The following is a 57,671-nucleotide window of genomic DNA, read 5'->3' as shown; positions in this document are numbered from 1 at the left end:
ACAATTGATTAGTGAAACTTTCTGCAGGTACAAAAGTGCCGGTACTACCATCAAACCCATCCTGATCGGAGTATCGGGTATTGTAATTAAAAAAGGCGGCCAAAGTTGGGTACAACGCCCCTTTACTTAATTTCAGGTCTTCTTTTGCCAGTAAAATATTGGACTCGGAAAATTTAATATCATTTCTAAAGGTGAGGGCCTCTGCAAAAATTTCCTTCGCAGAACTATTTAGTATATCAGAAGGAGGCACCTCATAGTCCACGTCCGCTATATCAAAGTTTTCATAATCCGTAATCTGTAATAATTGTGCTAGCCCAATTCTCGAAATAAGCACCAAATTCTCCGTGTTGACGATTTGCTGCTCCAAACCGGCAGAAGTAGCTTCAATTTCCAACAAATCGCCCTGTGGCAGAACTCCGGCATCTACCAATTCCTTGGTCCTTTTTAAATCCTGCTCCGTAACTGACAATTGTGCGTTCAGTACTTTAAGTGTCTCCTTATTCGATAGGATTTGAAGATAGGAATTGGCCACATTAAGTCGAATATCGTCCTTTAAATCATCCAATCGATATTGATTGGCCACCTCGTTCATTTTTGCCCTATTCAGTCGGTTTATATTACGTAACCCATCAAAAAGTGTCAACGAAGACGTTACACCACCATTAGCCGTCAAAATAGTTGTTGTTACGGGCTGATTGGTAGTAGGGTCAAAAGAAAGACCTGTGTTCCCCGATAGGCTCATAGAACTATTGACATTTGGCAGTAAACCGCCTACGGCATCAGAATAATCTATTTGGGCATTCTCCAAATCCAGTTCAAACTGTTCAATACTAATATTATGTTCAACAGCATATGCTACGCACTCTTCCAAAGTCCACTTCTTATTCTGGGCAGATAAACTTCCTACGACACAGAGGACTAATAAAACTATAAGTTTTAGGTTCATTTTTCGTTTTTTTGATTATGATTGATGATTGATTTATTCGCCTTCCCCTGTTTCGTCTTCCCCTCTTTTAATAGGCTCGGTTTTGTTCCAGACCTTTACATTATCGGATTCCGATAGTCCGGAAACGATTTCAACATTCACCCCGTCTGAAATTCCTGTTTCAATATCACGGCGTTCAAAATTCTGTTCCCCTGTAGACACTTCCACATAAGGCTTGTCCGTTTTACTATCAAATTGCAATAAGGCTTCAGGTATGACCAAAATATCTTCTTTCTTCTCTAAAATCAAGGAGGCGTTGGCACTGTAGCCGGCCCTAATAAAGATATCATCTTGGGTCTCCACATCACCCTCAATTTTGAACTGGACAGCTCCTGTTTCTTCAATTCCTTTGGGTGCTATAAAGCGTAATTTGGCATCCAATTCCTTTCCTTCAACAGCCCCAAGACTTATCTTAAGGGGAGTACCCACTTCCAATTTGGCTACCTCACCTTCGTCTACCTTACCCTCAAAAATCATTTTCCCCAAATCGGCAATGGTAGCAATGGTAGTACCGTCGTTGAAATTATTACTTTGAATTACTTGATCACCTTCCTCCACGGGAATTTCCAATATAGTTCCATCTACAGTGGCCCTAATATTGGTATTGGCACTAGAGGAACCCCCGGCCGATCCCAAACGTATAATCTGATAGTCTGCTTTGGCGTTTTCCAATTCCTGTACCGCTTGATCGTACTGCAGCTTTAAATTATTGAAATCCTGACTTGAAATAACCCCTTTGTCAAAGAGGGATTTATTACGATCGTATTCAATTTTGGTATTGTTCAAAGCCAATTCCGCATTTCTGACCCTTCCCCTTGCTTGGTTCATGGATTGCTCATTGGGTACCACCTTAATGGTTGCAATGAGGTCTCCGGATTTTACCTTTTGCCCTTCCTCCAACATAATTTTTTGGATGATTCCAGAAATTTGAGGTTTAATTTCCACCTCATCCTCCGGAATTACTTTACCCGTGGCAACGGTTTTCTTTTCAATACTAGAAATAAAAGGTTGTTGGGTCTCATAAGTAATGGCCTCCTTACTATTGGATTTAATAAAAAAAGCAGCGGCCCAAAGTGCGCCCAAAACCAGGACTCCAATTAAAATATACTTTACGATCTTATTCATTTCTAAGTTGTGTTTGTCTATTGGTATAGTTGTTCTTGTTTTTGTTACTTAAAAGCTCTTATTCTTCCCTCAAAGCATCTATAGGTTTAATACTTACAGCCCTTTGCGCCGGTATGAGTCCAATAAGGGTCCCTAACACCACCATGATTACCAATGCTCCCAAAACATAGGGAATAGGTACGGTAGGATTGGTGTATGGAAAGTCTATATCTTGGGTAAAACTGTTGATCATGGCCAAAACAGCGGCTCCTAGGATAATTCCCATGATTCCGGCGATTACCGTAAGAAAGACTGATTCCAAAACAATTTGGTTTCTTACTTCGGCCGGAGTGGCCCCCAAGGCTCTCCTCACTCCTAATTCCTTAGTACGTTCCTTAACCGAGATCAAAAGAATATTTCCAATACCGATGACTCCCGCCAAAATGGTAGCAATACCCACTATTAACGATAAAAAGGTAATTCCGTTAGCAAAGCCTACAATTTTATCAAACTGCTCCCCAAGGTTAAATGAACCAAAAGCCCGGTCATCATCTGGGTGTACCTTATGGGTGTTTTTCAATAGGTTCATAATATTTTCCTCTACCTTAACCACGTCTGCATCATCATAGGCAGCAATGGAAAACCATCCTACATTTTCGCCTGTGTTGTACAGTTTCCTAAAGGTTGTAAAGGGAATGAAAATATCACCGTCCCCTCCAAAGCCACCGCTTTGATCGAACTTGTGTACCCCTACTACCTGAAAATAGACATCGTCTATTTTTATATAGCCACCAATGGTTTCTTCATCTTCTTCAAACAATTCCTTCTCAGACCTTTCTCCAATAACTGCCACTTTTCTGGCCTGGGCAATATCCTCATCGTTGATAAAGCGGCCCCCATCATAAATTTTTTTGGGTGCGATCTTTACAAAAGATGGAAAATCCCCAAACAAGGGATAACTCCCCGTTTTATTATTCCTTCCAATACTAGGAGGGGTAGAGCCGAAAAACCCCCTAACGTTTCTTGGGGCTATAAACTCCACTTCGGGTATCCTGTTCTCGATAATGTCCGCATCGCTAAGCTTTAATTGCATCTGTCTACCAGTTTTGTAGCCTTCATAGGGCATACTGGTATTTTGGGCCCAAACGAACATGCTGTTTTTAGCAATGACCTCGAACATACTTTCAAAGCCGTTATCCATGCCTTTTGCAGCACCGGACAAGGCGATATAAATAAAAATTCCCCATAGCACCCCAACTACGGTAATGACCGTTCTAACTTTATTCTTGCTGATAGAGCCAAAAATCTCTTGCCAAGTATTTCTATCAAGTATAAATCTCATATTACTCGTCTCTTAAGGCTACAATGGGTTTTATATTGGCTGCTCGCTTTGCCGGCACATAACCAGCAATACCACCGAAAACAATTAGGATAATGGTAGCTATGACCGCCATGGGCATATCTATATAGGGGTTGGTAATAAAAAAATCTTCAAGACGTTCTCCCATAGAACTAAGGATACCCACCCCTATTAGCATCCCTACAAAACCCGATACCGTGGTAATAAATACGGATTCCAATAGAATTGTTCCGATTACGGATTTTGGCGTAGCCCCCAATGCCTTACGGATACCTAATTCTTTGGTACGCTCCTTAACCACAAAAACCATAATATTACTGATTCCTATGATACCGGCGATTATGGTTCCAAAAGCCACAAAACCCACAATAATCTGAAGCACCCTTGCGAACTGTTGATTCTGCTTTAATTGATCGGCTACGTTTCTTATAAAAATACCGTTGCGATCTTGCGGGTTAATATACTTTTTCTCCCTAATGAACTTGTCCAAACTCTTTTCAAAAGCCATAGCCCCGGCATAACCAATGGAGGGTTTAAAACCAATGACCATGGCGTCTATCTTATCGGTATTCTTTTCCATAAGCTGTCTAGTGGTATAGGGAATAAAAATGTTTCTTTCTTCGTTATCTCCCCCATCGTCCTGAAAAACCCCAACAACTTTAAATGAACTACCACCAACATCTATGTATTTACCAATGCTATTCTTAGCCCCGAACAAATCTTCCTCTACCAACCTACCAATAACCGCATTTTTGGTTTTGTTATTGATATCGTTAACATTCAAGTAGCGACCCTTCATCATAATGGTCATCTCACTAAACTGATGCGCGGGCCCTACCGCCCAAGTAGAATAACTATTACTTTCATTTTTGTAGCTTACCGTATCCTGTCTCGTAATTCTTGGACTTATATACTCCAAGAACAAAGGAAAATTCTTTTCAATATCCTCTAAATCACTATTATCAAATTCAATGGAACGGTTGGCCTTGTAACCTTTATAGGGCATAGTGGTTCTTCCTCTAAAAACCATGAAGACATTGGTGGCATCATTGGAAAAAAATTGATTGAACGTATTGATCAGACCGTTGCCAAAACCGAATAGAACAACAAAGATGAGTATACCTAGGGCTACGGTAAAACCGGATAAAAAGGTACGGAGCTTATTCTTTTGAATAGTCTCAAAAATCTCTTTCCAAATATCCCTACTAAACATATTGTGAGGCCCTAACCTGATCTACTGTTTTATCTTCCACTATAACACCATCTTTAAGGTGAACAATTCTCTTGCACATGTGAGCAATATCCTCCTCATGGGTAACCACCAGAATGGTATTTCCTTGGTCGTTAATATTTTGAATAAGGTCCATAACCTCATAGGATGTTTTACTATCCAAAGCCCCTGTAGGCTCATCTGCCAACAATACTTTTGGCTCGGCCGCCATGGCCCTAGCAATGGCCACCCGTTGCTTTTGACCACCGGAGAGTTCATTGGGCAAATGATGCGCCCATTCCTTTAAACCCACTTGAGACAGATACTTTATTGCCTTTTCTTCTCGTTGCTTTCTGGGTACTTTTTGATAATATAGAGGAAGGGCCACATTCTCCATGGCACTTTTATAATTGATTAAATTAAACGATTGAAATATAAAGCCAAGAAATTTATTACGGTACTTGGCAGCTTTGGTTTCATTCAAATTTTTAATGGGAACCCCGTCCAGAGTATATTCCCCGGAATCTGCCTCATCTAGCATGCCTAGAATATTTAGCAAGGTAGACTTTCCGGACCCGGAGGATCCCATAATGGCTACAAGTTCTCCCTCCTTGATGCTAAAATTCAACCCTTTTAGAACGTGAAGGGAATTGGATCCCATCTTATAGGATTTGTGAAGATTATTTATTTCAATCATTATTGGTTTTGTTTGTAGTTAGTTGTCTACGGGCAACTTAGCAATATGACACTCAAGTTGTTGATTTGTTACGGAATATTGTCAAAATATTCTGTTAAATAATAAGTTTTACATGTTTTCATCCGTAACAATGGCGTTCCAGACCTTTATTTTGTCCGTTTCGGAAACCCCAGATTTTACCTCAACGAAAATTCCATCACTAATTCCCAACTCTATTTCCTTCCGGGTAAAATTTTGCTCTCCGTTGGCTATTTCTACATACGGTTTTTTGGTTTCATCGTCATACTGCACCAATGCTTCCTTAATGGCCAGTACGTTATCTGCTTTGGCCAAGATCACCGATGCATTGGCACTTAAACCGGCCCTAATAAAAACGGAATCCTGCTTATTGAGTGTCCCCTTTATTTCAAATTGTACGGCTCCGTTCTCTTCTTTTCCCTTTGGAGCTATATAATCCAAAACCGCATTAAAAATCTTACCCTCGAGGGCCCCTACGGTTATTTCCAACGGTAAATCCTCCTTTATTCTTCCTACTTCAGATTCATCTACCTTGCCCTCAAATATCATTTTATCCACATCTGCTATGGCAGCAATAGTGGTACCTTCATTAAAATTGTTACTCTCTATCACTTGGTTGCCCACCTCTACGGGCACCTCCAATATCATACCACTCACGGTTGCCTTTATCTCCGTGTTAGCTGCATTACCGTACCCTTTGGCCGTACCCGTTTTTACTATTTCATAACGCTTATTGGCAGCTGCATACGTCTGCTTTGCCTGATCATAAGTTACTTGTGCCCTTTCCAAATCTACTTGGGAAATAACACCTTTAGTAAATAAGGCCTTCTGCCTTTCAAGGTTTCGAAGTTGGTCATCCAAGTTTATTTTGGTTTCATCAATGGTATTTCTCGCATCGTTTAGTGCGCTAAGGTTGGGCACCACTTTGATTCTACAGATAAGGTCTCCGGATTTCACATAGTCGCCTCCCTCTACAAAAATCTCTTCTATTACTCCGGATATATTTGGTTTGATGAGCACCTCTTCTAGCGGCAAGATACTCCCGGTCGCCACTGTTTTCTTTACAATGGTCTTTGTTGATGCCTGTTCGGTTTCATACGTTACAGGATCTTCTGCATTCTTTTGGTAGAGATAATACATGGCACCACCAAAGGTGACTAGAATGAGCAGAAGGATTATTCTGGTTACTGTCTTTTTCATATAGGTTGATGTTTATTTTTTGATTACTATTAACGATGAATGAATTTCTATTCGGTTCTCAAAGCCTCAATCGGTTTTATTTTTATAGCGCTTTGGGCGGGAATAAAACCGGCCAATAACCCAGAAACAATCAGAATAAGAAGGGCCGCAATTACCACTCCCAAACTCACGCTTGGGTTGGCGAACATATCAACCGGACCGTTCATATCCAAAAGGGTATTGATCAGATAGATGACCAAAGCTCCAAAGGAAATACCGGCCATGCCCGAAATGATGGTCAGAAAAATAGATTCTATTAAAATCTGAATTTTTATGGACCAGGGGTCCTCTCCCAAAGCGCGACGGATACCAATTTCCTTGGTTCTTTCCTTCACCACAATAAGCATGATATTACTAACCCCTATGACCCCGGAAAGAAGAACTAGGATTCCAACAAAGTAGGCTACAAACCTTAGCGCCCCAAAGAGGCTCTGAACCCTATTGAACTGTTCGTACAAATCAAAATGCCCAACGGCGCGTTGATCCTCTGGGTGCACCTTGTGGTTTTCCTTCACCACATCCATAATTTGATTTTTTATACTGGTAATGGATGTGCCATCCTTGGCAGTAATAGCCATCCACCCTACATCGTTACCTCTATTGAACGCTTGCGAAAAAGAGGTAAAGGGTACAAAGATCTGTTTCTGTCCCTCTTCCCCATCACCCCCATTACTTTTCTTTTTGTAGACGCCCACTACCATAAAATTTACACCCTGAATCTTGATGTAAGTTCCCAAAACATCTTCGTCTTTGTCATAAAGACCTGTCTTAACACCATCGCCAATGACAGCTATTTTGCGTTTTTCCTCTATATCACTATAATTCAAAAACCTACCTTGGGTAATGCTCATAGGGTCTTGCTTTATAATTTCCGGATAGTCCCCATATACGTTATAAGCCCCTGTTCTAAGGCCCCTAACCACATTATTCGCATCACCAAAACCGCCCAATTGATTACGGGGCGAAATAAATCGTAAGTTGGGCACCTGTTCCTTGATAGAACTTACATCCTCGGTCTTAAAGAGAAAACTTCGGCCTTTTGGCAATCCTTTATGGGCTTTGGTAGTAGCCCTAGACCACATAAACATGGTATTGGTAGCTATATCGCCAAAATCCTTCATGATTCCATTCTCCAATCCTTTTCCGGCAGATAGTAGAACTATCAGAATAAAAATGCCCCAAAAAACTCCAAAAGCGGTCAAAACGGTTCTAAACCAGTTACTGGTAAGCACCTCTAAAATTTCTTTCCAACGGTCCTTATTGAACATGGCCAACGTGATTTAATGGATTCAAACTATTCATCTCTTAAAGCTTCTATGGTATGAATATTGGCCGCCCTCCATGCAGGAAAAAATCCGGCAACGGCGCCGGCAAGGACGAGAACAAATACTGTGGACAGGGCCACATTGAAATTTACCGAGGGATTTACCACATAATCAACCTCTATATTAGGGCCCAAGAGTTCCAACAAGCCCATACTTAAAATAAGGCCTACAAAACCTGAAATGGCCGTAATGAAAATAGACTCGTGAAGTATCATCCCAACAATAGACCAAGGTTTGGCTCCCAAAGCCTTTCTTATTCCAATTTCCTTGGTCCGCTCCCTTACTACAATAAGCATAATGTTGCTCACCCCAACCACTCCGGCAATAATAGTACATACGCCCACAAACCAGAAAAACAGCTTAATATTATCGGTTAGACTGTAAAACCGTTTGGCTTCTTCAAGGGCGCTCCAAACATGAATGGCATTGGTATCATCCGGTGCAACTGTATGTGCCTGCTGCAGGTTACTTAATAGCTGACTTTTGAATTTAACGGAATTGGCAACAGCGTCATCAAAATTTTCTGCCATGGGCAGCGTAAACGCCAAATTGTTGACTTTATCACCTCCATTAAAGACTTTTTGAGCTGTAGTTATAGGAATAAAAATACGTTCCTCCTCCCTATCCTCCGTCTCTTTAAAAGTACCCACAATCTTAAAGGGGATTCCGGAAATATCAATAAACTCGCCAATAGGCGTATCTACCTCATTGAATACATCATGGGCAATTTTATTACCGATAACCGCAATCTTAGCGGTGTTGGTTTCATCTTGATAACTTATAAATCTACCGCGGGACATCTTGGCATTCTCAATTTCCTGAAACTGATAGGAAACTCCTTGCACTCCATACACCAGTGCCTCATTACCATAATTCACTGAAATATTTCGAACAAAAATTCTGGGGGACTTTAAATCGATTTGCTCCGCCAAAAGCTCGGAAGAAAAGTTATAGTCGGAATTACGTAGCTGAATATTTCTACCAGGATTAAGGCCTTTGTATTCCTTTGTAGTTGTACCTGGCCAAACCCAAACGCTAGTAGCGGCATCTTGGGCAAATTCTTGGGCAATCCCATTTTTAAAACCCTGCCCAAATCCTAATAGAATTACAAGAATAAAAATACCAGAGGCCACTGAAAGTCCCGTAAGAAAGGTACGCAACTTATTTTTTCGGATGGCATCAAAGATTTCCTGCCACCTTTCGATGTCTAACATGCGATTGATTTATTGATTGATGAGCTCGATTATAGTAATCGTGCATTTATAAGACTACTTAAAAATCTTATTGTTACACCAATAAACCAAAATAAATGTTAAATAATTAAGACTGCTTGGGGCGCATTTTCTTATAAATAAAGTAGAAAAGACCAGCTACCAGAACATAGGGAATGGCCATAAGGTATACAATACCGTTATTGACCCCCTCTGCCACATCCGTATTCCCATTACTTTCCAGAACCGCCCTGCACATGGCACATTGCGCCCCTACCATATCCGGAAGAAGGAAAAGGATCAAAACGAAGCCTATATGTACAATTTTTCGCAAACTCATTATGTAATTGGATAGTAAGGAGATATCATTAAATACACAATAACCCCCGTTACAGCAACATATAACCAAAGAGGAAAGGTAAACTGGGCCCATTTTCTATGCTTATCATACTTACCTAAATACCCAAAAGAGTACGTTTTAAGAACCAATGGAATAATAACAATGGAAAGAACTATATGGGAAATAAGGACAAAATAGTAAACATATTTCATGGTCCCCGTTCCCCCATAAACCGTTGATTCCGAGGTCATGTGATAGGCAATGTACATCACCAAAAAAGCGAGTGACAACGCAATACAGATATTAATAAGTAATTGATGCAACTTTTTGTTATTTCTTAAAATAGCCAAGACCGCCATACATAACGTCAGGGCGGTAATACCATTCACTGTAGCATATATGGGCGGCAAAAATCCCAATCGTTCTACATCGGGCAGTTTAACGCCAAATAAAAGTGCGACCACTACAGGAACAATAACAGAAACTATGGTTATAAGTTTGTTGAACTTTTTTTCTTTCGCTGATGCCACTTCACTCATTATTCTGCCAATAATTTTTTAATGTCCTGCTCTAAAATAGAAATCTGCTCCTTTTCCCCGTGATCGTTCTCTCCTTGTTCTTGAGTAATGGCGCCCCGATAATATATAATAGGATTACCAAATTGATCCACCCTAGAACGTAAATATCCCTTTTTATCCACTAGAGCAAAAAGACCTGAATGTTCAAAGCCTCCCGGAGCATCTGGCATTTCCGCCGCGAAAATATTGAAGCCTGAATTGGCAAGCTCATAGATATCCTCTTTGTTCCCTGTCATTAAATGCCAATCCAAGGAAGTAATTCCTTTTTTCTCAGCATACGTTTTTAGTACCGTGGGTGTATCGAAGTGGGGTGTAATGGAGAAAGAAGCAATCCCAAAATCTTCTCCCTCAAATTCATTTTGAAGATAAACGAGATTTTCGGTCATAACAGGACAAATGGAGGGGCAACTGGTAAAGAAAAATTCTACTACAAACACTTTGCCCTTATAATCTTTATCTGTGATAAGAAGACTGTCTTGATTAATAAGCTGAAAGGAAGGTACTCTGCGTTTTTTCCCATCCTTTAGGACATAGGCCAATTGCGCTGAATTATCCTTTACATTCATCCTATCGTTCTCCACCACGTCTCCCTCCTTAATCCGGTTAACGATTTTAGGAATGAAAATAATCCCAAAAACCAGAACAATTAAGGAAACCCAAACATATGTGTACTTATTTTTCTTCAACCTAACTCCTATTTATCTATCCGCATTATTCTTTTTGAGTGCCAAGCGATACTCTGCCAAAATGATTTTCACATCATCTTCCATCTTATTGTTCAATTCTGAAACCCTATTGGTGTCATAACCAAACTTGATACCTTCGTCCTCATCATCTTCCCTACCCCTAAGCTTTAAGTCCTTATCTATAATAAATACATAGGAAGTTCCTAAATCATTGTCTAATTGATAACCTGTCTTTAAAGAAGAGAAATAGGTGCCAATATCACCTTTAGGTAAAAAGACAAAGTTCCATTTAGAGGTATCCCCTAAATGTCCGAGTTCACTTTTTAGATTTTGGACAGCCTTTTCTTGCCCTTTTGGCACCACCATTACGAACTGAAAATCCTTGAACTCGTGAAAGCGTTTGTATATTTTCTGATTAAGGTTAAATGCGTTGCCCTGTCTATCAACAACATTAGTACCCATGAAGCCCATTATGGTGATTTTATCTTTTAAACTAACCTCTCCATAAGAGGATATTTCAGCCACATTTTCCGTAAGAACGGGTAATTTACCAAAGTTATTTACCCCTGAAGCAAAAAATAGATAGGCCACAATTGGAAGAACAAATAATGTAAAAAGAACTGCCGTTTTTTTCATCAGCAAAGTGAGTTTCAACTCTAAAAGTTAGCAAATACAAAAATAAAAAAGACGGTTGTGAAACCGTCTTAGTATGCTGTTAATTTATGATAAATTAAGAACTTAGAAGTTCCACTTAATAAATCCTTCTTTGTATACATTGTAGACATAATCCGCCTCGAACAATAAGATAAATACCAAATAGGAAACCAAGAATATAGGTGTCCAAACAATTGCCCTTCTTAAAGCGGTCTTTTCATCGCGTAGGTGCATAAAATCCCAAGCAATGTAATACGCCTTCACCAAGGTTAAAATGATAAAAATCCAGTTCAACAACTTCATTCCCAAGAAATAGGAATGTGTTAGTACACGAGGCTTATAGATACCCAAAACAACCTCGATTGCCGTTACGATAGACAAGAAAATTAAAACACCCCAAATTTTTTGGGTATTGTTCTTAAATTTTAAAAGGCCTCTAAAAATTTCTAGTTTATGTGCGTGTGCCATTATTTTATGCTATTTCTTAATTCCGATGCCGGATAAATGTTAAACCAAGTAGAAAAATGTAAATACGAATACCCAAACAAGGTCTACAAAGTGCCAGTAGAGCCCTACCTTTTCTACCATCTCATAGTGCCCTCTACGCTCGTAAGTACCCAATATCACATTAAAGAAAATGATAATATTGATAACAACCCCTGAGAATACGTGAAATCCATGAAATCCTGTAATAAAGAAGAAAAAGTCTGCAAACAAACGGCTTCCATATTCATTTCTTACTAGATTGGCACCTTCTACGACGATGGTTCCATCCTTTATTTTTTCAAGAGACTCTTCTCTGGTCAGCAATGTTTTTTCCCCTACCTTCTCGCCTTCTTGATGGATTGCTTCCGTACGTATCAAAATACTTGGATTGGCCAAAAAGCCTTCCTTAACTTCATCAATGGAGAAACTTGGCATATAGCCCTCTTCATAGTACCAAATTCCATTTTTACGTTCATGAGCCTCGCGTTCACTTGGAAGTATTTTGGCAAACTCGGATAAGGCAGCCCTCTCACCAGTTTCCGCATTCACGAACTGTAGTATTCTACCACCTTTTGTCTCTACCGCTCCAAAATCACCTTTAATAAATGTTGCCCATTCCCAAGCCTGAGAGCCAACGAAAATAGCACCCCCAATAATGGTAAGGAACATGTACCAAATCACTGCATTCTGCTTCATTTTATGACCCGCATCTACCGCCAATACCATAGTTACGGAAGACATGATCAATATAAAAGTCATAAAGGCCACATAGATCATGGGGTAATTACCATGAAAGAAAGGAACGTGGGTAAAAACCTCGTCCGCAATGGGCCATGTTTCTATAAATTTAAACCTTGAAAAGCCGTAAGCGGCCAAAAAACCAGAAAAGGTCAATGCATCTGAAACGATGAAAAACCACATCATCATCTTTCCATAGCTTGCGCCAAGTGGCTTATTTCCACCTCCCCAGACATTTTCTGAAGCAGCACCAGTAGTTACTGTAGATTCCATTTATTATAAAGTATGGTTAAAATTTGCACAAATTTATAGTTTTCTTAGGTGAAACGAAAGCCGTTTGATAAGGAAAACCGACATATTTTTAAATTATTATCCAACGTAATACATGAAGCCGATTAAATACAGCCATAAAATATCCAAAAAGTGCCAGAAAGTAGCACCCAAGGACAAGCCCAAATATTCCTGTGAAGAATATTTGCCTTTCATTTGTCTATAGATCACAAACAGTAGGGAGATAATGCCCGCTACTACATGAACGATATGCACTGCGGCAATCAGGAATATATAGGACATTTTTATATTACTTGTTGGTCCCGTAAAATAATAGCCTTCTGCCACCATCTGGGAAAAGCCATTAAATTGCATAATAATAAAGATGATGCCTAAACCCAAAGTGGCCCATAACCAACTGGAGGTTAATTTTTGCTGATTCTCCATAATGGCTTTTTTAGCCAGGATATAGGTAAAACTGCTAAGCACGATAACAGCCGTACTTATAAAAAAAGATGATGGAAGTTTAAGTTCTGCCACCCAATCTTCCCTAGCGCTACTAACAATATACGCACTGGTCCAACCTGCAAAACCCATAATCAGACTCACTATACCAAACCAGAGCATCATTTTTTTTGCCCTATCGCTCTTCTCCTTAATCGTTCCTTGAGTTAAATCCATCAGCTTAAATAAACTTATCTATTACGTAAACAATCTGCATTAAAGTAATATAACTTACACTTGCCAACATCAGCTTGCGAGCGGTTACATTATCCCTTTTCTCATATAGTTTAAATGCAAAAACAAGCATTACCATTCCCATTGCGAATATGACAACCGCTGCCGGGATGGAAAGTTCCAATCTTCCCGTAATACCGAAAACAGGTATAATGGAAATGAGCAACATCCAAATGGTATACATAATTATCTGCAAGGCTGTTCCCTTATCCTTTTTTCCAGTGGGAAGCATTTTAAAACCACCCTGCTTGTAATCATCATGTAGCATCCAACCCAAGGCCCAAAAATGGGGGAATTGCCAAAAGAACTGGATCATAAACAAGGTTCCCGGTTCTATACCAAACTCATTGGTAGCAGCCACCCAGCCAAGCATAAAAGGAATGGCCCCAGGAAAGGCACCTACAAATACCGATAACGGTGTAATTGTCTTTAAAGGGGTGTAAACACTGGTATAAAGAAATATGGAAATGGCCCCAAACATAGCCGTTTTTGGATTTAGAAAATACAGGGAGACCACTCCTAAAAGGGTAAGGGTAACCGCTATGAACATCGCAAATCTAACGGACATCCTACCTGCAGGTATCGGTCTATTTTTGGTACGCTTCATAAGCGCATCCAAATCCTTCTCTATAACCTGATTGTACGCATTGGAGGCACCAACCATGCAATAGCCACCAAAAGCAAGCAACAAAAGCGAAGAAATTTCAATTTGGTGGGCTCCTAACAAATAACCGGCCAATGATGAAAAGACCACGCTAATTGCCAATCTAGCCTTGGTAATTTCCTTAAAATCGGCAATCGATAATATCATCGAGGGAGTTGAGGCCGTATTTACAGCAGTTTTCATTCGTCTTTTTTCGAACTGCAAAGATAACCCTCAAAGGCTTTTTTTCCAACCAAATACACATCTTTAATACTTTAGGGCCTACGTAATAAAAAGTGCCGAAGATAAAATGCCCAACACAAATAAAGCTCAAACAAAAAGTCCACCCGAATAACGAATGGACTTTGATATATATTTCAAACTCTAAGAGTTGTGCTTACTGAAGCTTAAAGGTAATAGGAATACTAAATGGAACCCTTACTGGCCTACCCCTTTGCTTTCCTGGAGTCATTTTAGGTAGCTTACTTATAATACGAGCTGCCTCTTTTTCAAGGTTTTTATCCGGACCACGCATTCTTACGTTACCGATGGAACCGTCTTTTTGGATGGTAAACATGACACTTACCCTACCTTGAATACCCATTTCTTGAGCAATCTCTGGATAACGGAAGTTCTTACCAATGTGCTTTTGCATCATTTTCTGGAAACAAGCCCTTTTATCAGATTCGCTCTCACATCCTGGAAAAATCGGCACATCCTCAATTACTGCAAATGGGACGTCCACATCTTCAATTTCCTCCTCTACTTCTACGTCTTCTACTTCAATAATCTCTTCTTCCTGACTAGTTTCAGTAGACTCGATCACCGTTTCCTCAACCTCTTCCTCATCTTCTACAACCTCAATAATTTCAGGAGCTGCTGGAGGTGGTGGAGGTGGTGGGGTTTTTATCTGTTCAGTCATTGGAACTTCTTCGTCCAATTCGTCATCAACATTCATGGAAATATCGTAATCATTGGTTTCATCATACGTTTTCCATTCCAATGCACCGTACACCAATGCCATGGTAAGTGCAAGTCCTATAACAAAGTACAGGCCACTGTTACGGCCTACATCTGCTTTCGGATTCTTTTTAGGTTCCATAAGTCTCGATTTTAATGTTCGCTAAAATAATTAAATATTCCATTAAAAAGCAATTAAATTTCCCATTTTAAGCGGCTATTGCCCGAAAATAGGAATTTAACGGCCATAATACCTGCCAAGGCCCCAATGCTGTTCGCAAACGCGTCCCACACATCACCTTGTCTATCAGTCGTTAATGCATATTGTAAAACCTCAATAATTATACCAAAGGCTATTGCAAATAAAACAGCTATTAAAAATACCTTTTTCTTACTAATTGCACGCCCCGAAAATTCCCTTAAACAAAAGACACCTAAAAAGGACGCTACAAAGTAAAAGGTAAAGTGAACCGCTTTGTCCAAATGCGGAATATTTAGCCCGGGCGTATCTACCCCCTCAAAAGAAGATAAGCTGGAATAGGTAACAAAAACCATCCAGCTTATAAATGCAATTTTATACTTATTTTTTTTAAGCACTAATGAGCGCTTTGTAATCTTCGGCAGACATGAGCCCTTCTATTTCGGAAGCATCGCTCAATTTAATCTTGATCATCCAACCTTCACCATAAGGGTCTGAGTTGACATTCTCAGGAGCATCTTCCAAAGATTCATTAAATTCAATGATTTCTCCGCTAAGGGGAAGAAACAAATCCGAAACCGTCTTTACCGCTTCTACCGTTCCAAAAACTTCTTCTTTCTCCAAAGACTCGTCCATGGTCTCTACTTCTACATAAACAATATCTCCTAGCTCCCCTTGGGCAAAATCAGTGATGCCAACAGTGGCCACATCCCCATCAATTTTTACCCATTCGTGGTCTTTGGTGTACTTAAGTTCTTCTGGAATATTCATTTGCTCCTTTTTTAATTGCAACAAATGTAAAATAATCCCTAAAGGTTTTCAAAAAAATAAAGCGAACGAAGCTTTTTAATTACCGAAATTATATCTCAAGGTAAAACCAGAATTAATGGTAGTTTGAGGAAATGCCGTGGAGACGGCAAATTTGGAGAAGGAGTGATCATAGAAGAACAGTGCGTTCAGGTTTTTGGTCAAAGCATAGTCTGCCGTAAACTTCACCGATAATAGATTTTGACCAGAAGTAACCTGATTATTATCTATATCCAAATTTCGAATTATAGTTACGTTGTCGCGAAGGGTCATATCTGCCTTTAGGTTCAAATCTCCCTTCAAACGTGTCTTATTACCTCCAATATTGGTAACAAACTTGACATCCTTGAACCTATACCCCAACCCAACGGTATACTCGCTGCCATTGGTCTCCGTCATTAAGTTATTGTCAAAGCTCAAGGCCATTATTCTGCTAGTACGCATTTCGGCCAATACGCTTACAGAATTCTTCATTTCAAAATCCAACCGCACCAAGGGGTTGAACTCATCGTTTAAAACTACATTGTTCAAAATTAAATCTGGCATAACATCCCCATTCTCAGGATTGACCGGAGAGTTTCCTTCTTTTATCAACTGCACCTTCTCCAAATTGGTCTGAAAGGAATTGATACTGTAGGCTGCCCTGTAACCATGACTCAAGGAAAATCGTTGGAATTTCTTTTTGAACCACTTATTCCTCATTAGTCCTGTGTACTTCAAGTTCCAATTTGGAATGGGAATTTGACGAAAAGCATCTAGATTTACACGTTCGGCATCTTGTCCGGTATAGGCTGCAAAAAATGCCGGTAACAATACATCTTGCTGGGTCTTTCCATAACGCTGGGGAAATCCTTCCTCGTCCACTTCACCTATGGTCTCACCTCTGTCCGACACCAATCTGTTAGCGATGATGATCCTATTTTCCTTGAATTTTTGAAAGGTTTCCGAATCAAATTCATCGCTTTTACCAAAAACGGTACCTATCATTGAGGTAGAAATACTAAAGTTACCGTATTCGTTACCTAAGGGAAGTCGATTATCGGCCCATAGATCCACATCATAATTTTCCTGATAACTGCTGGAATACTGTCTATCCGCAGACAGGTCAATTGTCAAATCCTTAAAGGGCTGAGCAGTTGCGGTAATATTCAATTGCTTATTTACATTCTCGATGTACTGCTCGTTAAATTCATTAAAATCGATTAACCATCCCTTACGTGCAGCATTGAAACGAACATCTGACTGACTACCAAACACAAACCCTAAAGAAGGCCTCAACGAACCTACAAACCCTACTGACTGAGTATATCCCGGAAGTACCTTACCACTACTTTCATTGTAATTGACATTAAGCCTTTTTACCATGGTAACTACATCCACGAACGTATTGAAAAGCCCACTGGTTTTCTTTGGAGTTTTCTCGCCACCCTTTACCGGATTTCCAGCTTTGTCCTTTCTAACGGGCGCTGCACTGGCTTTGGACTTCCCGTCGCGCTTTTTAAGTCCTATCATATCATAGAACTTTTGCATGTTGAGATTGGCAGTTAAATTATGGGTGCTCGCATTTTGCACAGTATTTACTGATACTACGCCTGCGGCGTTTCTTTGTTCCTGAATTGCCAAGTTCAAAGCGTCCCCACCTCGTTGCCAATCAAAATTACCGGTATAGCTATATTGGGAACTGATGAAATCCAAGATGGGTATTTTTGAAAACGGAAGTTCATAATTAACTTCCAATTGTTGGGCGTGCCTGTTGGGTTGTCCCAAATCCCAAAAACCGTCCCATAGACCTAAAGTTTGGTCAATTTCGGAATTAGGGTCATTGGGGTCCTCCAAATAATTCCTTACAATATGATTGTTACTCGCAGACATATTCAACCTTAAAGACTTAGTAAGGCTATAGTTGACCGCATATTGCCAATTGAACAAGTAATTGCGCTGTCTTAAAGTGGGCAGTTCCAATTTATCCACGCCTTCTTCCACTACGTCACGAAAACGTTGCTGATTGAACTGCCTATCGAAATTAGAATTGACAGAAACACTTGTAGGCAACAAGTTTAGGTTCAACTCTTTTAACCATTGCAAGTATTTACCTGTAAACAAAGAGTCATTTTTTGCAAAAGGGGCCACCTCAACCGGTTCAAAATTATGATTGTACAATAATCCCGCTACAACACTGCGATCTTCCAAAGCCGCGATTTCAAAATCGCGATGATTGGTTTCGTTATAGGAATAGTTAAATGTAAAGTTTTCAATATCATAGAAATTAGCGTCCGCTTCTTCTCCCCTATCTTTTCTAACCCCAATTAGATTTATACTTGTTCTTTTGGTATAATCTTCCGCTTGGGTCTGAATATCATCTGCCGCTTCCTCCGTTTCTGCAGCATCTATTCTGTCCTGCAGTTTTAAATCATCATAAACGGGATCGAATTCTGGAGTAATTAAGGTTTCGGATACCCCATAATTAAATGGAATTTGAATGTTCCAATCTTTGGGAAGTAACTGACCTACATTTACATTGGTTACCAAATCATAAGAAATGGCATCTTCACGGGCCCTTTCATTGGGCATTTGATCGATGGAACCAAAACCGGAAGTACTGGTACTACCTGTAGCACTTACGTTCGCAAAATCTGCAACATTGGCATCAATGGCAGCAATTGCCGCCCAACCTCCATTATTGTCCAATCCGGCCAAACGAAGCTCATTGAACCAAACCTCACCACGGGCAGGGAAATTGCTGGTGTTTTTTACGCCCACCATCATACTTCGAATACTACCTAAAGAAGGATTACCCCTTATTCCAATTCTAAGCCTTCCCGGTGTTCTTGGAGCAAATTCGCCAACAGGCACTACCTCACCGTCCACGACCTCAAAATACCGAATATCATTTAGGTCATCGCCGGCAATCCAAACTGATTTTACTTTGTTTAAATCTGCAAGAATCACCTCCATCTCGTTGTTCTCCGGCCAAATTGCACCCTCGGAATTAGCAGTGAACGGAGTAAATTCCAAAGGAAGTTCTAATTGGTAGAAATTTTCCGAAAAATCCGTACCTATCCTTAAAAACCCTACCAACGGACTATCAATATCATAAATATCGCTTTCCAGAATTTTTTCAGCATGCATAAACATTTTCAGTTTTTCATACTGGCGGATGTCTATATTCAAGTTTTTGAACACCCCTCTTGAATCTTGAGGTTCCAAGTTTTCAACCACTAAAGAAAGTGATTGTTCGTTCTGCTGAATGATGGTATTGTTATTGTTCAATTGCTCCCTTCGCACCCCTGGCGGTAGCACGTAGGGTATGGGCGTTCTATTTTCGTTTTCCTGAATATTAACGGCATTTACATCTACCGTGGTTACATCGTCCCCCACATTTGGGTCATCTGGATCCAAACTTTTAACGTACGTACGCCAATCCCCACGAACCAAATCCATGGTAGCAAAACGAAGCAACACGTCACTATTGAAGCCTGTAAGATACATTCTCATGGTGCTGATGGAGCGAAAATCCGTAATTCCGCCAACGGCATCCGTAAAATCACTTAAAGGTATTTTGTATTGAATCCATCTTGTTCTAACAGTGCTCCCATCTGGAATTCTATTACCGGAAAGCACCAACGAATCTCGAATATCGGTTACATAAAGGTCGTTGATATTGGTATTGGGTTTGATCGGAATGCGATACTCATAATAACTATTGACCGTATTCATGGTCAAATCCCTATCTACATCTTCTACGTCTGGCAAGGTGGTTGAACCACGATTGTCATTAGTGACCTGCACGGGAGAGTTGCCTTGTGGGTTGTTAAAATTTAAATATCTGTTCAACACCCCACCATCTCTTTGCAAGAAATACTCATAGTTGTCCAGAGCTGGATCATCACCGTTGGCGGTACCATAGATGGTAGCTTCATCCTGATCAGCAAGACCATCAAATCCTAAATCCTGTTGTGCCCTGGCACCTTCATTGACATCAAAGGCATAGACCAATGCTTGAGTTGCGGGCACAGGACCCCAAACGGGATCTGCCGGCTTAGTACTTCCTTCGCCATTAACAGGAAGTCCGTTTTCATACTGCTTTAAACCATCGGCTAAAATATCCTCAGAAATATTACCAAAATTCAACACCAACTCCCCTGTACTGGTAGCATCACCGTCCAAATACGGATCCATTACCCAAAACTGGACAAACTCCACATTTGCCTGCTCAAAGTTGGTACTGCTCAATGAACGCATAATACCGCCCCATTTTTCATTGGGGCTTGCCGTGTCAAAGTTATCATTGGCATTATAGGGTCCTTTTTGAGTTGGATAATACGCCAAATCCAAGGTAGTCTGCTGCCTGGTCTGACCTTGGGCAATCTCCACCTTTGGAAAAACCTCATCAACAAAAATCCTACGAGTAGCATTGCTAGAAAGGTCGCTATCGCTCATACCCGCTGGACGCTGATTGGTATAAAAAACCGGATCGATGGTATACCATGCCAATTTTGCCCGGGTGAAGCCTGTTTCCAAACCTTTTTGGGTAGGGTTATCCAAAAATTCCAATGGCACACTAGCCATGGTCCACCCCAAAGCAGACCTAATATCAATTAAGGATTGAGATCCCTCAAAATCATCTAAATAGGTGGTTGTTTCCCCCTGGAAATCGGCATTTTTAGGAGAATTGGGCTTCAACCAAGCCACTTCGCCCCTTACCGAAATATTGGAAGGAACATCTGTATCAATATTGGGAAGTTTATTGACCATGCGAGTTAAAAAGGGAACTTCTGTTGAAAAGTTTCCGTTGAGACCAAAAATGGTGTTGTTTACCGGTTCTACCCCAAAATTTGATTTTTGGGTCAATGGTCTTTCATTCAAATTGAGCAAGGTTGCCCCCAAAACAAAGTTTTCATTGAATTGATGTTCCACATTTACCCCGGTGAACCTTCTAGTCTGTTGGCCAAAAACGGCATTGTTTTCCACGGAAATGTTGATCGGCACATTGGAGGCTTCCAAACTAGGGTCCAATATTTGAACGGTTCCTGCCTGGTAGTTTACCGTATAATCAATTCCTTCTTGCAATTGACGTCCACCAGCGGTCACCCGAACTGAACCCCTAGGAACATTGAACGCCCCAATAGGAATACCATTACTACCTTCGGATTTGTACCTACCTTTTAGTAAAAATTTGTTTTTTTCCGGGTCTTGTAGGGCCGCAGCCTTGGTAAGTTCATACATATCCCTAAAGACATACCTCTCCTGGTTGGGATTGTAACTATTGGCGGTATTATAATCCCCACCTCCCAGTTGCTCAAAAAGATATTCCCCAAAGGGTTCTACCTTGGTAAAAATGATCTGTCCATTTTGGGTATCTACGGTTAAACCGGGAATAAAGTCAAAGAACCCATCCCCTCCCGGCTGCACATCATTATAAGCGTTTAATCGGTCAAAATTGAAGACATTCAAAAGAATTTTATCTTGAAGTCCATCTGGCCAAGTAGATTCATCTATAGGTGTAATATAGTTTCTTGGCGTAGGGTTGCTGTACAGAATATTCATCTTGAAGTCTTCTTGACTTAGACGAAATGCCCCTGTTGCGTAGATGTTCTTCATCATCAAATCCCAAATAGGATCAGATACATTGGTAATATTACTTTTAAGAAGCTTCAACACCAAGGTGTTGTTATCAATAATTTGATTGCCTACCGTACCGGAAACGGTGGTAGCATCCAATCCTCCATTAGCAAACTCACCTACCTGATACACGTTACCATTATAGGTATATTGAAAGGCTACGGCCAATATTTCATCATTGCTCAGACGCTGGTTCAAGGATACGTAACCCAACTGTGTGTTAAAGGTATAGTCCCTTCCCTGCTCCAATTTTCTGGCGTTTTCCAAGAAGGCATAATCAAATCCTTGATTTGGCTGATAACCCGTAATATTGAATCCTTCTTCAACCGTTGCTACATCACGAATATCATCATTCAATGCCGCACCGGCCTGTCCAATTATAGCAGGGTTGTAACCATTGGCGTTATTACGAGGTAATTGGTTAGGCTGCCCACCCGTATTCAAATTGAAAAAACCGCCTGGGGCGTTACTATTAATCCTGGTTTTCCGATCTTCAGGGTTACTTGTCAAGGGGTCATATTCCCCTAAATCCTGAATACCTACAATATTGCGAACGTTAAGAGTTTGCTGGCTTCTATTGGTAACCCAAACCTCAAGACGCGTAATTTGCACTTGACTGCGTATGTAGGGGTAACTTGCCAAAGCGTCATCATAATTATCCCTAAAATACTGCGCTAAAAAGAAGTGGCGGTCCTCATCGTAATCCAACGCCGTTACAGAGAACTCACTTACCGTACCACCTCCCTGTGCTACTACTGTATTATTTTGTGATTGCTGTTGGGAAAAAACTGCCGTAACGGTTGTTTTACCAAACTGCAGCTGAGTCTTTACCCCAAATAAACTTTGCGAACCCTGAATTAGGGAACTGTTCAAGGGCATTGAAATATTACCTACCTCTATAGACCTAATAATATCATCTTCGGTGGGGGTATAATCAAGCTTTACTATATTCTGAAAGTCAAAAGTAGCCTCTGTATCATAATTTGCCGTCACTTGAAGTCTTTCCCCTATTTTACCCAACATACTTAGGCTAATACGCTGATCAAAATCAAAAGAGGTGTTGGTCCTATTTCTAGGAGAAAGAGAGGGATTGTCATTTTTCTGCCAAATAACTCCCAAATCCATGGCAACGGAACCTTGCGGAATAACTTCTATGGTATTGCCACCAAAAACAGACTGAAAAAAATCATTGTTTACATAGAAATTGGGCAACAAGTTTTTTCGGGCTTCTTCGCTACCTTCCTTTTTACCGGAATAGGCATCGGATTTTTCCTTAAAATAATCTTTAATGCCCTGTTCTTGTACTAAATTATAATATTGCTCTGGAGTAAGGATAATGGGATAGCCAATATCAAAATCACCTACCTTTTCAGAATAGATGTACATTTTTAATTGCGGGTCGTAAACGTACTTGGATACAATGCTCTCAGGGTTCTCCATACGGAGTCTTCCCAAAGAAAATCCTGTCTTGACAGAATCTACCTGTTGCTCTTCACCCGGCTCATTTTCCGTTTCCTGTGCCCAAAGAGCACCTGAAGAAAGCAAGAAAATTGAGAATAGGAGAGTAAGCTTAAATGGTAATTTAAGAATTAGTTCGGCCCCTGTTTTCAAACTTGTTACAAATTTTTAAGCGCAAGTTTTATAATGTTCTCCACGCTAAGAGAAGGATCCTGCCCTAGCACTTTGTCCACTACCTTTTCGGCAGCTCTTCTTGCAAAGCCAAGAACCTCTAAAGCAGATAACGCTTCTTCTTTATTTGTATTGTTTGTTGGTGCGGAAACTTCACCAATATCGTAAACTTTAAGAATTTTGTCTTTAAGGTCCAAAATTACCCTTTGAGCCGTTTTCGCACCTATCCCCTTAATAGACTGTATGGTAGCCGCATCTCCATTGGCAATAGCATCCCTAATTTGAGGTGGTTCCATGGAAGACAACATAGTGCGGGCAATACTGGAGCCGATGCCCGAAACCGATATTAGTAAACGAAATATTTCCCTTTCTGATTTTTGGGCAAAACCAAAAAGGGTATGTGCATCTTCCTTAACCTGTAAATGTGTAAAAAGTTGAATACTTTCCGAATCCGATAGATTGGAAAATGTATGTAGCGATATATTCACAAAATAACCTACCCCGCCGCATTCAATAACCACATACGTTGGGGTTTTTTCAACCAGTTTTCCTTTAAGGTGGTGAATCATATTCGCTTTACAATTTTAATTGGTGGTCTTCGCCTTTTTTCTCTTTTCCCTTTCTTGGGCATCTATTACTGCCACAGCCGTCATGTTTACCATTTCATCTACACTGGCACCCAACTGCAAAATATGAACGGACCTTCTCAATCCTACCATGATAGGGCCTATAGAATCTGCCTTGTTCAATTCCTTTAATAGCTTGTAAGTGATATTTGCCGATTCCAGATTAGGGAATATTAGGGTGTTTACCTTTTTTCCCGCAAGCTTGGAGAACGGGAATTGGCTTTGGAGTAATTCTTTGTTTAAGGCGAAATCTGTTTGAATTTCACCATCCACCACCAACTTTGGATTGGTTTCATGCAGGATATGCACCGCATCTCTCACCTTTTTTGCGTTTTGATGTGAAGAAGAGCCATAGTTTGCGTAAGAAAGAAGCGCCATAACCGGGTCAAAGCCAAATGTACTGGCCACGTTGGCGGTGTTCAAGGCAATTTCTGCCAATTCCTCTGCATTGGGGTCTATATTAATGGAGGTATCCGCTAAAAACAAGGGCCCCATATCGGTTATCATAATATTGACCGTTGCAGCTTTTTTTACATTTGCCGCCCTCCCAATAACTTCAAAAATGGGTTTTACTACAGTTGGGTATGCCCGTGAATATCCCGATATCATCCCGTCGGCATCCCCTTCCAAAACCATCATGGCCCCAAAATAATTACGCTCTCGCATTTTTATCTTTGAGCTGTACAAGGTAGTTCCGCTACGCTTTCTACTTTCCCAAAATTTAGTGGCGTACCTTATATGTTTTTCATCAAACTCTTGGGATGTAGGATCAAGAATGGGAATATCCGCATCAAACTCCAATTCTTTTTTAAGTTCAAGAACTACCTCCTTTTTACCTAAAAGAATGGGATCCGCAATACCTTCTTCGTAAACTATCTGTGCCGCCTTGAGCACATCTAAATGATCGGCTTCCGCAAAAACAATACGTTTTTTATTACTTTTTGCCCTGTTGTGCAGTAAGCGTACCACCTTGTTGTCACTCCCTGATCGCTGCAACAGTTCTTCTTTGTACTTTTCCCAATCCTCAACGGGTTGTTGAGCCACACCGCTTTCTATAGCCGCTTTTGCAACTGCTGGTGGAATCTCGGCGATCAGCCTTGGATCAAAAGGCTTTGGAATTATATATTCACGATTGAAAGAAAGCCTTGTTTCCCCATATGCGATGTTTACCTGTTCCGGCACCGGCTGTTTGGCCAACTCTGCCAACGCTTTTACGGCAGCCATTTTCATCGCTTCGTTAATACCTGTAGCACGTACATCCAATGCTCCCCTAAAGATAAAGGGGAAACCTAGAACATTGTTCACCTGGTTTGGGTGATCGGAGCGGCCCGTGGCCATTATAATATCCTTTCGGGTATCCAATGCCAAATCATAGGCAATTTCCGGGTTTGGATTTGCCATGGCAAAAACAATGGGGTTGTCTGCCATGGACAGCAACATTTCTGGTGAAACTATATCTGCTATGGACAGACCAATGAAAACATCACAATCCTTCATTGCCTCCTCCAAGGTTCTAATATCCTTATCGGTTGCAAACTCCAACTTGGCGGCGGACAAGTTTTCGGCATCCTTACGGATAACCCCCTTGCTGTCCAACATCACAATATTCTCTGCTTTAGCACCAAATGCCTTGTACAATTTTGTACAGGAAACGGCAGCTGCACCGGCCCCGCTGATCACAATCTGCACATCTTCCATTTTCTTATCTGCCAATTCCAAGGCATTTAATAAAGCGGCTGCAGATATGATGGCAGTTCCATGCTGATCATCATGCATGACAGGAATATCAAGTTCTTCCTTTAACCTTCTTTCTATCTCAAAGGCTTCTGGCGCCTTTATATCCTCTAAATTGATTCCTCCAAAAGTGGGCGCGATATTTTTTACCGTACGAACAAACTCATCCACATCCTCTGTATCCACTTCAATATCAATTCCATCGATATCCGCAAAAATCTTGAACAAGAGACCCTTTCCTTCCATCACTGGTTTTGACGCCTCAGGTCCTATATTCCCGAGACCTAAAACAGCAGTACCGTTGGAAATGACGGCTACCAAATTTCCTTTGGAGGTATATTTATAAGCATTGGATTTATCCTTTTCAATCTCCAGACAAGGTTCTGCAACCCCAGGTGAATATGCCAACGCCAAGTCTCTTTGTGTAGCATAAGGTTTGGTTGGTACAATCTTTATTTTACCGGGCTGGGGCTTTGCGTGGTATACCAAAGCTTCCCTTCTCTGTTTTTGTTTGCTCATAGTGTTCTCCTTTGTAGACCAAATTTAACAGTATTCTTCTGAAAACATAGAAAAAGATGAAGGACTTATCTTCCCATGATTTAATTTTTAATAAACGCCTTTTGAGAAAAAATCGGAAAGAGCATAAAAAAAGAGCGGGAACAAAAATACTTCCCGCTCTAAACAAACAACTTAACTCTAAATTATTATCTTTTCTTCGTCCTTGGGAATACGCAACCTCATGGCTAAAACTGCTGCTATGATGAAAAATACCCCTCCAAAAAGAATAGCGTTAACAGCACTGTTGCCTAAATAGTTTTTGATAATAAAACCAAATGATACGGTTTGAATGAGCATAGGAATGACAATCATCATATTTACGATGCCCATATAAACACCCCTTCTATCTTCCGGAATCACCTTAGATACCATTGCATATGGAATACCCATCATTGCCGCCCAACCGATACCGAATAATATCATGGGAACCAATAGCCCATATTGGTTGCTAATAAAAGGCATACTCAACATGGCAATACCGGTGAGCACTAAACTACAGACATATACCAATTTTGAACTATATTTTCTAGCGATAGGCACCAACAACAAAGCGACCAGCATTGTAACCAAATTATAGGTACCGTTCATTAAACCTGTTTGCGCCAATGCTTGTTCCGATAGATTTTGAATGTTCTGTGCAAAAGCCATATCCCCTGTTCCTACAACCCCACCAGAGTTACAGGCTGCCATAATGGATTCAAACTTTTCATTGTCTTCCGAACTGATGCCGTACATACTGGAACGTAACATGGGAGTGATAAACTGCCAATAGACAAAGAGGGCGTACCACTGAAAAAGGTAAACTCCGGCCAATCTCCACATTAGCTTTGGCATATCGCCTATGGCATTAAAAATTTCTGCAAAGGGCGCAATCATTCTAGCAACCAGTGATTTCTTGGAGTGTTTTTGAATATGTGCAATTTCTTCTTCGGAAGGTGGAATTTCCGGCGTCTTGTAGACAGACCATAAGATAGTCCCTAAAGAGGCAACCGCTCCCAAAAAGAAGGAGTAATACACCCAAGTAGGAATTGCCGAAACCGTTTCAGTAGTTGTTGAACAAAGACTACCTGCCTCTGAAGCTACTCCAAACCAATCCTGAAATAGGAAAAGTGAAAAGTTGGCCAAGGTAATCCCTGCACCAACGAACAAACTTTGCATTTGAAAGCCATAAGTAAGCTGATGGTCCGGTAACTTATCGCCAACAAAGGCCCTGTACGGTTCCATTGCCGTATTATTGGCGGCATCCAAAATCCAAAGAAGACCTACCGCAAACCATAAATGGGAACTATAAGGAAAAGCAAAAAGACAAATACTGGCTGTAATTGCCCCAATGAGGAAGAAAGGTTTTCTACGTCCCCATCTAGGAGACCATGTTTTGTCCGATATGGCCCCAATTATCGGTTGGATGAGCAATCCGGTTACAGGACCTGCCAAATTTAAAAGAGGCAATTCCTCATGATGAGCCCCTAAAAAGGAGAATATAGGATTGACGGCAGTTTGTTGCAGACCAAAACTGAACTGGATTCCAAAGAAACCCACATTCATATTCCAAATCTGCCAAAAACTTAAGGCTGGCTTTTTAATTTTCATAAGATTGTAATCAAATCAATTAAATATGCCCAACAAGATAGCGTTTTAACAATTACGCAACTAGGCCTTCTACCTTCATACCTTTATTTTCCGGTATGAAGTTCTTTCTTTACTAATTAAGAAAAGGTCAATTTCTGTTCCAATGAAGACTCAGAGTAAATTATTTCAACCTCCATTACATCCAAGTAAACAAACAGCTCCGCCCACTCCTTACCATTAAGCCATTTTAAATGAAGGACATTGGACTTTGTATCCTTCACCTCAAAAATACCTTCAAAAGCGGGATGGGAATTTCTTAAAACTATGAGTTTTTTGAAATTTTGAAAAAAGTAGGAATCAATGCGTTCATCAATTTCCTTTAATGTATAAAAGTGGCGGTTAATATCACGCCCAACATTGGTCTCCTTTAAAAGTGCCATATCATTCTCACCCGCTAGCAACCCTACGTAATAAACCTGAGGCACTCCGGGAACAAAAAACTGAATACACCGCGCAATAAGATACTCCTTTTCATTTCTGCCCAAGGCTTCAAAATACGTACTGTTCACTTGATACAGATCCAAATTGGAAGCAGCGGCACCGGTAGCTTTTCTACTTGTACCACTACTATTTTTATGCATTTTTTCAACAATATCGCTGAGCACATCATCTTTGATCAATCCAGGTTTTCCATCTTCAGATGCCACATCCACGATACCAATCCCGTCATGGGTATCCAACACCGTAACCACATTTCTTGGAGAAATCGCTAACCAGTTTTTTAAATTACCGGCATCTTTGTTGAACAGGGTATCAAGTACCAAAACAGGCAACGCAAAATCATACACATAATCTACTCTTTTGGCAATTTCTATTTGGGTCTGGTAAAAAGAATGAATCTCCACCAATACGGCGATTCCCTTTGCACGGGCCTTTTCCGTAATGGCCGATATAAACTCAAAAGTTTCATCGATCATAAAACAGGAAGTTCCTGCTTTTTTAATGGCATAACCCGCTGCATCTAAGCGAATCATAGTAACACCGGAAGCCTCAAATGTTTGGAGTATGTTATCTAAATACTCCTCCCCTTTTTTTGAAGTAACATCAATATCTATTTGATTGGAAGTAAAGGTGGTCCAAACATTCTTTTCCGCACCATCTGCCAAAGTGAATTTGGTAAAAGGGAGACCGGGTCTGGGTCTATAAATTTTTGTAATTTCTTCCTTGGATGCCCCATTTGGAAAAACCTTATCCTCCGTTAAGATCAACTCATTAAATTCAGACTTTTCCCCCTTTTCAAGATAATTTTGAAATTGTTCCGATTCTGCTGAAATATGGTTTACAATTAAATCGGCCATAATATCCACTTCTTCGCTTAGGGATTTTAGGTCATTCCAATTTCCAAGCCTTGGGTCAATCTGGGCATGGTTTTTTGGATCAAAACCAGCATCTTCCCCGTCTATAGGATTGAAAAATGGAAGAAGGTGTACTCCCCCAAACAATCCTTTAAACTGATTTTGAATCAAGCTTTTTAAATCGGAAATATTCTCGCAGCCTATTCGATCAACATAAGTGATCAATTGCACCTTGTTTTGCATGTATGGAATTCGTAAAAGTTGAGTCTTCTTAAATGGTGTACAGCCAAAAAATCATTGAAAGCCTGTAATTTTCAGCTACTTTAGACCAAGTTAGAAAACTAAAAACGTAAAACGACCAATTAAAAAAAGAAGATATTAACCGAAAACGTTAGAGAATAAAAAAACTTCTTTATTCGTGCATAAGTGGAATAAAATAAGCTTAAGAGGAAATAAAATGGAGGAATTTTAAAATTAATTTGCGATTATTTCAGAAAATCGATATTTCTCTTAAGACCTGAAAATTTAGTACGTTTTACTGCCGATTTTCTAAACACCTTTTTAAAAACATCTTCCGTAATTTCTTCCCAATCGTTTTTGGTCATTTCCAACAAATTTGGATGCGGATTAAAAAGCGGTTCTTGATGCGGTTTTGAAAAACGGTTCCATGGGCAAACATCTTGGCAAACATCACAACCAAAGGCCCAATCATCCAGCTTGCCCTTAAAATGGGTAGGCAATTCATTTTTCAGTTCAATCGTAAGATAAGAAATACATTTACTGCCATCTACCACATAAGGCTCCACAATGGCGCTGGTAGGGCAAGCATCAATACAGGCCGTACAGGTACCGCAATGATCGGTAACAGGGGTATCATAATCCAGTTCAAGGTCAACGATCAGCTCCGCAATAAAATAGAAGGAACCCACTTGCTGAGTCAATAAATTACTGTTCTTACCTATCCAACCCAACCCACTTTTTGCCGCCCACGCCTTATCAAGAACTGGGGCAGAATCTACAAATGCCCTACCGCTCACTTCACCAATTTCCTTTGCAATAAACTCCTGCAGCTGCCTTAGTTTACCTTTTATAATATGATGATAGTCTTGCCCATAGGCATATTTTGAGATTTTATACGTTCCGGACCTTTGTTGTTCTTTCGGATAGTAATTAAGTAAAAGGGATATAACCGATTTTGCTCCGTCTACCAACAAACGAGGGTCCAGACGTTTGTCAAAATGGTTTGCCATATAGCCCATTTCCCCATGCATTTGCTTGTTCAGCCATTTTTCGAGGCGAGGTGCTTCCTCCTCAAGAAATTCTGCTTTGGAAATTCCACAGGAAAGAAAACCCAGACGCTGGGCTTCCTTTTTGATTATATCGGTATAAGTTGATTGGGAATTCAATTGGACTAATTTAAAACGAAGGTACAATTAAACCGAAACCAAAAAAAGCGAGGCTATCGCATCGAAAACTGTAACGGCACGCTTTTTGGCTTTAAGGATATCAATGGGTTGATGGCAACCTCCCTCATTTGGGTGCCAACCTTGTATTTTTTTAAGATCAAGCCTATAACCAAAACCATTTCAAACATGGCAAAGTTATTACCAACACACATTCTGGGGCCGGCACCAAAAGGATAGTAATAGGAAGCGTACCGCTTAGGGTCACCTTTTTGAAATCTGTACGGATCAAACTTTTCAGGGTCTTTCCAACAAGTTTCCGTTCTATGAAGTTCGTACATACTCATGAGCCAGACCGTATCCTTTTCATAGGTTCTTCCTTTTACCTTATCGGTTTCCAAACTCACCCTATCTATTACATACACGGGTGGATAAAGTCTCATGGCTTCCTCAATGCAGTTTTTGGTAAAATTCAATTGCGAAATTGCTTCCATCAAGTCTGCGGAAAAATCTACTTTACTTACTTCCTTAAAAACCTCCTCTTGAAATTTAGGGTTCTTTGCCAACAAAAAAAGCGTAAAACTTAGGGCATTTGCAGTGGTCTCATGGCCCGCCGTAAACAAAATAAGTACTTCATCTATCAATTGTTGCCTAGACATAGGCGTGCCATCCTCATACCGTGCTTGCAATAACATATCCAAAAGGTCATCTTTTTCAGCCCCTGAAGATATCCTCTCGTTGATAATAGTGTCCAATAGTTCCTGGGCTTCCTTGGAAAGTTTCAAATGTTTGCCAATTTCACCTTTTAGATGAAACCACCATTTAAAAAATGGCTGTCTCATTTCTTTAATGAGCATTTTCTGGTTGGTTTCCGTAATTTCTTGAAGCCGTCTCATTCGTTTACGAAGATTGTCCGCACTGAAAAGGGACTGGGCTACCACTTGAAAGGCGATATCTCCCATAAGGGGAAACACATCATAATCTCTATCCTCCTTAATTCTTTTCAATTCCTGTTCAATACTTTTGAACATCACACCCAATAAACCTTGTAATTTCCTTTTATGAAAGGCAGGCTGAACCATACGCCGGTGAACCCTCCAAAAACCACCGTTAGAAGTCAGCAGACCACGACCAATGTATTTTCCTAAGTCTTTGGTCTGCAAAGAGGATTTATGGTAGTTTTTATGATTCTTTTGTAGAATGTATTGAATGGTTTCTGCATCCTTGGTAAAAACCACTTTACCCCCAACACCTATATTTACTTTAAAGGTATCGCCATATTTCTCAAAATTTTCATGATGAAAGGGCAAGGGGTTTTTTAAGATCCTTTTTCTATTCTTAAAAACCTCTATAGGAGATACCGTTACAATTTCATTTACAGCTTTCTCCATTTGTTAAGTATTAAAAAAGTCCTTGCTGGGCTCCAGGTTTGGTTTTTCCCAAATGCCTATAAGCAAGCTCCGTTACCTCCCTACCCCTAGGTGTTCTCATAATAAAGCCCTGTTGAATCAAAAAAGGTTCATAAACCTCCTCAATGGTTTCGGCGCTTTCAGAAACTGCGGTTGCCAGGGTAGTGATTCCCACGGGGCCTCCCTTAAACTTTTCTATGATGGTAGAAAGTATTTTATTATCCATTTCATCCAAACCATGGGCATCCACATTAAGTGCCTTTAAGCTGAATTTTGAAATTTCCAGATCAATCGATCCATTACCCTTTATTTGGGCAAAGTCACGCACCCGGCGTAAAAGTGCATTACAGATACGGGGCGTTCCTCTACTACGGCCCGCAATTTCAATGGAAGCCTCATTGCTAATGGGCACTTTTAATATATCTGCACTACGTTGTACAATCGTGGAAAGCAACTCCGTATCATAATATTGCAATCGGCTGGAAATACCAAAACGGGCTCTCATAGGTGCCGTTAACAATCCGGAGCGCGTTGTGGCTCCAATTAAAGTAAACGGATTCAAATTAATTTGAACCGTACGGGCATTTGGGCCCGATTCTATCATGATATCTATTTTGTAATCTTCCATTGCGGAGTAAAGGTATTCTTCCACAATAGGGCTTAATCTGTGAATCTCATCAATAAAAAGTACGTCCCTTTCATCTAGATTGGTCAATAAGCCAGCCAAATCCCCGGGCTTATCCAATACAGGACCAGAGGTCACCTTTATCCCAACACCTAACTCATTGGCCAAAATGTGGGCCAAGGTAGTCTTACCCAGTCCCGGAGGACCATGAAAAAGAGTGTGATCCAATGCCTCTCCCCTTTGGTTGGCTGCCTGAACAAAAATTTTAAGGTTTTCCAAAACCTGCTGTTGTCCCGTAAAATCATCAAAAGTAACCGGGCGCAAGGCTTTTTCAATATCCATTTCCTCTGAGGAAAAGTGATCACCGGTAGGGTCTAGATACTCATTCATAGAAAAACAAAGATACAGGAAAGAAGGCAGAACTTTTAAATACGGGATTGTCAAAAATGTGGCGTTCTATTTTTTAATTCCCAAAAATCCAGTGGAAAATTAAATCAAAAAAATCGTAAATTCATTTTATGCAAAAACAAGTATACCCTCCGCAAGTATTAAAATACATTCCTCTATTTTATGTGATTTGGTCAGACAATTTGGTAACCGCTTCGGAAATCAACGTGGTTCAAAACACTATTGAACAAGACGAAAAATTATCCCCTTCGGAAAAGGAAGACCTCTTAAATTGGTTGCAGCCCAAAAATCCGCCGGCAGACGATGTCATGAAAAACTGGAAGCTTTTTATCTCCAACTCCAAAGTGAAATTAATTGAGAGCGAAACGCATCCACTGGCATCCTTTAGTGAAAAAATAATACGCCACTACCATACCGCTACGGTGGAAACAACACCCTTAGAACATATTGAAGTTAACCTAGGAATTCAGCCCAATCATTACAATCATTTATTTGATGTTGATGTAGTTCATGAAAGTAGTTCCAATTATTACGACGCTGCCCGTTTAGACCAACTATTAAAAGGAAAACATACTCTACTGATAGACAATTTTAGACAAACGCTGAACCATCCGATTTTTGAGTGGGACATTCACAGAAACAAGGAAAACTTTCGCCAAAAAGTATTGGATCAAGTGACCTTTTTGGCCGAAAAGGGATTTGGGGCATTGGCCTACCCAAATGACTATGGCGGTACGAACAATATGGAAGGCTATGCTTATATGTTTGAAAATATGATGTATGCCGATGGCAGTCTTTGCATAAAATTCGGTGTTCAATTCGGACTTTTTGGAGGTAGTATTCAAAAGCTTGGTACTAAAAAACACCATGACCAGTATTTAACCGATACTGGAAAAGCAAAACTATTAGGATGCTTTGCCATGACGGAAACCGGTCACGGCTCCAACGTTAGGGGAATTAAGACAACGGCAACCTACGACCCAAAAACGGACCATATCATCATACATACACCGGGGAACAATGACAATAAGGAATACATTGGAAATGCCCTTCATTCCAAAATGGCATCTGTATTTGCCCAGCTGATCGTAAATGGCAAGAACGAGGGAGTTCACGCTATTCTAGTACCCTTAAGAGATAAAAACCATGAACTATTGCCCGGTGTAAAAGTAGAGGACAACGGATATAAATTAGGGCTTAATGGGGTTGATAATGGTAAAATATGGTTTCACCAAGTAGCCGTACCAAGGGAAAATCTCCTAAATAAGTATGGAGATATAACGGAAGATGGCAATTACAAATCAGACATCAAAAATCCAAACAAAAGGTTCTTTACCATGTTGGGCACCTTGGTGGGAGGTAGAATTTGTGTGGCTCGCGCCGGATTGGGAGGTGCTAAATATTCCCTAACCGTAGCCATTAAACATGCTTTACAAAGAAGACAGTTTAATGATAGTATTAAAGTACAAGAGGACCTTTTAATGGACTATCCTTCTCATCAAGTTAGATTGACACCTTTGGTAGCTGGCACTTATGTTTATCATTTTGCATTGGACAAAATGATGGAAACCTATTGCGATGAAAGTCAGCCGGACAAACGTGTGGTGGAAACACAAGTGGCCGGACTCAAATCCATAATTACCTGGTATGCCAATAGCACTATTCAGGAATGTAGGGAGGCTTGCGGAGGAAAAGGATATTTATTGGAAAACAGAATTGCAGATTTAAAAGGTGACGTTGATATCTTCACCACATTTGAAGGAGACAATACGGTGCTGCTTCTACTGGCCGCAAAAGGGGTTTTAAGTGATTTTAAAGCAGAATTTAACAGTGCCGGGTTTACAGCAGTATTAAAAATATTGGGAATACAACTTAACAATACCCTCACCACCAGTAATCCCGTTTACTCCAACAAAGTAGACAAAGAGCACTTGTACAATCCTAAATTTCATAAACATGCACTTAATTATAGGACAAGGAGGTTGACCTATACCCTAGCCATGCGCATACGAGACTATATTAAGCAGGGAATGCCTTCCTATCAAGCATTCTTAAAGGTTCAAACACATTTGCTGGCCTTGGGCAAAGCTTACAGCGTTGAATTGGCCTATGAAACCTTTTCCACTTATGTTGTAACTATGGAGGATGACAAGTACAAAAGTCTTTTCGAAAAAATGGCTACCCTATATGCACTTCATGAAATAAGAAAAGACGCAGCTTGGTACTTGGAACAAGGTTATTTGGGCAGCACAAAATCGAAGGCTATTAGACAAAGAGTGGAAAGACTGTGTACAGAGTTACGGCCTCATTTGAACAGTCTTGTGAATGGATTTGGAATTCCGGAACATTGTTTGACCGCCCCAATAGCACAATAAAGAAAAGCTCTATTTTTCCTTATGAAGTTCTGCAGTATCATTAAACTCTAAAAGGGTCACTTGTGGATTACCATATAAATGAGTTCTGGTCGAACCGGTGGCAGTCAACTCTAAATCTTCACTTGCATTAACATCTGCATTTGCGGAATGCTGAATGGTTAAAAAGACTTTTGCAGCCTCCAGCCTTTCCGCTTTCAAACTAGAATTCTCCATAAGATCTGCAAATAATTGATCGGTGGTTCCCTCCAATTTTATAGATGCGTTCTTATACATTTTAATATTGTTTAATTGCGTCATGGTATATACCTTGGCATCTACGCGATCTTTGAGAATAAGACTTATTTCACCACCATTCACATTAAAGTCGCCAAAACTATTTCCTTCCATGTTTACATTGGTAAGGTCTGCGTCCGTACTCAATTCAAGTTTGGAAGAGTTATAGGTGTTTATATATAGCTCTCGAGTACCTATAGGGCCATCAGCAATCATTTTGCCATCCAATAGCGTAATGGCACTTAATTCATTATAATACACCGTGATATCCAATTTTTTCTTACCGGTGATATTATAGAACGAGCTTATGACCAGGGTACTATCCTCCACCTTAAATTTTAGAACATCAATAAGATTATCATCGGCTGTAATGGCATACCCTTCACCTGCGGCTCTCTGTAAATGAATTTCTAAATCATCCTTTAGCTCAATAGCACTATAGGGCGGTAAATCTTCCTGATAATCCACAACTTGTTTGTTCCCTTTTATTTTAGGCTTTCGTTGGGCGCTTACCTGCAGAACGCACAAAAAGGAAAGAAATAAAATTAAATGCTTCATAATGGTTTAGTGTTTATGCCCTAATTCTATTTATTTCAAGACAGAGGGTGGTGAATTTCTATCCTTAAGAATTAAAGCCTATCTCAATATATCAAAAAAAATGCCCAACTATATAAGTCGGGCATTTTTTATTTGAATAAGTATATTTTTAGTGATGTAGTTCCTCTTCGTCTTTCTGAAGCGGAACAATCTGCGGAACAAAATCCTGACCAGGAATAATGTACTCTCCATTTTCATCTACTTTACTGTAATCGTAAGCCCAGCGATGAACTTCAGGTATAGGTCCCTCCCAGTTACCGTGAATATGTTTATTACCGGTAGTCCATTCCAAAGTAGTAGATTTCCAAGGATTTTGTGGGCCCTCTTTTCCATAGAAAACACTATGTATAAAGTTATAAACGAATACCAACTGAGCTGCACCAGCGATTAAGGCAAACACGGTCATTAAGACTTGCACATCGGCCAATTCATCAAACATTGGGAATGCTGTATTCTCATAATATCTCCTAGGAACACCTGCCATTCCCACAAAGTGCATTGGGAAGAATACCCCGTAAGCACAAACTGCGGTTACCCAAAAGTGTACATATCCCAAGTTTTTGTTCATCAATTTACCCTCAAACATTTTAGGGAACCAGTGGTAAACACCTGCAAACATTCCGTATAGGGCAGAAATACCCATTACCAAGTGGAAGTGAGCTACAACAAAATAGGTATCATGAACATTAATATCCAAGGTACTATCCCCTAAAATGATACCTGTAAGACCTCCTGTAATGAAAGTGGAAACTAGTCCTATAGAGAACAACATTGCAGGGTTGAGCTGTAGGTTACCTTTCCAAAGAGTGGTAATGTAATTAAAAGCTTTAACGGCGGAAGGTATAGCAATCAACAAAGTTGTAAAGGTAAATACCGACCCAAGAAATGGGTTCATTCCAGAAATAAACATGTGGTGCCCCCATACTATGGTAGATAAAAAGGCGATAGCCAAAATGGAAGCAATCATAGCCCTATAACCAAAAATTGGCTTTCTTGCATTGGTAGACATAATCTCGGAAGTAATTCCCAATGCCGGAAGCAATACAATGTATACCTCAGGGTGACCCAAGAACCAAAATAAGTGTTCGAACAAAACGGGCGAACCTCCCTGGTAGTGTAATACTTCACCCTGAATGAAGATATCAGAAAGGAAGAAAGAGGTACCAAAACTTCTATCCATTATCAGAAGTAATGCCGCAGATAAAAGAACTGGGAAAGAAATGATACCGATAATAGCCGTTACAAAAAAGGCCCAAATGGTTAATGGCAATCTTGTCATGGCCATTCCCTTTGTTCTCAGATTGATTACCGTAACTACATAATTCAAAGAACCTAAAAGAGAAGAGGCAATGAAAATGGCCATAGAAACCAACCAAAGGGTCATACCTAAACCTGACCCTTGTTGAGCCATTGGCAAGGCACTCAATGGCGGATAGATAGTCCAACCTGCCGCTGCAGGACCTGCTTCAATAAATAAGGAAGCCACCATTACCACACAAGAAACAAAGAACATCCAAAAAGAAAGCATGTTCATAAATCCTGATGCCATATCTCGGGCACCAATCTGTAATGGAATCAGTAGGTTACTAAAGGTACCACTAAGACCTTGGGTAAGTACAAAAAATACCATTAATGTTCCATGGATAGTAACCAACGCTAGATACACATCAGCATCCATAACACCTTCGGGCGCCCATTTTCCGAGAACAGCCTCAAAAATAGAGAAGGACTCCCCTGGCCATGCCAATTGCATACGGAACAGTAGGGACATTGCTATTCCCAAGAATCCCATTATCAATACACCAGTGATAAAATATTGCTTGGCAATCATTTTATGATCCTGGCTAAATATGTACTTGGTTACAAAAGTCTCTTTGTGATGGTGCCCATGATCGTCATGTGCATGGTCATCTACGTGTGCATGTGCTGTAACAGACATAATCTAAATTTTATTAATTTTCTTTTCTAGCTTCTAAATTTGTATCTCCCAACCGAAACTTATTGAACACCGTTCATTGCAGTATCGGAATCTCCCTGATTTAATACCGTCTCCGCAAAAGTACCTTGATCGGCAATCCACTTCTCATACTCCTCTTGTGTTTCTACCACAATTTTCATTTGCATATTATAGTGTGATTTACCACATATTTTATTACATAAAAGGATGTAATCAAACTCCCAAGGATCGGAGTTTGGTTCTCCATTTGCGGCTCTCTCAGAACGTATTTCATTGGTGCGTCTAACCTTATCCTTTATATCCGGATTTTGACGCATTTCCGCGGTAGTATAAATAGGAGTAAAAGAAAACTCCGTAATCATACCCGGTACACAGTTCATCTGGGCTCTAAAATGAGGCATGTAAGCCGAGTGCAAAACATCTTGAGATCTCATTTTAAAATTGACCTTACGACCCACTGGCAAGTGCAACTCTTTAACTACCACATCATCAGCTGCATAAGAATCTCCCTCATCAAGACCTAATATATTGGCCTTGTTAATATCTATCATTCGTACATTAGCATCTCCCAATACATTGTCCTCACCGGCATATCTAGCCGTCCAACCAAATTGCTGTGCATAAAGCTCAACCACAAGTGGGTCATCCTCATCATTCACATCCATGATAGTAGTCCAAGTATAAAGACCCCATAAAATTAAACCTGCCAAAACAACCACAGGGATAATGGTCCAGATAAACTCTAACTTATCGTTATCCGCATAAAATAAAGCCTTATTACCCTTTTTACCTCTGTATTTATATCCAAAGTAATGAAGTAATGCCTGAGTAATTGTTTGAACAAAAAATATAATTACAAAGGATACCAACATTAGGCTATCATACTCGTCACCATGTGCTGAAGCCGCCTCCGGCAATAAAAACTTACCATAGTTATAGAAACTAAAGATGGTAATAGCGTAAATGAAAATCAAGAAAGCGAATAATAAATAACCATTGGTTTGGTTATCACTATCGTTTGCTATTTGGGAGGTCTCGGCCTTTAATTGTGACAATTCAAATATTTTGGTCATTTGCCAAATAGCAATTGCCACTAATACCAAAACCGCTAAAATCAATACTGTAGTCATCGTATGCTCTACTATTATGCGTTAAAATTACTCTAATAATGGAAATGCCTGCTTTCCTCTATAAATGGATTTCTCTTTGGTTGTAAAGGAACTGTTGCTAATGCTCTGAATACAAAGAAAATGAACAGCCCCGCAAAGAACAAAACAGCACCAATCTCAGGAATACCAATAGACCATTGGTCACCCACAGTGGCCGGCATAACCATATTAAATATATCAAGGTAATGCCCAAGAAGGATTACTATACCCCCTAGAACAACAAACCAATTTATACGTTTATAATCACTATTAATCAAAAGCAATACAGGGAACAGGAAGTTCATTGCTATCATTCCAAAGAAAGGTAATTTAAAGTCCTCAATTCTGGTAATATAGTAGGTAACCTCCTCAGGAATATTAGAATACCATATCAACATAAATTGAGAGAACCATAAGTAAGTCCAGAAGATACTTATACCGAACATAAACTTGGCTAAATCATGGATATGGCTGTCATTTACGTCTGGTAACAATCCTTTGGATTTTAAATAAATAGTTACCATGGCTATTACGGTGATGCCCGAAACGAACATACTCGCAAACACATACCATCCAAATAAGGTACTAAACCAATGCGGATCCAAACTCATAATCCAATCCCATGACATCATGGATTCAGACACCAAATAGAAAACCAAAAAGCCTGCAGACCACCTGAAATTCAATTTGAAATTGGCATTATCATTGGCCTCGTCCTGTTGTAAAGACAATTTTCTAGAATACTGTCGATAGAATATCCATCCACCTAAAAAGATAGCCGCTCTAATTAAAAAGAAAGTAGGATTTAAATATCCGGATTTGCCCTGAATTAGTTCATCATGAGCAACGACCTCAGGGTCCATCCAAACAAAAAGATGGTTCATATGCAATACGGACATAACCAATATTACGAATACAATAATACCCCCAGGCACCAAATAAGCCGTAATACCTTCCATCACCCTAAACAACAATGGAGACCATCCTGCTTGTGCGGCTCGTTGAATAGCATAAAATGCCAAAACTCCAAGAGAGATCATGAAGAAAAAGAAAGCTCCCACATAGAGGGCCGCCCAAGGCTTGTTCCGTAATTGATGTAATACATGTTCATCATGAGAAGCGTCATGTTCCCCGCCATGTGCATCAGCACCATGACCACCTGTAGCAGCGTGTGTTTCAGTTGCATGAGCACCATGGCCATCATCATGACTGGCCACAATTGCCTTTGCTTCCTCCACGGTACTTGGCATGCTAATGAAACCTATTGCTATACCTAGGAATCCTACAGCCATTAAAATGAACGAACCTATTTTTAATTTGTTTGAAAACGTATACATATCGCCTCTCTAGGAATTATTTCGTTAAATCTTCTTTAAGTTTCATAACATACTCGGAAACTTGCCACATTTCTTTGGTATTCATTTGCGAAGCATAAGAACCCATGGAATTGAGACCGTATTGAATAGTATGCATGGTGGTACCAACGGTGATATTACGAGCTACATCATCATAGCTAGGTACACCTAATATCTTTTCTCTTTTTACCAAAGTTCCTTGTCCATCACCCTTATCTCCGTGACAAATAGCACAATAGATGGTATATAATTGACCACCCGCCGCTAAATTATCCTCACTCTCAAGAGAATCCAAGGGACTGCTCATTACCCTGGCCAATTCCTTGCCTGAAGGGGAATTTTCATAAGGATAAGGCATCCAACCCCTGGGAATAGTATTGTCCGGAGGTAACATTGCCTCGGAAACTCCCTTGAACAAAGCAATTCTAGTAGTTTCGTCCTCATTAAAACCTTGATACGTCTCGTAACCTACAGGCTCATACATGTTAGGCATGTATTGATAGTTTGGCTCCGTTTGATCACTCCAGCAGGATACCAATAAAAATAGGCTTGAAAACGCTAATGCTATTTTACTAAAACTGTTCATAGTTAGTGACTGTTGTTATTTTCCATTACATTGATTTCTACCGCACCGGTATCCATCAATAATTCGGTAAGCTCCTTCTCATCTCCGTGCACTTCAATCTCCATTAAAAAATGGTCATCTGTAGTTCGCTTATCCGGGTTTTCAGCTTCTTTAAAAGGCCAAAGACGACTTCTAAGATAAAAAGTGATAACCATTAAGTGAGCCGCAAAGAAAACTGTAAGCTCAAACATAATAGGCACAAATGCCGGCATATTCTCCAAAAAGCTAAAGCTCGGCTTACCACCAATATCTTGAGGCCAATCCTCAATCATGATAAAATTCATCATAGTAACGGCTACGGTCAAACCTACACAGCCGTACAAAAAGGAAGTAATAGCCAACCTTGTTGGGGCCAATCCCATTGCCTTGTCCAAACCATGTACGGGAAAAGGACAATAAACCTCTTCAATATGATGTTTTGCAGCCTTTACCTTCTTTACTGCATGCATTAACACATCATCATCGTTATAATATGCATGTATTGTTTTAGACGCCATAGCCTATTTTTTATTATTTAGTAAAACCGCCTGACCGGCCCAATCATCACGTTGCGCCCTACCAGGGAAAGATCCGGTAATAGAGTCCAACAAATCGTACTCCCTTTCGGTCATTCTAGCAACTTGGGCAAAAGTATAAATACCAATCTCATTGAGGGTTGCTTCCATCTGGGGACCTATACCTTTTATTTTCTTTAAATCATCCGGAGTCTGAGTTGCTGCATCAAAGGTACCCAAGCTGCTAAGCAAATCATTTACACCTGTTTTATCCCCCACTGTAGGAACTTCTTCTCCCATCAAAACGTCATCGGTAATAATTTCGCTTTTTAAATTAGCCGCCTGCATCCTTTCAATCTTATACAAAGGCTGACCGGCATCCCTTAATTTCTTGTAGCGATCTCCAGAAGATTTTAAAATAGATTTTACTTCCGCTTGCGCAATCACTGGGAACGTACGAGAATATAATAGGAACAACACGAAGAAGAACCCTATGGTACCTACAAATATTCCAATATCCACAAAAGATGGAGAGAACATTGTCCAAGAAGATGGCAAGTAATCCCTATGTAAGGAAGTAACGATAATCACAAAACGTTCAAACCACATACCAATATTTACCACTATGGATATAAAGAATGAGAACATTATGCTAGTACGTAATTTCTTGAACCACATAAACTGTGGTGAAAATACGTTACAAGTCATCATAGACCAATAAGCCCACCAGTAAGGACCTGTAGCCCTGTTCAAGAATGCATATTGTTCATATTCCACTCCAGAATACCAAGCCACAAACAATTCTGTAATATATGCACAGCCCACTATGGAACCGGTAATCATGATTACAATGTTCATTAATTCAATATGCTGTACCGTAATATAATCTTCCATATGACAAACCTTTCTCATAATGATGAGAAGCGTGTTTACCATAGCAAAACCAGAGAAAATGGCACCTGCAACAAAATACGGTGGAAAAATAGTGGTGTGCCATCCAGGTATTACGGATGTGGCAAAGTCAAAAGATACAATCGTGTGAACAGAAAGTACCAATGGGGTAGCCAAACCAGCCAATACTAAGGACACCTCTTCAAATCGTTGCCAATCCTTGGCACGACCACTCCATCCAAAACTTAATAAACTATATATCTTTTTCTGAAAAGGGAGTATTGCCCTATCCCTCAACATTGCAAAATCCGGTAACAAACCTGTCCACCAGAATACAAGGGAAACAGATAAGTACGTAGAGATCGCAAAAACGTCCCATAGAAGTGGGGAGTTAAAGTTTACCCACAAAGATCCAAACTGGTTTGGTATTGGTAATACCCAGTATGCCAACCATGGTCTACCCATGTGAATAATTGGAAAAAGTCCTGCCTGAACTACAGAGAAAATAGTCATCGCCTCTGCAGAACGGTTAATAGCCATTCTCCATTTTTGACGGAACAATAACAGTACCGCCGAAATCAATGTACCGGCGTGTCCGATACCTACCCACCATACGAAGTTGGTAATATCCCAAGCCCAGTTAACTGTTCTGTTAAGCCCCCAAGTACCAATTCCGGTAGAAATAGTATAAATGATACACCCAATACCCCAAAGGAATGCCACCAAGGCAATGGAAAAAACAATCCACCAGTGTTTGTTGGCCCTTCCCTCTACAGGAGCAGCAATATCCACACTAACATCGTGGTAGCTTTTATCCCCGGTAACTAAGGGTCTTCTTATAGGTGCTTCGTAATGCGACGCCATATAATTCTGTTATAATTGTTTACTTAAAATACGGTTTATACTTCGTTGGTATTTCTCACTTTAACATGGTAGAATACATTTGGTTTAGTACCTACATGCTCCAATAAATGATAAGCTCTGTCATCCTCTTCAAGAGAAGCAATTTCACTTCCTTCCTCGTTTACATCCCCAAACTTTATTGCACCGCTACTACAGGCAGCTGAACAAGCAACAGCGTTATTGAACTCACCTTCCGCAACAGGCCTACCTTCCCGCTTGGCATTCAACACAACCGCTTGGGTAGCTTGGATACAGAAAGAACATTTTTCCATAACCCCTCTAGAACGTACAACCACATCTGGGTTCAATACCATTTTACCAAGGTCATTGTTCATATGGAAATCAAACTCGTCATTGTTATTGTACAAGAACCAATTGAACCTTCTCACTTTATAAGGACAGTTGTTGGCACAATATCTTGTACCCACACAACGGTTATAAGCCATATGATTTTGACCCTGACGACCGTGGGAAGTAGCTGCAACAGGACAAACCGTTTCACATGGAGCGTGGTTACAGTGTTGACACATTACAGGCTGGAAAGCTACTTGAGGGTTAACCGATGGATCTTCCAATTCACCAAAACCTCCCAAAGAACCATTGTCCCCACTTAAACCATCAAATTCATCCTTCTTGATATTATCTTCCTCAAATGTACTCTCCGAAGAATAGTATCTATCGATTCGCAACCAATGCATATCTCTGGAGAGGCGCATTTCTTTTTTACCAACAACAGGAACATTATTCTCTGCATGACAAGCAATCACACAAGCACCGCATCCAGTACATGCGTTCAAATCAATAGACATTTTAAAGTGGTGACCGATAGAACGATCAAAACTTTCCCAGATATCCACTTCTGGGGAGGTCACCAATGTTTCTTGGTGATTCAAGGAAACATGAGGGATTGGGTTCCACTCACTAGATTCTTTTGTATTGAATTCCTCAAGGGTGGTCTCTTTAATAATATCACCTCTACCCATTAAGGTGTTGTGCAACTGAATACAGGCAAATTCATGCGTGCCAGATGCCTTTTCAAGCGTAGCCGCTTGTATGTTATTAAATCCTTGGTAAAGCGGATAAGCATTTACCCCGGTCTGCATTTCTTCTTTAAGACCTACTTTTTTACCGTAACCAAAAGAGAGACCCACAGAGCCAATAGCTTGACCCGGCTGTATGATAACAGGAACATTATTTACGATAACACCATTAACAGTAATATTCACATAACTACCGTCCAAACCACCATTGGCTACATTATAGTTTTCCAAGCCCAATCTTTCGGCATCCGCTTTGGAAACTGTAACATAGTTATCCCACGAAACTCTTGTAATTGGATCAGGAAACTCCTGCAACCAAGGGTTACTGGCCATAGAACCGTTACCCATACCTGTTTTAGGATATAAAGTCAACTCAAGACCTTCACCACTAGTAGCATTGGTCAACGCACTTATTGCAGAAGCAATGGATATTGAACTTGCAGCGGCAACTACGTTATCAGAAGCTGGAACTTCTTCTTTGTCATCCGCATCATCGGCAACATTTTCAGGATCGGCATTCAAAACCGAAGCCGAAAAAGCTCCCCCAACAAAAACTCCATCATGCAAAGCCTTGTTCCAATCAGCACCGTTCAAAATACCATTGGTCCAAGTATCTTTAATATATTCGTAATAATTCTTATCCGAACCCATCCACTTCAACAAAGAAGCTTGGAATTGCCTCGTATCAAATAGCTCTCGTATGGTAGGCTGCATTAAGCCATAATGTCCTTTCTTGATCTGAACATCTCCCCAAGACTCTAAGTAATGGTTGGAAGCAGCCGCGAATTGAGCTACTTCGGTAGTCTCGTTCCAATTGGTTGAGAACACCACTGAAAGACCCACCTTTTCAAGTCCGGTTACAAATTCAGCAGCATTTGGCAAACTATAGGCCGGGTTAACGCCATCCACAAAAAGAGCACCCACTTTTCCACTGTTCATATCAGCTATCAAAGTGTTTACCGCTTCGGCATTACCCTGTCTCGTATATTTAGGAACTGCTGCATCAAAAGCTTTGCTACCCAACATTTCATTAATTGCCAGGACAACAGTCTGGGCATTTACATCATCTAACCCAGTAACTACTACGGCATTACTCGCAGCAGTACGTATTTGGGTAGCCACACTATCAACAGCTGCCTGCACATTTTCAGGCAACTCACCGCCGGCCGATGTACCGTTTAACTTGGCATACAATTTAGCCAAAGCAATTTTTTGCTGCATTGGAGTCAAAGGAATCCTTTTATCAGCATTTGCCCCGGAGAGTGTCATATTCGCCTCAAATTGAACATGACGTGACATTTTACCTTTATTGGGCACACGTCCTTTCGCGTAGCTAGAATCGTATCCACCTCCCTGCCAGTCTCCGAGAAAATCAGCTCCAAAAGAAACTATCAAATCCGATTTTGAGAAATCGTAATCCGCTAACGCCCTCTCACCAAACTTTGCTTCAAAAGCGGCTAAGGCCGCTTCCTCTCCAATCGCGTCATAAACAATATGCTTCACATTGGAATACTCGGCTTGCATTTCAGCTATCAACCTATCGGTAGAAGGACTAGCATATGTTTGCGTAAGCAAGGCTATTTGTTGTCCAGAATTCTTTAATGCGGCCAATTTAGATTTAACCGCAGCATCCAACGCACTCCAATCAACAGGCTCGCCGTTGGCTACCGGACCTTGTAAACGGGTGCTATCATAAAGAGAAAGAACAGAAGCGTTTACACGTGCATTTGCACCACCCCCTACTAAGGCATCCCTATTATTTTCTACTTTTATTGGACGACCCTCGCGAGTTTTTATCAATACACTCGCAAAGTCAAAACCGTCCGCAATGGAAGTTGCATAGTAGTTAGCAACACCAGGAACTATATTCTCTGGCTGAACCACATAAGGAATAGACTTACGAACCGGCCCTTGGCAAGCTGCCAAAGAAGCTGCGGCCGTACTAAAGCCTACATATTTCAAAAAGTCCCTTCTATTGGTATTGGTTGAAGAAAGATTTTCTTTATCCCCTAAAAACTCATCAACAGGAATATCCTCAACAAATTCATTTTGCCTTAGCGTCTCAACAATGGAATCATTCGGATTTAACTCCGCTTCGTTTTTCCAATATTTTTTGTTTGATGCCATACGTCTCTATGTAATTAGCTACTCTTTCTTAATCTATTAATAGTGGCACTTTCCACATTCCAGTCCGCCCATTTGAGCAGCTGTCAACTTCTCAACACCGTACTTTTTGGAAAGCTCATCGTGTATCTTCTCGTAATATTCGTTGCCCTCAATCTTCACATTGGTTTCACGGTGACAATTAATACACCAACCCATGGTCAACGGAGAATGCTGCGAAACAATTTCCATTTCCTCAATAGGACCGTGACACTCCTGACACTGAACTCCCGCAACCGTTACGTGCTGAGAGTGATTGAAATACACAAAATCCGGAAGGTTATGAATTCGAACCCACTCCACCGGTTTTGTATTACCGGTATATCTCTGATTTTCTTCATCCCAACCTACCGCGGCATAAAGCTTTTTAATTTCTTGATTGTAATCTACCCCGTACTCCTGCTTACCTTCTGCCAGAGTTTCTTCTGAAACTTGATAAATGGATTTATGACAGTTCATACACACGTTCAAGGAAGGAATACCGGAGTGCTTGGAAACCCTAGCGGAAGAGTGACAATACTTACACTCAATTTTATTTTCTCCAGCATGAATCCTATGCGAATAATGAATTGGCTGAATAGGCTCATACCCTTGATCAATACCCACTTGCATCATCCAGCCGTAAGCAAAGTAAGCGCTACCCAACAACAGAACTATCACGGACACCAATACTAAAAATTGATTGTCCACAAACGCCTTCCACAAAGGCTTTCTTTTAACCGCTTCCTCCTCGACAAAAACAACACCATTTGCCTCTGCAATTCTCTTAAGTGTACGATTCACCAACACAAGCATCACCACCAACAAAGCAAACACCAAGGCAAGCGCCCCAAGAATAACATTATTGGAAACCCCAGACCCAGAACCGCCCGCAGCACCAGGAGCAGCTTCCGAAGTGGCAGCAACAGCAGGCTTTTTAGGAGGAGCCGCAGTATACGCCAATATATTATCTATGTCCGTATTGGACAACGTTGGAAAAGCGGTCATAGCCGCTTGGTTGTACTCATTATAAATCTTGTTGGCATAAGCATCGCCCGAAGCTATCATTCCTGGACTGTTTTTTATCCAAGAATACAACCACTCACGATCAAGACCTTCATCCTCGGCCAACCTTGCTTCCACATTGGCCAAAGCAGGACCAGTCATCTTACGATCCAATGCATGACAGGCCGCACAGTTTTGATTGAACAAGGTTTTTCCTGCCGCAGGATCACCGTCCGTTTCAGCAGCAGCTTCGGTCTGCTCAGGAGATGCCTCAGCAGAAGCCTCGTCTTGCGCATAGATTGAAGTGGAAATCAGTAGGAAAAATAATACAGTTACACCTAGAATCTTAGAAAATGGATGGAGGTACGGAACCTTTTTCATATGGATTTTATTTCTATCAAATCTTGGCACGATAATTTCTGTTGTATGAAAAATAAGCTTTGCTTTATCAGTGCTAAAATTGATGGCAAAAATACGACATAGACTTTATTTTGTAAATGTTAAAGGATTGATAATTGCTAATTTATATTTATTCTAAATAAATTGCGAACACCAGTGTTTGTTCAATAAAAATCTACTTTTGTATAAAACGGTAAGACCCAATAATTTCCCTTTAATGAAAACAACATTCCTATCATTTATGAGCTTATTCTCCGTAGCCATATGCTCTGCCCAACAGGGTACTATTAACATTTCACAGGACGGAAAAATTACGGAATTGCTGGATATTTATAAGACAGCCAACGAAAGTACGGACTATTATCGCATACAAGTAGGGTTTGGTTCTTACGCTAAAGCCCAAAATATTCAAACCAAAGTCGGTGAAGATTTTCCGGATTTGCCATCAAAAATTGAATTTGATTCCCCTACTTACAGGGTAAGGGTGGGTCGTTTTAAAGATAAACTTGCAGCGGAACGAAAATTTGCGGAGGTAAGAAAAAAGTATCCCGATGCGATGTTACTACAACCAAAAAAATCGACCCGGTAGGTCGATTTTTTTTTGCATTCTTATAAAGTTTTTAACGAAGACCTTTTATTTAGTCTTCAACTTTTTCTTAACGGCCACCTCTTGGAAAGCCTCTACAATATCTCCCTCCTTGATATCATTGTAGTTTTTCACTTGCAGACCACAATCATACCCTTTGGAAACTTCTTTTACATCATCCTTAAATCGTTTTAAAGATGCCAATTCTCCCGTAAACACAACTACACCATCCCTAATGAGACGTATACCTGCATTACGGAATATCTTACCATTGGTCACCATACAACCAGCAATGGTACCCACCTTAGAAATCTTAAATGTTTCCCTAATTTCGGCAGTACCCGTAATTTCTTCCTTAATTTCAGGAGACAACATACCTTCCATCGCATCCTTAAGGTCGTTAATGGCGTCGTAGATAATGGAGTACATTCTGATATCGATTTCCTCCTTATCGGCTACATCGCGCGCATTACCCATTGGCCTAACGTTAAACCCGATGATAATTGCATCGGAGGCCGAAGCCAGTAAAACGTCAGATTCAGTAATCGCACCTACCCCTTTATGGATGATGTTCACTTGGATTTCCTCGGTAGACAGTTTTTGGAAAGAATCCGTTAATGCCTCTACCGAACCATCCACATCACCTTTTAGAATTATATTTAATTCTTTAAACTCACCCAATGCAATACGTCTTCCGATTTCATCAAGCGTAATGTGTCTTTGAGTTCTTACAGATTGCTCACGTTGTAATTGCGAACGCTTAGCAGCTATTTGCTTGGCCTCACGCTCATCTTCCAATACATGAAACTTATCACCTGCTTGTGGCGCTCCATCCAATCCCAAGATTGAAACGGGAGTGGCGGGACCTGCTTTTTTAACTGTCTTACCACGCTCATCTTGCATGGCCTTGATTTTACCACTGTGTGTTCCAGCAAGCACATAATCCCCAATTTGCAAGGTACCACCTTGTACCAAAATAGTGGATACATACCCACGTCCCTTGTCAAGGAACGCCTCCACAACAGTACCGTTTGCAACCTTATCCGGGTTCGCCTTTAATTCAAGCAACTCTGCTTCAAGAAGCACTTTTTCAAGTAATTCCTTTACACCTTGTCCCGTCTTGGCCGAAATATCGTGCGATTGGATCTTACCGCCCCAGTCTTCTACCAATAAATTCATTTGGGCAAGACCTTCTTTAATCTTATCCGGGTTGGCCGTTGGCCTATCTATCTTATTAATTGCAAAAACTATAGGAACTCCAGCAGCTTGCGCATGACTGATTGCCTCTTTTGTTTGAGGCATGATATCATCATCAGCAGCAACAACAATAACCGCAATATCCGTAACCTGGGCACCCCTGGCACGCATGGCGGTAAACGCCTCGTGACCCGGTGTATCCAAGAACGTAATCCTCTGACCATCTTCCAAGGTAACACCGTAAGCACCAATATGCTGGGTTATACCCCCACTTTCACCTGCTATAACATTGGCTTCCCTAACATAATCAAGCAAAGATGTTTTACCGTGATCAACGTGACCCATAACGGTAACGATAGGAGCCCTACTTTTTAAGTCTTCAGGAGCGTCTTCTTGCACCTCTATGGACTCTTCCAATTCTGCAGTAACGAATTCCACTTCGTACCCAAATTCATCCGCTACAATAGAAAGCGTTTCAGCATCTAAACGTTGGTTCATGGTCACCATGATTCCCAATGACATACAAGCGGATATAATATCCGTGGTAGTTACATCCATCATGGTAGCAACCTCACCCACGGTAACGAATTCCGTCACCTTCAACACTTTGCTTTCCAGCTCTTGTTGCTCAAGGTTTTTCTCCGTTTGCTGACGGTGCTGATCCCGCTTATCCCTACGATATTTAGCCCCTTTTCCTTTCTTGGATTTACCTTGGAGCTTCTCTAGGGTCTCACGAATTTGCTTTTGTACATCTTCCTCTGTAGGCTCAACTTTAGGAGTGAAACGATTGTTTCCTGCCCCCCTTCTTTGGTTACCTCCTTGGTTTCTATTACCTCTTTGTTGGCCACCACCGGTATTACTACCCGGTTTAACTATACGTTTTCTACGTTTCTTACGGTCATTACCATCAGAAGAGGACTTGTTCTCTTCTTTCTTTTTCTTTGGCTTATCAAATTTTGATAAGTCAATCTTGGCGGTAATTTTAGGACCTGATAGTTTTTTGTATTTGGTAGTAAGAACATCATCACCTTCTTTAGGCTCAGGCTTAGGCTCTTCTTTTTGTTCCTTCTTTACAGGCTCCTTTTTCACCTCTTTGGCCTCCACCTTTTTCTCCTCTTTTGGAGGTTCTGGTTTAGGCGCTTCCTTTTCAACAACAGGTTCCTCTACCGGCTTTTCCTCCTTCTTAGGTTCTTCTTGTTTTGGCTCCTCCTTTTTCTTTGGATCCAAATCAATTTTGCCAACGGTTTTTGGACCTGTTAGCTCCACTTTGCCCAAGAAAGGTTTTTCAGCGGCAGCACGCTTCTCCCTTGCCAAGCGTTTTTCTTCCTGTTCTTGCTCCAATTGCAGACGCAAAGCTTCTTTTTCTTCACGCTTTTCCTCACCTACTTTTTTAGAAGCAACTTTCTTGCTCTTATCGGTTTGGAACTCCTCTTGAAGCACCTCATAGACCTCATCGGAAATCTTTGTTGTAGGCCTAGCTTCAATCTCATGACCTTTAGAGGCCAAGAAATCCACCGCCCTATCCAAAGAAATATTAAACTCCTTGAGGACTTTGTTGAGTCTTATTTTTGCAACGTCTGCCATAAATTTCTTCTCCTAATTCTTTTAAATTGCTGCTAATATATAGCTAATCTTCCAATTCTTCTTTGAGTATACGCACAACTTCCAAAATTGTTTCCTCTTCCAAATCTGTACGTTTTACAAGATCATCTACGTCTTGCTCCAAGATGCTACGGGCAGTATCCAAGCCAATTTTTTTGAACTCTTCAATAATCCAAGCATCAATTTCATCCGCAAATTCTGTAAGCTCCACATCTTCCTCTACACCCTCACGGAACACATCTATCTCATAACCAGTTAATTGACCAGCCAACCTAATATTATGACCCCCACGACCAATTGCCTTGGAAACTTCTTCTGGTCTTAAATAAACCTGAGCGGTCATTTTTTCATCATCCAACTTTACGGTTGTCACCCTAGCCGGACTCAATGCTCTTGTAACCATTAGCTGCGGATTTGCAGTCCAATTGATTACATCTATATTTTCATTTCCTAATTCACGAACAATACCATGAATCCTAGAACCTTTCATACCTACACAGGCACCAACAGGATCTATACGATCATCATAGGAATCTACTGCCACCTTAGCCTTTTCACCAGGAATACGTACAGCCTTTTTAATAGTAATCAAACCATCATACACTTCCGGAATCTCCTGAAAGAACAATTGCTCCAAAAATTTAGGGGAGCTTCTGGACATTATAATAGAGGGCTTACTTCCTTTAAGCTCAACGCTCTCGATAATTCCTCGAACATTATCTCCTTTTCTAAAGAAATCCGAAGGTATTTGACGGTCCTTGGGAAGGATGATCTCATTACCTTCATCATCCAATAAAATAATGGCCTTATGCCTAATGTGATGCACCTCAGCAGTATAGATTTCACCTTCCAAATCCTTAAACTGCTTGTAAATGGTGGTATTATCATGCTCATGAATCTTAGAAATCAAGTTTTGACGAAGTGCCAATATGGCCCTTCTACCCAAGTCTATAAGCTTTACCTCCTCAGATACATCTTCACCAACCTCAAAATCGGGCTCAATTTTTCTAGCGTCAGTCAAGGAAATCTCTTCATTAGGCTCCTCTACTTCACCATCTTCTACAACCACACGGTTTCTCCAAATCTCCAAATCCCCTTTGTCAGGGTTAATTATGATATCAAAGTTATCGTCAGATCCAAATTTCTTTTTGAGGGCGCTTCTAAAAACTTCCTCTAAAATAGCCATAAGCGTTACCCTGTCAATAAACTTATCGTCCTTAAACTCTGAAAAAGACTCAATTAACGCGATATTTTCCATTACTCTGTTACCATTAAAATGTTATTATGACTTTAGCTTCTTTAATATCAGAAAATTTGATTTCCTCTCTTTTCTGTACTGTTCTTTTTCCTTTGCCCACAGGTTTAGGCTCCCTTGCCTTCCATTCAAGAAAAATTGACTCCTGATTGGTCTCGGCCAAATTACCTTCAAAGGTTTCCGTCTCGGTTTCAATTTTTAATTTCCTCCCTATATTTTTTGCGTACTGTCTTGGCAATATCAAGGGAGAAGTTGCTCCTGCCGAGGTTACTTCCAAGGAAAAATCCTGCTCCTCTCGGTCAAGATTATGCTCAATGGCCCTGCTTATTTTCATGCAATCCTGCAAGGAGACACCGTTATCACCATCAAGGACTACTTTAATGGAATTGTCAGGAGCCACCTTAAAATCAATTAAAAATAATGATTTATCCTCATCCAATGCATCCTGTAATAATGACGCTGCCTTGTCCTTCAACATACCATTTAGAAATAAAAAAGAGGACTTAATTGTCCCCTCATGAATACTTTTATATCCTTTCAGTGCTGCAAATATACAATTTTTTTAATTCTCACAATAGGCCTAAAGCATATCTGGTTTTAAATGACGCAGTTACCTTAAATAACACCAAATCACAAAAGGAAATTGACAGAAAACCTAATAAAATTGCATAAAAAATCCCGAAGCATTTACTTCGGGATTTCTTGTTGGCCTACTAGGACTCGAACCTAGAATGACTGGACCAAAACCAGTAGTGTTGCCAATTACACCATAGGCCAATACCAATTTCTAAAAACGAAATCATCTTCCGTATTAGAGCGTGCAAATTTAAAACAAAGTTTCATTTGCACAAACATTTTTACGAGTAAAATTTACTTTGTCATAAAAACTTCAGGATTTACCCCTACAAACCCGATGAACGCTTTCAAAACGGCCCGCACTTAACAGAAAACACTTGACAAACCACAACACTTCGTGTTTAAAACCTATCAATTTACCTGTTAAACCTTTATAAAAAATACCTCCCTGTATTTATATTAATTAGTAAATTCGCCGCATTGGTTAAACCACTTAGTACATGTTTGCAAAGAACTTCAACAAATGGGACACCCTTTTGGGGTGGGCCGTATTTGCCATAGCCCTCATCACCTATATCATTACCGTTGAGCCTACCAATAGTTTTTGGGATGCGGGCGAATACATTGCCACCTCGGCAAAACTCCAGGTGGGCCACCCTCCGGGAGCCCCTTTACAACAAATGATAGGCGCCTTTTTTGCTATGTTCGCATTTGAACCGGACCAAGTGGCCCGTATGGTCAATTACGTATCTGGTGTATCTAGTGCCTTTACCATTCTATTCATGTTTTGGACCATTACCAATCTTGCCAGAAAATTGGTAAACAAAAAAGATGAAGTTATGACCAATAGCAAGGCTATTGCTATTTTGGGAAGTGGACTTGTAGGCGCTTTGGCCTTTACCTATTCTGATAGTTTTTGGTTCAACGCCGTAGAAACGGAAGTTTATGCCATGGCGAGCCTCATAATGGCCTTGCAATTATGGCTAGGCCTTAAATGGACAGATAATTTGGACGACCCCAGAGGTCACCGTTGGCTCATTTTAATTTGTTTTGTTGTAGGACTAACATTCGGGGTCCAGTTCATGGGCTTTTTAGCAATACCTTCCATCGGGCTTTTATATTACTTTCAAACATACAAGACAACTACGGTCAAGAATTTTCTATTGGCCAACCTTGCTGTCATTGCGGTATTGATGCTCGTCTATAAATTTTCATTGACCTACGTATTAAAACTATTTGGATGGAGCGAGGTGTTTTTTATCAATAGCATTGGCTTGCCATTTAATTCTGGATCTATAATTATGGGGCTTATTTTCATTGCCACGTTTTATTTTGGACTCAGCTATACAAGAAAGAACAATTACAGAACGGCCAACCTCATTGTACTTTGCTCCATGTTTATTTTCCTAGGGTTCTCTACTTGGTTAATGCTCCCCATACGCGCCAACGCCAGAGTTGTAATCAATGAAAATAATCCCGAAGACGCACGGGCACTTTTAGCTTATTACAATAGGGAACAGTATCCTGGCGTAGACAGCCCAGTTTACGGCACGTACTATTCCAACACTTTTGGAGATGCCGGCGAGGACAAGGACGAAGCTCCTAAATATGAAAAGGACGAGAAGTTGGGCAAATATGTTATAACCAATTATTACAAAGGTGCTGTACCTGGGGATGACCCCAAACATGTTGGGCTTTTACCTAGGATGTGGAGCGGTCAACATGCAGAAAACTATATGCGCTATTTTGGCCCATTGGATTTTAAAATGAAACAATCCAACGAAGAGCTCAGAAGAGCGGTTAAACAAGTTAAGGACGGCTTTGCCAATGGCGAAATAGACGCAGAGCAATATATTAGTTTCTTAAGAAGATTTAGTGATTATCTAGAGGTAGAACCTCCATCATTATGGCAAAACATTAAGTACATGGCCCAATTTCAATTTGGCTATATGTACTGGAGGTATTTTATGTGGAATTTCTCCGGAAAGAACAATGACGTGCAGGGCCGTTACAATGGTAATGGCGAATGGATCAGTGGCATTCCGTTCCTTGATAGCATCCGTTTGGGAAGTCAGGATAACCTGCCGGACGAAGTTAAAAACAACAAGGCTAGGAACACGTATTTTCTACTACCCTTGTTATTGGGGATTATTGGGATTTTATTTCAAATTGCAAAAAACCCGAAACAATTCTGGGTATTGTTAATTTTCTTTCTCTTTACGGGTCTGGCAATCCAATTTTACACCAATCCTTCTATATTTCAGCCTAGGGAGCGAGATTATTCTTTAGTAGGCTCTTTCTATATTTTCGCCATTTGGATAGGGCTAGGTGTTTATGGTTTATTTGAGGAACTTAGAAAATACCTTACCCCTAAAATTTTGGCTCCTGCCATAACTATTGTTTGCCTTCTGGCGGTACCTACAGTTATGGCGGTACAAAACTGGGATGACCATGACCGCTCCAATCGTTTCACTGCCAATGCTTCGGCCAGGGCCTATTTAGACTCATGCCAAGAAGATACGGGAGCTATTTTATTTACGATTGGGGACAATGATACCTTCCCCCTATGGTATGCACAAGAAATTGAAGGTTACCGTACGGATGTTCGCATCGTATGTACCAGTCTCTTTGAAACGGATTGGTACATTGACCAAATGAAGCGCAAGGCCTATGAAAGCGACCCGATTCCATCCCAAATTGAACATGATAAGTACCGCTGGGGATCAAGGGACGTGCTCTACTATCAAACCGTTGACCCTTTATTCAACAAAAAGATTTCAGAAAGTAGGTGGTCTATTCATGATTTTATCAAATGGGTAGATAGCGATGAACCACAGACCAAACTTAAATACATTTTGGAAAGGCAGGAAAATATTGATATGGACGCCTATTCTGAAAATGCTCAGAATATTGTCTACTACCCTACCAATAAACTACGCATTCCCGTAAATAAGAAAAACGCTCTGGAAAGCGGTTTGGTCAAGGAAAAAGATAGCGCCCAGATTGTAGACTTTATTGATATTGACCTTCCGCGTAGTGCCATCACCAAAAAGAGTATGATGATGCTGGATATCATTGCCAACAATGACTGGAAAAGACCTATCTATTTCTCTGGAGGAAGTTTTGACGATGCCGAATTCATCTGGATGAAAGATTATCTACAGTTAGATGGAATGGCCTATAAATTGGTCCCAATAAAGACCGAAAGAAAGAATTCCTATGAAATGGGCAGAATAGACAGTGACCTTATGTATGACATTGTCACCAATTGGTATTGGGGAAATTCCGGAAGCCCGGATATCTACCATGATCCGCAAACAAGAATTCAAGGTCTTTCCTATAGAAGCAACCTTGCCCGCTTGGTTGAAACGCTATTGAACGAAGACAAAATTGAAAAGGCAAAGGACATTATCAACATAGCCATGGAAAATATTCCAGTAGATTATTTTGAATACTACACCTTTGTCGAACCATTTGTAGATGGATATTACAAGGTGGGGGAGACCAACAAAGCAAGGGAATTATTTGAAAAGCTAAAATACATCTATCAAGACCGTTTGGACTATTATGCAGGCATTCCCTTAGATGAGCAATATAACCAAATTGATGAAATCATTGCGGATATGGAAGGATACCGTAGAAACATTGATATATTAATTGGCAATAATGACCGTGAGAAAGCTGAAAAGGAAACCCTTATATTCAATGAATATATAGACAAGTTTCAGCACTTTTACAGGGATAACCTTTTGGAGGAAGAGCCATTGAATCCTAACGGTAATCCAGATTTGGAAGACACCATGCCCGTATCTGATACTACGGTAATTGATGCCACTACCACAACTGAAGAAATACCGGATAGTATTCCCGTTCAATAAGAAATGAGCATTCAACAAAAAAGCCCCGTTCCTTTTGAGACGGGGCTTTTTTGTTGAACTTGTCCCGTCCTGAAATAAGTTGACACAAATTCGACTTATTTATGAAGGATTCAGAGAAATCAAGGAAGAAGCGCAGCCAACGCGATTACAATCTGGGCTTTAAACTCAGTGTTGTCCAGCAGGTCGA

The 57,671-nt window shown here is 40.4% G+C and carries 42 protein-coding genes and 1 tRNA gene (1 of these 43 running past the window's edge); 3 read left to right on the top strand and 40 right to left on the bottom strand.

All coding sequences use genetic code 11. From position 1 onward, the window contains the following. From IL355_RS16045 to ruvB, 27 genes are all read right to left on the bottom strand, one after another. Window positions 1-946, bottom strand: the 5' portion of a protein-coding gene (locus IL355_RS16045; RefSeq protein WP_192463132.1) for a TolC family protein. 407 nt of this gene lie to the left of the window's left edge; only the first 946 of its 1,353 coding nucleotides appear in the window; it begins with the start codon at window positions 944-946; its stop codon lies off the left edge, out of view. 33 nt (window positions 947-979) lie between these two features. Continuing rightward, complete coding sequence (locus tag IL355_RS16040) at window positions 980-2,110, bottom strand: efflux RND transporter periplasmic adaptor subunit (protein WP_192463131.1); 1,131 nt, start codon at window positions 2,108-2,110, stop codon at window positions 980-982. A 58-nt stretch (window positions 2,111-2,168) separates the two neighbouring features. Continuing rightward, window positions 2,169-3,431 (bottom strand): ABC transporter permease, encoded by a 1,263-nt coding sequence (locus IL355_RS16035; protein WP_192463130.1) that lies wholly within the window; start codon window positions 3,429-3,431, stop codon window positions 2,169-2,171. A 1-nt stretch (window position 3,432) separates the two neighbouring features. Continuing rightward, entirely contained in the window at window positions 3,433-4,662 is a 1,230-nt protein-coding gene (locus tag IL355_RS16030; protein WP_192463129.1) for an ABC transporter permease, read from the bottom strand. Next, entirely contained in the window at window positions 4,655-5,356 is a 702-nt protein-coding gene (locus IL355_RS16025; RefSeq protein ID WP_187456072.1) for an ABC transporter ATP-binding protein, read from the bottom strand. The genes IL355_RS16030 and IL355_RS16025 overlap by 8 nt, the downstream gene beginning before the upstream one ends. A 108-nt stretch (window positions 5,357-5,464) precedes the next feature. Further along, complete coding sequence (locus tag IL355_RS16020) at window positions 5,465-6,574, bottom strand: efflux RND transporter periplasmic adaptor subunit (protein WP_192463128.1); 1,110 nt, start codon at window positions 6,572-6,574, stop codon at window positions 5,465-5,467. A 47-nt stretch (window positions 6,575-6,621) separates the two neighbouring features. Continuing rightward, window positions 6,622-7,881 (bottom strand): ABC transporter permease, encoded by a 1,260-nt coding sequence (locus tag IL355_RS16015; RefSeq protein WP_192463127.1) that lies wholly within the window; start codon window positions 7,879-7,881, stop codon window positions 6,622-6,624. A 26-nt stretch (window positions 7,882-7,907) separates the two neighbouring features. Further along, window positions 7,908-9,152 (bottom strand): ABC transporter permease, encoded by a 1,245-nt coding sequence (locus IL355_RS16010; protein WP_192463126.1) that lies wholly within the window; start codon window positions 9,150-9,152, stop codon window positions 7,908-7,910. A 106-nt stretch (window positions 9,153-9,258) separates the two neighbouring features. Next, window positions 9,259-9,489 (bottom strand): hypothetical protein, encoded by a 231-nt coding sequence (locus IL355_RS16005; RefSeq protein WP_192463125.1) that lies wholly within the window; start codon window positions 9,487-9,489, stop codon window positions 9,259-9,261. Beyond that, on the bottom strand, window positions 9,489-10,028 hold the full coding sequence (locus tag IL355_RS16000; RefSeq protein ID WP_192463124.1) for a DUF420 domain-containing protein: 540 nt from the start codon (window positions 10,026-10,028) through the stop codon (window positions 9,489-9,491). The genes IL355_RS16005 and IL355_RS16000 overlap by 1 nt, the downstream gene beginning before the upstream one ends. Continuing rightward, a complete protein-coding gene (locus IL355_RS15995; RefSeq protein ID WP_192463123.1) occupies window positions 10,028-10,753 on the bottom strand; it encodes an SCO family protein in 726 nt (241 codons plus the stop codon). Before IL355_RS15995 ends, IL355_RS16000 begins: the two co-directional genes overlap by 1 nt. Before the next feature lie 12 nt (window positions 10,754-10,765). Further along, window positions 10,766-11,389, bottom strand: a complete 624-nt coding sequence (locus IL355_RS15990) for a hypothetical protein (protein WP_192463122.1) — start codon at window positions 11,387-11,389, stop codon at window positions 10,766-10,768. Between the two features lie 102 nt (window positions 11,390-11,491). Continuing rightward, a complete protein-coding gene (locus tag IL355_RS15985; protein ID WP_187456080.1) occupies window positions 11,492-11,875 on the bottom strand; it encodes a cytochrome C oxidase subunit IV family protein in 384 nt (127 codons plus the stop codon). 39 nt (window positions 11,876-11,914) lie between these two features. Then, window positions 11,915-12,904: a cytochrome c oxidase subunit 3 gene (locus IL355_RS15980; protein ID WP_187456081.1), complete on the bottom strand. Its 990-nt coding sequence runs from the start codon at window positions 12,902-12,904 to the stop codon at window positions 11,915-11,917. A 96-nt stretch (window positions 12,905-13,000) separates the two neighbouring features. Further along, window positions 13,001-13,582 carry a cytochrome c oxidase subunit 3 gene (locus IL355_RS15975; RefSeq protein WP_192463121.1) on the bottom strand — a complete coding sequence of 194 codons (582 nt, stop codon included), beginning with the start codon at window positions 13,580-13,582 and terminating at the stop codon, window positions 13,001-13,003. A gap of 4 nt (window positions 13,583-13,586) precedes the next feature. Beyond that, the gene (cyoE, locus tag IL355_RS15970; protein ID WP_192463120.1) at window positions 13,587-14,486 is read right to left on the bottom strand and encodes a heme o synthase; all 900 of its coding nucleotides are present in this window, start codon (window positions 14,484-14,486) and stop codon (window positions 13,587-13,589) included. Between the two features lie 193 nt (window positions 14,487-14,679). After that, window positions 14,680-15,384 carry an energy transducer TonB gene (locus IL355_RS15965; RefSeq protein WP_192463119.1) on the bottom strand — a complete coding sequence of 235 codons (705 nt, stop codon included), beginning with the start codon at window positions 15,382-15,384 and terminating at the stop codon, window positions 14,680-14,682. Window positions 15,385-15,437: 53 nt separating this feature from the next. After that, on the bottom strand, window positions 15,438-15,839 hold the full coding sequence (locus tag IL355_RS15960; RefSeq protein ID WP_192463118.1) for a VanZ family protein: 402 nt from the start codon (window positions 15,837-15,839) through the stop codon (window positions 15,438-15,440). After that, window positions 15,832-16,212, bottom strand: coding sequence for a glycine cleavage system protein GcvH (gene gcvH, locus IL355_RS15955; RefSeq protein WP_192463117.1), 381 nt, complete (start codon window positions 16,210-16,212; stop codon window positions 15,832-15,834). Before gcvH ends, IL355_RS15960 begins: the two co-directional genes overlap by 8 nt. Window positions 16,213-16,287: 75 nt before the next feature. After that, complete coding sequence (gene sov / locus IL355_RS15950; RefSeq protein ID WP_192463116.1) at window positions 16,288-23,481, bottom strand: T9SS outer membrane translocon Sov/SprA; 7,194 nt, start codon at window positions 23,479-23,481, stop codon at window positions 16,288-16,290. A gap of 5 nt (window positions 23,482-23,486) precedes the next feature. Beyond that, window positions 23,487-24,068, bottom strand: coding sequence for a Holliday junction branch migration protein RuvA (ruvA, locus tag IL355_RS15945; protein ID WP_192463115.1), 582 nt, complete (start codon window positions 24,066-24,068; stop codon window positions 23,487-23,489). Window positions 24,069-24,083: 15 nt separating this feature from the next. Next, a complete protein-coding gene (locus IL355_RS15940; RefSeq protein ID WP_192463114.1) occupies window positions 24,084-26,378 on the bottom strand; it encodes an NADP-dependent malic enzyme in 2,295 nt (764 codons plus the stop codon). Window positions 26,379-26,555: 177 nt separating this feature from the next. Beyond that, window positions 26,556-28,007 (bottom strand): MFS transporter, encoded by a 1,452-nt coding sequence (locus tag IL355_RS15935; protein WP_192463113.1) that lies wholly within the window; start codon window positions 28,005-28,007, stop codon window positions 26,556-26,558. Between the two features lie 116 nt (window positions 28,008-28,123). Next, window positions 28,124-29,584 (bottom strand): sucrose phosphorylase, encoded by a 1,461-nt coding sequence (gtfA, locus tag IL355_RS15930; RefSeq protein ID WP_192463112.1) that lies wholly within the window; start codon window positions 29,582-29,584, stop codon window positions 28,124-28,126. Between the two features lie 242 nt (window positions 29,585-29,826). After that, the gene (gene queG / locus IL355_RS15925; RefSeq protein WP_192463111.1) at window positions 29,827-30,747 is read right to left on the bottom strand and encodes a tRNA epoxyqueuosine(34) reductase QueG; all 921 of its coding nucleotides are present in this window, start codon (window positions 30,745-30,747) and stop codon (window positions 29,827-29,829) included. Window positions 30,748-30,800: 53 nt separating this feature from the next. Beyond that, window positions 30,801-32,135, bottom strand: a complete 1,335-nt coding sequence (locus IL355_RS15920) for a cytochrome P450 (protein WP_192463110.1) — start codon at window positions 32,133-32,135, stop codon at window positions 30,801-30,803. Between the two features lie 10 nt (window positions 32,136-32,145). Then, window positions 32,146-33,168: a Holliday junction branch migration DNA helicase RuvB gene (gene ruvB, locus IL355_RS15915; protein WP_192463109.1), complete on the bottom strand. Its 1,023-nt coding sequence runs from the start codon at window positions 33,166-33,168 to the stop codon at window positions 32,146-32,148. 128 nt (window positions 33,169-33,296) lie between these two features. Here ruvB and IL355_RS15910 point away from each other — a divergent pair, with 128 nt between their 5' ends. Further along, window positions 33,297-35,561 carry an acyl-CoA dehydrogenase family protein gene (locus IL355_RS15910; protein WP_192463108.1) on the top strand — a complete coding sequence of 755 codons (2,265 nt, stop codon included), beginning with the start codon at window positions 33,297-33,299 and terminating at the stop codon, window positions 35,559-35,561. A 9-nt stretch (window positions 35,562-35,570) separates the two neighbouring features. Here the strand turns inward: IL355_RS15910 and IL355_RS15905 are convergent, their stop codons facing one another. The 9 genes from IL355_RS15905 to IL355_RS15865 form a co-directional block, all read right to left on the bottom strand. Continuing rightward, a complete protein-coding gene (locus IL355_RS15905; protein ID WP_192463107.1) occupies window positions 35,571-36,392 on the bottom strand; it encodes a GIN domain-containing protein in 822 nt (273 codons plus the stop codon). A 148-nt stretch (window positions 36,393-36,540) separates the two neighbouring features. Beyond that, window positions 36,541-38,370: a cytochrome c oxidase subunit I gene (locus tag IL355_RS15900; RefSeq protein ID WP_192463106.1), complete on the bottom strand. Its 1,830-nt coding sequence runs from the start codon at window positions 38,368-38,370 to the stop codon at window positions 36,541-36,543. Between the two features lie 59 nt (window positions 38,371-38,429). Beyond that, a complete protein-coding gene (locus IL355_RS15895; protein WP_187456098.1) occupies window positions 38,430-39,518 on the bottom strand; it encodes a cytochrome c oxidase subunit II in 1,089 nt (362 codons plus the stop codon). Window positions 39,519-39,550: 32 nt separating this feature from the next. Beyond that, window positions 39,551-40,873: a quinol:cytochrome C oxidoreductase gene (locus tag IL355_RS15890; protein WP_192463105.1), complete on the bottom strand. Its 1,323-nt coding sequence runs from the start codon at window positions 40,871-40,873 to the stop codon at window positions 39,551-39,553. A gap of 16 nt (window positions 40,874-40,889) precedes the next feature. Continuing rightward, on the bottom strand, window positions 40,890-41,477 hold the full coding sequence (locus IL355_RS15885) for a c-type cytochrome (RefSeq protein WP_187456100.1): 588 nt from the start codon (window positions 41,475-41,477) through the stop codon (window positions 40,890-40,892). A 2-nt stretch (window positions 41,478-41,479) separates the two neighbouring features. Continuing rightward, complete coding sequence (locus IL355_RS15880) at window positions 41,480-42,013, bottom strand: DUF3341 domain-containing protein (RefSeq protein ID WP_187456101.1); 534 nt, start codon at window positions 42,011-42,013, stop codon at window positions 41,480-41,482. Between the two features lie 3 nt (window positions 42,014-42,016). Continuing rightward, on the bottom strand, window positions 42,017-43,765 hold the full coding sequence (gene nrfD / locus IL355_RS15875) for an NrfD/PsrC family molybdoenzyme membrane anchor subunit (RefSeq protein WP_192463104.1): 1,749 nt from the start codon (window positions 43,763-43,765) through the stop codon (window positions 42,017-42,019). Between the two features lie 35 nt (window positions 43,766-43,800). Further along, window positions 43,801-46,971, bottom strand: coding sequence for a TAT-variant-translocated molybdopterin oxidoreductase (locus IL355_RS15870; RefSeq protein ID WP_192463103.1), 3,171 nt, complete (start codon window positions 46,969-46,971; stop codon window positions 43,801-43,803). Between the two features lie 36 nt (window positions 46,972-47,007). Further along, on the bottom strand, window positions 47,008-48,372 hold the full coding sequence (locus IL355_RS15865) for a cytochrome c3 family protein (protein WP_192463102.1): 1,365 nt from the start codon (window positions 48,370-48,372) through the stop codon (window positions 47,008-47,010). Between the two features lie 235 nt (window positions 48,373-48,607). On the opposite strand from IL355_RS15865, the gene IL355_RS15860 reads away from it, so the two are divergent. Continuing rightward, the gene (locus IL355_RS15860; RefSeq protein ID WP_192463101.1) at window positions 48,608-48,979 is read left to right on the top strand and encodes an SPOR domain-containing protein; all 372 of its coding nucleotides are present in this window, start codon (window positions 48,608-48,610) and stop codon (window positions 48,977-48,979) included. Between the two features lie 45 nt (window positions 48,980-49,024). On the opposite strand, the gene infB is transcribed toward IL355_RS15860, so the two are convergent. The 4 genes from infB to IL355_RS15840 all read right to left on the bottom strand — a co-directional run bounded on the left by infB (window position 49,025) and on the right by IL355_RS15840 (window position 53,807). After that, window positions 49,025-51,757 (bottom strand): translation initiation factor IF-2, encoded by a 2,733-nt coding sequence (gene infB, locus IL355_RS15855; protein WP_192463100.1) that lies wholly within the window; start codon window positions 51,755-51,757, stop codon window positions 49,025-49,027. Window positions 51,758-51,800: 43 nt separating this feature from the next. Beyond that, a complete protein-coding gene (gene nusA / locus IL355_RS15850) occupies window positions 51,801-53,033 on the bottom strand; it encodes a transcription termination factor NusA (RefSeq protein ID WP_187456107.1) in 1,233 nt (410 codons plus the stop codon). A 13-nt stretch (window positions 53,034-53,046) separates the two neighbouring features. Beyond that, window positions 53,047-53,508: a ribosome assembly cofactor RimP gene (gene rimP, locus IL355_RS15845; protein WP_192463099.1), complete on the bottom strand. Its 462-nt coding sequence runs from the start codon at window positions 53,506-53,508 to the stop codon at window positions 53,047-53,049. A 227-nt stretch (window positions 53,509-53,735) separates the two neighbouring features. After that, window positions 53,736-53,807, bottom strand: a tRNA-Gln gene (locus IL355_RS15840). Window positions 53,808-54,106: 299 nt separating this feature from the next. Between IL355_RS15840 and IL355_RS15835 the strand changes: the two genes are divergently transcribed. After that, the gene (locus tag IL355_RS15835; protein ID WP_192463098.1) at window positions 54,107-57,484 is read left to right on the top strand and encodes a glycosyltransferase family 117 protein; all 3,378 of its coding nucleotides are present in this window, start codon (window positions 54,107-54,109) and stop codon (window positions 57,482-57,484) included. Window positions 57,485-57,671: the final 187 nt, after the last annotated feature.

The sequence above is a fragment of the Euzebyella saccharophila genome (assembly GCF_014855495.1).
GTDB classification, from domain to species: Bacteria; Bacteroidota; Bacteroidia; order Flavobacteriales; family Flavobacteriaceae; genus Euzebyella; species Euzebyella saccharophila.
Note: the sequence above shows the minus strand (reverse complement) of the source record. Positions and strands in the feature narration are given on the sequence as shown.

Excerpts from the sequence above, each read along its gene's own strand:
- IL355_RS16040 (WP_192463131.1), bottom strand. The coding sequence starts at position 2,110 with ATGAATAAGATCGTAAAGTATATTTTAATTGGAGTCCTGGTTTTGGGC.
- IL355_RS16035 (WP_192463130.1), bottom strand. The coding sequence starts at position 3,431 with ATGAGATTTATACTTGATAGAAATACTTGGCAAGAGATTTTTGGCTCT.
- IL355_RS16030 (WP_192463129.1), bottom strand. The coding sequence starts at position 4,662 with ATGTTTAGTAGGGATATTTGGAAAGAGATTTTTGAGACTATTCAAAAG.
- IL355_RS16025 (WP_187456072.1), bottom strand. The coding sequence starts at position 5,356 with ATGATTGAAATAAATAATCTTCACAAATCCTATAAGATGGGATCCAAT.
- IL355_RS16020 (WP_192463128.1), bottom strand. The coding sequence starts at position 6,574 with ATGAAAAAGACAGTAACCAGAATAATCCTTCTGCTCATTCTAGTCACC.
- IL355_RS16015 (WP_192463127.1), bottom strand. The coding sequence starts at position 7,881 with ATGTTCAATAAGGACCGTTGGAAAGAAATTTTAGAGGTGCTTACCAGT.
- IL355_RS16010 (WP_192463126.1), bottom strand. The coding sequence starts at position 9,152 with ATGTTAGACATCGAAAGGTGGCAGGAAATCTTTGATGCCATCCGAAAA.
- IL355_RS16005 (WP_192463125.1), bottom strand. The coding sequence starts at position 9,489 with ATGAGTTTGCGAAAAATTGTACATATAGGCTTCGTTTTGATCCTTTTC.
- IL355_RS16000 (WP_192463124.1), bottom strand. The coding sequence starts at position 10,028 with ATGAGTGAAGTGGCATCAGCGAAAGAAAAAAAGTTCAACAAACTTATA.
- IL355_RS15990 (WP_192463122.1), bottom strand. The coding sequence starts at position 11,389 with ATGAAAAAAACGGCAGTTCTTTTTACATTATTTGTTCTTCCAATTGTG.
- IL355_RS15985 (WP_187456080.1), bottom strand. The coding sequence starts at position 11,875 with ATGGCACACGCACATAAACTAGAAATTTTTAGAGGCCTTTTAAAATTT.
- IL355_RS15980 (WP_187456081.1), bottom strand. The coding sequence starts at position 12,904 with ATGGAATCTACAGTAACTACTGGTGCTGCTTCAGAAAATGTCTGGGGA.
- IL355_RS15975 (WP_192463121.1), bottom strand. The coding sequence starts at position 13,582 with ATGGATTTAACTCAAGGAACGATTAAGGAGAAGAGCGATAGGGCAAAA.
- cyoE (WP_192463120.1), bottom strand. The coding sequence starts at position 14,486 with ATGAAAACTGCTGTAAATACGGCCTCAACTCCCTCGATGATATTATCG.
- IL355_RS15965 (WP_192463119.1), bottom strand. The coding sequence starts at position 15,384 with ATGGAACCTAAAAAGAATCCGAAAGCAGATGTAGGCCGTAACAGTGGC.
- gcvH (WP_192463117.1), bottom strand. The coding sequence starts at position 16,212 with ATGAATATTCCAGAAGAACTTAAGTACACCAAAGACCACGAATGGGTA.
- ruvA (WP_192463115.1), bottom strand. The coding sequence starts at position 24,068 with ATGATTCACCACCTTAAAGGAAAACTGGTTGAAAAAACCCCAACGTAT.
- IL355_RS15940 (WP_192463114.1), bottom strand. The coding sequence starts at position 26,378 with ATGAGCAAACAAAAACAGAGAAGGGAAGCTTTGGTATACCACGCAAAG.
- IL355_RS15935 (WP_192463113.1), bottom strand. The coding sequence starts at position 28,007 with ATGAAAATTAAAAAGCCAGCCTTAAGTTTTTGGCAGATTTGGAATATG.
- gtfA (WP_192463112.1), bottom strand. The coding sequence starts at position 29,584 with ATGCAAAACAAGGTGCAATTGATCACTTATGTTGATCGAATAGGCTGC.
- IL355_RS15920 (WP_192463110.1), bottom strand. The coding sequence starts at position 32,135 with ATGGAGAAAGCTGTAAATGAAATTGTAACGGTATCTCCTATAGAGGTT.
- ruvB (WP_192463109.1), bottom strand. The coding sequence starts at position 33,168 with ATGAATGAGTATCTAGACCCTACCGGTGATCACTTTTCCTCAGAGGAA.
- IL355_RS15910 (WP_192463108.1), top strand. The coding sequence starts at position 33,297 with ATGCAAAAACAAGTATACCCTCCGCAAGTATTAAAATACATTCCTCTA.
- IL355_RS15905 (WP_192463107.1), bottom strand. The coding sequence starts at position 36,392 with ATGAAGCATTTAATTTTATTTCTTTCCTTTTTGTGCGTTCTGCAGGTA.
- IL355_RS15900 (WP_192463106.1), bottom strand. The coding sequence starts at position 38,370 with ATGTCTGTTACAGCACATGCACACGTAGATGACCATGCACATGACGAT.
- IL355_RS15895 (WP_187456098.1), bottom strand. The coding sequence starts at position 39,518 with ATGACTACAGTATTGATTTTAGCGGTTTTGGTATTAGTGGCAATTGCT.
- IL355_RS15890 (WP_192463105.1), bottom strand. The coding sequence starts at position 40,873 with ATGTATACGTTTTCAAACAAATTAAAAATAGGTTCGTTCATTTTAATG.
- IL355_RS15885 (WP_187456100.1), bottom strand. The coding sequence starts at position 41,477 with ATGAACAGTTTTAGTAAAATAGCATTAGCGTTTTCAAGCCTATTTTTA.
- IL355_RS15880 (WP_187456101.1), bottom strand. The coding sequence starts at position 42,013 with ATGGCGTCTAAAACAATACATGCATATTATAACGATGATGATGTGTTA.
- nrfD (WP_192463104.1), bottom strand. The coding sequence starts at position 43,765 with ATGGCGTCGCATTACGAAGCACCTATAAGAAGACCCTTAGTTACCGGG.
- IL355_RS15870 (WP_192463103.1), bottom strand. The coding sequence starts at position 46,971 with ATGGCATCAAACAAAAAATATTGGAAAAACGAAGCGGAGTTAAATCCG.
- IL355_RS15865 (WP_192463102.1), bottom strand. The coding sequence starts at position 48,372 with ATGAAAAAGGTTCCGTACCTCCATCCATTTTCTAAGATTCTAGGTGTA.
- IL355_RS15860 (WP_192463101.1), top strand. The coding sequence starts at position 48,608 with ATGAAAACAACATTCCTATCATTTATGAGCTTATTCTCCGTAGCCATA.
- infB (WP_192463100.1), bottom strand. The coding sequence starts at position 51,757 with ATGGCAGACGTTGCAAAAATAAGACTCAACAAAGTCCTCAAGGAGTTT.
- nusA (WP_187456107.1), bottom strand. The coding sequence starts at position 53,033 with ATGGAAAATATCGCGTTAATTGAGTCTTTTTCAGAGTTTAAGGACGAT.
- rimP (WP_192463099.1), bottom strand. The coding sequence starts at position 53,508 with ATGTTGAAGGACAAGGCAGCGTCATTATTACAGGATGCATTGGATGAG.
- IL355_RS15835 (WP_192463098.1), top strand. The coding sequence starts at position 54,107 with ATGTTTGCAAAGAACTTCAACAAATGGGACACCCTTTTGGGGTGGGCC.